Genomic DNA, 55,096 nt, shown 5'->3' on the forward strand with positions numbered 1-55,096 from the left:
GCGTGGACACACGCCCTCTCCCGCTCTAATCGGCGTTCCCCCAGGCCAGACCCCGGATTCGGCATCACGTGTGACCACCAACTGCGGAACCCGGGAACCACCCAGCGGCCACCCCCTCGACCAAGGTCAGACGGTGCCCAACGTGCGCCCATGGTGCTGTCTGGTGGCCATCGTTGCCGTCAGGGTTGCCGTCACCGGTCAGTGCTGTCAGGCGACCTTGATTGAGTGGGGGCCGACGCTGACGGTGATGTCCAGGTGTCCGCCGAGGGCGGTGGCGTAAGCGCGGAGGGTCTCCAGTTCCATGGCTTCGAGGTTGCCGTTTTCGATCTGGGAGACGCGGGACTGGGAGACCCCCAGGATCTGTGCGACCTCGGCCTGCGTCTTGCCGATGGCCTTGCGGAGCTCCTTGAGATGGTGGCCGGCGACGTAGGCGTCCAGTTCGGCGCGAGCCTGGGCCTGGCGCTCGGGGTCGGCCAGCTCGGGGTTGCGGCGGTGTGCTTCGGCCTTGATGTCCTGCCAGCTGCGTCCGGTGCTCATCGTCCGCCCTCCTTGTCCTTCGCTGCCCGGTACTCGGCGTAGCGGGCTTCGGCCAGCGGGATTGCCTCGTCGTACCAGCGTGACCACTGCCCGGCCTTGTCTCCGGCCACCAAGAAGATCGCTGCCCGGTCCGGATCGAAGACGAACAGCATGCGGATCTCCGATCGGCCTCGGCTGCCGGGCCGCAGCTCCTTGAGGTTGCGTAGCTCGCTGTGTTCCAGGGTGTCGACCAGCGGCCGTCCCAGCGTCGGTCCGACCTCGGCCAGCCTGTCGATGGCCTGCTCGATCAAGGCTGCAGTGTCCGTCTCTGATTCACACAGCTTGAGGAACCAGCTCTCGACCGGTTCGAGGATGATGACGTCCCAGGGCACCCCACCAATATAATCTCTAGCTCATACTGAGGAGTCGACCGTCCGCTTCCCGATGACGTCGGTTGCCGTCAAACACAACGCCCCAGGCCACATGGCTCCGGGGCGTTTTCGCTGGTCAATAGTGTGGGCAGGGGCGGGGTCGAACCGCCGACCTTCCGCTTTTCAGAAGTAGCAACCACCCAGCGGCCACCCCATCGACCAAGGTCAGACGGTGCCCAACGTGCGCCCATGGTGCTGCTTGGTTGCCGTCGTTGTCGTCAGGGCTGTCGTCAACGGTCGGCACGTCGACCTCTGTCTTCCAATCGCCGGACGTGCCGCTCGTGCTGTCCGGCGCGGCGCCGCTGGGCGCGGTCGATGAGCAACGTTCGCGGGTCGGCTGCCAGCTCGTACAGCTCGATTTCGAACGGGTCGGCGTCGTACTCGATGAGCCGGGCCAAGGCTTCTCGGTCCTGCTCGACGGTGCCTCGCCGGTGCACCGTGTCTCGCCAGACGTGCCCACTCATCTCCGCCGCGTCCACGTCTCGACGGTAGCTCAGAACGCGCGCGACCCGGGCTCCATGAGAACCCTCATGGGGCGGGCAGCCCCGAGTAGCGGGACAAAAATGCGTCTTCTTCGAGGCCAGGTGACGATTGCAGCAACCCACTACCCGATGGTCCGGCTCAGGCTCGAAAATGGGCACCGTCCGTTCGGTCGGAACCTCGAACTTGCTGGGCATCGCTGACCGTCCCAACAACTGAGTGTGACAAGAGGAGCGTCGTGCCGATCCCCGACTTCCAAACCCTGATGCGGCCCGTCCTAGAGCTTCATGCCGATGGTGGGGATCACGAGTCTGCGGCGATCGTTGCGGCGGTGGCAGATCACTTCGATCTGAGCGTGAACGAGCGTGCGGCGATGTTGCCATCGGGTGGGCAGAAGCGGATCAACAATCGGATCGCCTGGTCCATCACTCACATGGCTCAGGCGGGCCTGCTGGAGCGGCCTCGCCGGGGCGTCACTCGGATCACCACCCGTGGGCAGAAGGCACTGGCCGAGAACCTGGACCGAGTGGACATGAAGGTCTTGCACCAGTTCGCCGAGTACCGTGAATTCCGTGCTCGACGCCGTAAGCCCAGCAAGCCAGTCAACGAGCCTGACGACGCGGATCTGTCGCAGGTGGACGTCTCCCCCTTGGAGCTGATCCCGCAACTGGTAGCTGAGGCTCACACCGCGCTCGCTGACGAGCTAGTTGAGCGACTCCGGCAGGCACCGCCGGAGTTCTTGGAGCATTGCGTGCTGAAGCTGCTGATCCGCATGGGCTACGGCGGCCCTGAGGGGGAGGTGCGTCATCTCGGCGGTCCTGGCGATGAGGGCATGGACGGCCTGATCCGGCAAGATCCCCTCGGTCTGGACGTGGTCTATGTCCAAGCCAAGCGCTACGCCGCTGACCGGACAGTCCATCGCCCGGACGTCCAAGCCTTCGCCGGCGCACTCCAAGGTGCCCAAGCCGCTCGGGGCATCTTCATCGCCACCACCCGCTTCTCACCGGGGGCCATCGACTTCGCCGATAAGGTCCCCTCACGGATCATCCTGATCGACGGTCGCCGACTCGGCGAACTCATGGTCACCTATGACTGCGGTGTGCAAGAGGCTCAGACCGTCACGATCAAGAAGATCGACGAAGACTTCTTCACCACCGAATGACAACATGAACCTGTGGCGATGCCGTGCCGCCAGCGGATTTACAGTCCCACCGCCAAACAGCCCTGACCTGCTACTACTGCCCGGCGCACCCGATTCTCGGCACGCATTGGGCACAGCCCTCAACGCCTCTTCCGCTGAAATCTCAGCGTCCTACTCTCTCGTACCAGCGAAGCGCCTCGCTGCGATGCCCAGCCTCCGCGTGCAGGTCACCGGCTTTGCGCATCGACTCCACGTCACCGGCCTTGCCCGCCTAAAGCTCGCCTTAAGCAGGTACCGGACGACACTTCGTTGGTGGTGTGCGTATCGCGCGAAGCTCTCTGGAGGGCGGCGTCTCCAAGTTATCTTTTACAACGACTCGTCAGAAAGGACGGGTATCACTCAGCCCTCGCCAGCCGGAGCAGAGTCTAGGACGATGTGGCCTGCGGTTCCTGCGGCCGACTCCACCCGCCAACCCGGTGGGAGCACATGTTCCATACCCGCATCTGCAACTGTAGCGTTCTCCAAGCAAATCCCACCCTCCCCTTTTATCTCACCGAAATGTACGTGACCTGCGAAAGCAGCCCCAAGAAAGGAGGCGCTGCTTGAGAAAGTCGCAGCGCGAAAGTAGGCTACGCCAGCGAAAGCAGCGTTGTCGAACTTGGTAGAACCAGTGAATACGGCACCGACAAAGTTGGCGGAACCAGTAACGGTCGTCCGGGCGAAGAAAGCACCATGGATGAACGTCGCCCTCCTGAAGACAGCGTCGCGGATCCTACAGCCAGTCAGGTTGAGGGCGTTAGCAAGAGTGGCTCCTGTCAGATCCAAAGACAGGTTGGGCCAGTACACCTGCGCCGAGGGGTGCAGATGAGCGCTCAGCAAGGCCTGCGCGGTGAGACGAACTTGGTGTTCTTCGTCAGGGTTGGGCCCAGCTTGGGCGGCGGGGATGGGCTGACCAGCCCGGGCGGCACGGTACCTGGCGGCATGCCGCCGTACCTGCTCACGGGCAGCGCGGTCCGGATCGGCAGCGCTCGTTTCGGGCGGGGTGTAGGGCATTCGCAGGTAGGCGCAGATGATGTTGACGATGGTCTGCCGGTGCGCCGGGTTGTTATCAGCGAGGCGTTCCAAGGTATATAGCGCCGTGAGCCGGACTGGGGCCTTGTCGGAGCCGAGCTGCTCGGCAGCTGCGTTATACAACTCCGTGACGCGACGTTCCGCGGTGTCGTACTCCTGATGGCCTTGGCGACGAAAGGCCAGCATCAACCCCACCGCCGCACCCGCCCCGGCGCCAGCGGCTAGTCCAGTGCGGACAGCCTCCACTCGGACCCGGGCTCGGTCGGTCCCCGCTGCGGCCTCGTCTGCGGTGCTCAGCAACCACGCCGTAGTGATGCAGACCGCCGCTGCTGCGGCCACCACCGCCGCCAACATCCACGGCACAGCCACCAAGGGCCGTCCTGGAGGTGGCAGCCGCTCCACCAACCTCCACGACCAATTCTGTATCCGCTTCATCATCGTCGCCCCTCTCCGCCCCAGGCCTTCACAGCGGCTGGAGTAGTTTAGATCTTGCCCGCCGGTACCGCTGACATGGTGGAGCGCCGTACCGCAGGCGACCATGAATACTTCTGATCACCCTTACTAATGGCCCACTACTGGCCGCCGTAGCCGCTGACCTGAGCATGCTCAACCTGATCGGAACAACGAAAATCATCTCCATATTTCGGCGGCAAGCGGACCCAGAGTGCAGGGCCGGCAAAGACCCGAGCACCGGAAGCCGCGCAGCAGTGATCGCCCCTAACCACGCAACCCCCCTCAGCCATGAGTGCGATCGTATGGCTGAACGCAGAGCGATTCATTACGAGTCTCACGAACAAGATCCACACCAGTCCAGCCCTGTCCACTGACCTGCTAAACAACCCTCATGGACGCTTCTGGATTCCATCCCCGTACAGGCTTGTCCACACCCGCCGTTAGCATCCGTGTTAGCAACCACCTCGATGCGACCCACCGGCCCCCTCCTCAACCCTCACGGGTGAGCTGCGCCGTATCGGAGGTGACTACCCGCGCACGCCATGGGCTCGGCCATATGTGGCTGTCGTTCGGATAGCTCGCTGTGGCTTCAACGAAGTTGGGTTCGTGTTCGAACTGCGCCTCGCTGAACTCGGCGGTACCACTGAACTTCGCCCGGCTGAACCAGGCGTCCCCGCTGAACTCCGCCTCGTGAAACCAGGCGTACCCGCTGATCTGCGCATCGCCAAACCAGCCAGCCCCTCTGAATTGCGTTCTGCTAAACCGGGCATCCCCGTTGATCTGCGCCCCGCTGAATGCAGCGGCACCGGTGAACTGTGTCGCGGTGAATCCAGCGTTCCTGTTGATCTGCACCCTGGCAAACTCGGCGTTTCTACTGAACTGCGCCCCGCTGAACTCGGCGTCCCCGCTGAACTTCGCCTCGCCGAACCAGGCGTCCCCGCTGAACTTCGCCTCGCTGAACCAAGCGTCCCCGCTGAACTGGGCCCTGCTGAACCATGCGGTCCCGCTGAACTGCGCCCCCTTGAACTCGATGATTGTCCCGCAGAACTTCGCCTCGCCGAACCAGGCGCCGCCGCTGAACTCTGCCCCGCTGAACCAAGCACCCTTGCTGAACTGGGCCCTCCCGAACTCGGCTTTCCCGCTGAACTGAGCACCGCGGAACTGAGTAGCTCCTCTGAATTCCGTCCCGCTGAACCTGGCGTCTCCCGCGAACTGTACATCGCCGAAACTCGCGTCTCCCGTGAACTGCACATCGCCGAAACTCGCGTCTCTCGCGAACTGCGCTCCGCTAAACCAGGCGGGCCCAATAAATTGAGTTTTGGTAAATGTGGCGCTTGTTGGTTGGCAGTCGGTGAAGTCGAAGTCGATCAGATGGGCGCCCGTGAGGTCGATGTCGATGCCGTCCCAATAGGTGGATGGATGGTGATCACGTTCGGTGGCGGTCAGGTGGCGTTTGAGGAGCCGTTGCGCGGTGAGCCGGACCTGTAATTCGGGATCTTGGACGGTTTGGTCGTCGCGCTGCTCGGATTGGTTGTCGTGGCCACGCGGGATTGGGAACGGCATCCGAAGGTAGGAGCACACGACATCCGTGACCGTCTGCCGGTAGTAGGGGTGGTCTTGGGCCAAGCGCTCCAGAGAGTACAACCCGCCTAGTCGGACGGCGGCCTTGTCATGGCCGAGTAGCTCGACGCCCTGGCCGTACTCGACGTGGGCTTGGACGCGTTCGGCGCGTTCCCCGGCGGCCTCGTCCACCCGTTGACGACGGTAGGCGGTGACCAGAGCGACCAGGGCTCCGACACCGGCGACCAGGGCGAAGACTAGTTTGAGCAACTCCAGGAGGTCTTTGGTTTCCAGCGGCTTGGGCTTGGCGTGTGACGGTGATCCCAGGAGCAACGACACTAAGAACCACGCAACGACCAGCAACACCACGGCGGCAGTGAACGCGAACGTCAGTGCCCGGCGGATCGACCAGAGTCCGAGCGTCTTGTGTGCATCCTTCACCGGCCGAAACTCTGGCGTCATCTTGTCTTGGCTCACAAGCTCGATGCTAAGAACACTTCAAAGGTGCCGGCGGCTGTCTGGGAGAAGCGGGTTGCCCGCTCCTGGCCATCTGCACTCGCGTGGGGCGCGGGTCCCCGTAGCTCGTCCGGGCTACACGGTCCTCCGCCTTCCTCCCCCCCGGCCCGACTTGACCTGAACTTAGCGGCGGACAGGTTCCATCAAGGGTGGCGTGGCCATCACGTGGTGACGCCGTCGGGGCCCTTGACGGGTTCTGACCGTCGCTACTCTCGACAGATCGGGATCGGGGGGAGCCCTGTACCTTCCACGTCAACTTGCGACGTCCTTGCAGCTTTCGGCACTCGGCTGTACGGACGCAGACGCTCCGGGGTGCTCGGTCGCGCGAACGGCGTCCAGCCCGTGACAGGCCGTCTCGCGCGATCGAGTGCCCCGGCTCGCGAGGGTCCAGGGGGCGGCGCAGCCCCCTGGTTCGAGCTCGCTCAAGTGGCCTTGTGCTCTTGTAGCACCTGGACGAGCATGTACTGAGGAGGATAAATCACTCTCAGAGCATCGCCGGGACGGTGGCTCATGACAAGGATTCGATACAGCAGCAGCCAGACGGTGCGTGCGCGTCTCACGTCCGGCAGCTCGGCAAACCGCAGAAAAGGCAAGAAGAAGCGCAAGTTGACCAAGAAGGCGCAGCACGCGAAGCCTGGGGCTGACGCGAAGGGAAGCCCCTTCCGGATTTCATCCGAACAACGTTGGCGGCTTCAGGAAGAAGCGCGTCAGAGGGCAAACGGTCTCTGAGCCGAATGTTGGGGCGGTCGAACGACGCGGTGCGGCGGGACCGGACGGAACAGGCCGCATGCCCGGCGCGCCGGGGCGGGCGGCCGCCGGCGACGCGTAGCGGCGCCCTTGAAGACGTAGAGAAAGTTCTCATCCGGCGGCCGGGACGGCTTTTGGATCTTGGTTCTTGGGCGTGTGTAGGCCCCTGGCCTGCAGTTGTGTGGGCTGCGGTGCCAGGGGCCTGGTTGTGCTAGGTGAGTTCGCTGTATCGGGCGTCGAAGCCTGCGGCGATGAGGGCCGTGCGGATCTCGGTGATGCTGCGGCGGCCGATGTTGCGGACTTCGCTGAGTTCGTGTCGTTGGATCATGCGGACGAGGTCGCCTATCGTGCGCGGCTCGGCGCGGTCGTGCCGTAGGGCGTTGGCGACCCTGGTCGACAATCTGAGGCAGGAGAGCGGGCAGCGTGGGGTGTGCTCGTCGTGCTGCTGGGGCTCTTCGGGTTCCGGCCTGGTCGTTGCGTCCGGGATGGTGGCACGGGTGGCGGTGGCGAGGAGGTTGACCAGGTCGGCGACCGTGCGTACGCCGAGGCAGCTCACTGGGCAATGCATGGTGATGCCGCTGTGGTGTGAGGCGTGTTCGGTGTCGCTCATCTCTGCCGCCATGGCCACGTCCTCACGTTGATGATCTCTTCGCGGAGTTGTCGGACGTCCGGGGCAGAGAGCAGGCGGGCGCCTCCGCGTAGCGGGACCATGGCCCACCATTGATGTGTGTGCTCGCCGTACCATGCGTGGACGCCTGGGAACTGCTCGGCGACGCCTCGGGCGGCTCGCTGCTTGTCAGCGCTGGCGTTCATGTTGGGGTGGCGTTGTCGGGGCGGCCTGGTTGAGGCGTCGCCATATGAGGTGCTCGACCTCGCGCACGGCGTTCGCTAGGTCGGCGCAGGGGATGGGATATGGGCCGCTGCGGGTGAGGTAGACCCATTTGCCGAAGTCGGTGGCCGTTAGCTCCTCGCTCGCCGGCGTGTGCCGTGTCGGCCCGACTCGCAGGGTTACCGGGGAGACGTTGAACCGTCGTGTCGTCCGCCATCCTTTGGCGAGGAGTGCTTCGGCTAGGCGGTCCAAGTGCCACATGGCCAGACGGTCATGGCCGTCGCGTGTGCCGATCCAGCGGATGAATCGGCGTACGCGGCGTCCCCAGAGTCGTAGCGTCAGGCCGGACTCATCGATCACCAGTCGCTCGCTTCAGTGATGGCGAGGACGCGTCCGATGCGGTCGGCGGCATGTTCGGTCTCCCAGAGCGGGCAGAGCGGTTCGAGCTCGGGCTCTGATTTTCGGGTCGGCCCTGACCATGTCCAGTGCCACCACAGCTCGTGATCGGGGCCGTGCGGGCGGCATCTGACTTCCTGTCGCAGGCCAGGGCTCATCGCCTGGCCGAGAGGGTTGTCAGGTGCGGGTTCTCCTGCGGGGTTGGCGGCCATGACGGCGCCGTGTCCCCATGCGTGCGCCGTCAGGCCGCGACTGTCCAGGGCGGCTATCAGGGCTAGAGCTGCGTCTCGCCACTCGCGTTGACTGCTCGGTGGGCGGGGCCGCGCGTCGGCTGTGCTGCTCGGGGGGTCTGGAGAAATAGGCATCAGGGTTCCTTCGGATGGTCCTCACTGAGGTGATCGGTCGGTCATCTGGCGGTGATCTTGCTGGTCAGAGCAAGATTTCCGTGACTGGTATTCAAAGTACGGGTACAGTACTTCAAGTACAACCCACTTGGCGTACTTGCGCCGCACAATAAGTACTGGTCTCGTAGAGATCGACGAAGGAGGTGCCGATGTTCGGCTTGGTGGTCCGGTTCACCTGCAAGGATGAAGACAGCACCAGTGCGTTTGATCGGCTGGTGGCCGAGACGATCGGCAAGATTGAGACGGAGGAACCGGGCACGCTGGTCTATGCGGTGCACAGGGTCGACGGGCAGCCGCTACAGCGGATCTTCTACGAGCTGTACCGGGACCGGGCGGCCTTCGACGCGCACGAGGAGCAGGAGCACGTCCGCCGGTTCCTTGGTGCTCGTGAGGAGTTGCTCGCGTCGGTGGAGGTCGATTGGTTGGACCTCCAAGTAGGCAAGGGAACGGACGGGTGAGCACTGAGTATCAGCGCGCTCTTGGGCGGCGGATCGCTCAAGAGCGCAAGCGGCGCGGGCTGTCTCAGCCTGAGCTGGCGCGGCTGATTGATCGTTCGGTGGCCTGGGTCTCCCAGGTGGAGCGCGGCGTGCGCAAGGTCGATCGGATGTCGGTCTTGGAAACGGTCGCCGAAGCACTGGAACTACCGCTGTCGGAGTTGGCGGCTGAGGCTCCGGTAGTCGCCGCGACGACTGAGGAACTGCCGGGATCGGCTGGTCTGCGGCTGGTCTTGTCGGGTGCTCACTCGCTGCGGGCCATGCTGCATTCGGCTCCGGTCCCGCCTACGGCGGAGATCAAGCCGCGGGTGGATCGCGCCTGGGAACTGGCGCATGAGAGCAAGTACGTAGAGCTGGCGGACCTGCTTCGGGGATTGGTGCCCGCGCTGGAGTCCGCGGTGCGTTCGGCTCCTGAGGAGCGGCGTGCCGAACTGTTCGATCTGCTGGCGGTGACCTATCAGGCGTGCTCGGCGGCGTTGTCCAAGCTCGGTGAACCTGAGGCCGCCTGGATCGCTGCGGACCGCGCCATCGTGGCGGGCGAGCGTGCCGGGGACGCGTTGATGATGGCCGCCGGCGCCTTCCGGCTCGGGTTCGTCTTCCTGGGGGCGCGGCACTTCGACCAGGCTGAGGAGAACGCGCGGACGGCTGCTGAGGCGCTGTGGTTCCTGGTCGACCAGGGCAAGCATGAGGCCATGTCACTGTGGGGCGGGCTGACGTTGCAACGGGCCGTGGCCGCGTCCCGGCTCAATCAGGCGGACTTGGCCTATGAGCATCTCGCGAGGGCTCGGGAAGTCGCCGAGCGGCTCGGGGACGGTCGCAACGACTACAACACCGAGTTCGGCCCGGCGAACGTGCTCCTTCACGAAGTCGCCGTGGCGGTCGAGCTGGGGGACGCCGGTCACGCGCTCCGGGTCGGGGCCGAGGTGGACGTTTCCACGCTGTCGGCGGAGCGTCGGGCGCGACTGCAGATCGACTTGGCGCGTGCGCACACCCAGCGGCGGCAGCCTGCTGAGGCCGTTGCCGCGCTGCTGGACGCCGAGTCCATCACGCCAGAGCAGATACGGAACCACCGAATCGTGCGTCAGGTCGTGTCCGATCTACTGACCATGCAGGACCCACCGTCCTCTGACCTGCGAGAACTCGGCGACAGGGTAGGCGCGTAGAAAAAGTACGTGTTCTAGTACTCAAAGTACTAGTAGAAACTCTGAGTACGGGGTAGCGTTCGTGTTGACGCTGAAGCACTCCTGATGGAGGTGAAGGCCCAACACGAACGCTCTTCGCGTTTCAGGGGCGGAGAAGGCCGCTCTTGGACGGCAACACAGGCCACACATGAAAGTGGCCTGAGCGGGAGACCCGCCCAGGCCGGATGCGGTTAGCACCCTAGTTGGCGCTTCGATGCTACCTCGTTCGTCCTGATGGCGTGTGTGCTCCCTCGGTTCCGTAACACCTGCTCAGCAGGTGGACGAGAGGTGTACTCAGCATGCGCAACATTCCTGTCGACGTTTCCGCCATGACCTTCGTGTGCGTGTCGGCGCCGCGTCCCAAGCTGGTCAGTCAGGAGACGGGCGAGGTCAAGATGGACCGCAACGGTCAGGCGGTGTTCACGGTGGGCCTGTCGGCCGCCGACCCGATGGGGCGGGTGGAACTGCTGAACGTGGCGGTGCCCGGCGACCAGTCGGTGACCATCGGCGAGATCGTCACCCCGGTCGGCCTCGTCGCCTTCCCGTGGGAGGCGGTGCTCGGCGGTGAGAAGCGGTGGGGTGTGGCCTTCCGCGCCGACCGCATCGCCCCCGTGTCGGCCGCCCCGTCGTCGGCCTCGTCGGCGTCGGCCTCCTCGTCGGATGCGTCCGCTTCGGCGGGCGTGGCCTGAACGGCGGCCCGGTCATGACTGACCTGCTTCTGGTGCCTGGGGTCCTGGCCGCTGCGGCGGCCGGGCTCTGGGCCTGGCGCCGCTGGCACCCGGCCTCGTTCTGGTACGGCGTCGCGTTCCCGGCGCGGGCGGTGCTGGTGTACCTGACGTGGCATCACGTCGCCTCGGGCTGCAAGCTCACCCGCAACCGGCGCCGGTACCGCCTCACCCTCGACGCCGTCCCGGTCGTCGGCCCGGCTGCCCGCAACGCGGCAACCGTGGTCGAGCACAAGCGGCGGGTGCGGCGGGTCGACGTCGAGCGCGCTCCCCGCCTGGGCATCCTTCGTCCCACTCGCCTCGGGTGGCGTATGCGTCTCCGGCTCCACGACGGGCAGGTTCCGGCCGATTATGAGAAGGCTGCGGAGGGGATCGCGCATGCCTGGCGCGTCCACGCGGTGCGGGTGGTCGACGTCCGGCCCGGCTACGTGACGCTCTGGGCGACGATGCGCGACCCGCTCACCGACGTGACCTTGTCGCCGGCACCCGTCGAACTGCTGCGGGTGCGGCCCGGGAAGCTGGAGAACGGCCGTGACTGGCTGATCGATTTCCGTACCGTGCCGCACTGGCTCAACGCCGGGGCGACCCAGTCCGGCAAGTCCAACCTGGCCAACGCCATCATCCGTGACCTGGCTCCGCAACCGGTCGCGTTGGTCGGGTTCGACCTCAAGGGCGGCGTGGAGTTCACCCCGTACGCGCCGCGGTTGTCGGCGCTGGCCACCACCCGCAAAGAGTCGGTCGACCTGCTGGCGGACCTGGTCGGCGAGGTCGAGAACCGCATGGCGACGTGCCGCGCGCACGGTGCCCGCAACGTCTGGACGCTGCCTGAGCACCTGCGGCCGGTGCCTGTCGTGGTCCTGGTCGATGAGGTCGCCGAACTGTTCCTGATGGCCGACCGCTCGGAGAAGGAGGAGGTGTCGCGGACGGCTACCGCGCTGCTGCGCGTCGCCCAGCTCGGCCGCGCGTTCGCCGTCCACCTGATCGTCTGCGGGCAACGCATCGGCTCCGACCTCGGCCCAGGCGTCACCGCGCTGCGCGCCCAGCTCTCCGGCCGGGTGTGCCACCACGTCAACGACCCCGAAACCGCCAACATGACCTTCGGCGACCTCGACCCCGCCGCCCTAGACGCCGCCCGCGCCATCCCCGCCGAAACCCCCGGCGTCTGCATCGTCGCCGGGCAGGACGGCACCTGGCACCGCGCCCGGTCGGTCTACGTCCCCGAGCGTGAAGCCGAGCAGGCCGCCCGCGACTACGCCCACCTGACCCCGGACTGGGATGCCCTCGTCGGCTCCGTCCCCGTGGTCCACCCGGCCGCCTAACCGGCCCGGCCCTTCTCTCCTTCTCCATCGGCTCGGCGTGAGCCCTGATCGCGCCACGTCCCTACCCGACCCATGCCCGAAACCCGCCCATTGGAGGCTGCCCGATGGTCGCCCGCGTCCGTGCCCTTGGTCCCCGTCCCCGTCCTCGGTTCGTCGCCATCCCGTCCCCGTCCTCGCCGTCGTCCTCGCGCTCGTCCCGGCCGTCGCCGGTGTCGTCCTGGGACGTGTGGCCGGTCGGCGTCGAGTGGGACGAGTTCCGGTCCCTGCACCTCGCGCGGTGCCAGCGCTGCGCCGACTCGTTCGCCTCCTCGTCCTGCGGCGAGGTCGACGACTGGGCCGAGGCGCACGCCTGTGACCCGGAACTGGCCGCGCTGCTCGCCCTCGTCGACACCCGGCGGGCGGCATGACCCGCCGCATCCTCGGGGCGCTGGCCGACTCCGGGCCGGTGGTGGTCCTGGCGGGGATCGCGGCTGCCGGGTCGTTCACCCACATCCGCGACACCGCCACCGAACACGGCCAACACGGCTGGATGGCCTGGGCCATCGCCGTCTGCATCGACCTGACCTGCGTCATGGCCGCTGGAGAACGGCAACGGGACAAGCACACCGGACGCGACACCGCGCGCCTGTCGTGGCCCACCGTCGTCCTCGTCGGCGGTGTCCTGCTGTCCCTGGCGGCGAACCTGGCGCAGGCCGACCCGTCGGTGTGGGGCTGGATCACCGCAGGGACTCCGGCGGGCGCGTTCCTGGTCGCCGTCTCGATGCTGGAACGCCGGAAGGCCGGCCCCCGCGCGGCGGCGCGTCCGTCGCCTCGTCCGGGCGCCGACGTGTTGCCCGTCCCGGACTCCTTCGGCAACCCGTCCCCGTCCGGCTCGCCGGACTCCTCGGCCGCCTCGTCCTCGCCCTCGTCTCCCTGGGTGGTCTGGGAGCGTCCCCCGGCTGCCGCTGCCGCTGCCGCCGCGTCCGTCCAGGACGACCAGGAGCGGGGCGAGGACGAGCAGGACGGCCAGACCTCCATCCCCGTCCCCGCCGATCACCCCGCCTCGACGCCGTCCGCGTCGCCGCCCTCGCCGAGTCCTGCCGCGCCGCTGGTCGACTTCGCGCGCCGCGTCGCTGCCGAACACGAAAGCGAGCACGGGCGGCCGATCACCCGTGACGCGCTCCGCGCACGCCTCGGCGTCTCCAACCAACTCGCCTCCGACCTGCTCCGCCAACTGCGCACCGAACACAACGGCGCCGAAGCCGCGCCCGTCGCCTGACAGGAGACACCTTCCATGACCCGCACCAACCCCACCGGCCCCACCGACCGGACCGGCCCCACCGACCGGACCGACACAACGGCTCCGGTGGTACCCGGTGACCTGTTCGCCCGACACCAGACCATCACCGGCCTGCGCGCCCTGGCCGACTTCCTAGAGGCCAACCCGGCCGTGCCCGTCAAGGAGTACGGCGAGACCTACCACGTCCCCATTCGCGCCGGTGACGACGCCTCGGCCACTGCGCTGGTCGACAACACCGCGGCGCTGCTGGGCGTCACCGCCGAACACGACACCGCGCGAGGCGGCCACTACATCGCCACCCGCACCTTCGGCCGCATCGCCTACACCGTCTTCCACATCCCCGAACAGGAGAGGGCGGCGCACCTCGCCCGCGACAGCTACCGCGACAACATCACCCTCGACACCGACCAGGACACCGGCCCGGACGGCGACCAGGACGACCAGGACACCGGGCGGGCCGCCTGATGGACATCGACCGGCACCCGGCACCATCACGTGCGCTCGCCTTGCTCGCCGGGCTCGTCGTGGGGTGGGCGTGCTCCACCTGCGGCGGGGGCGGCGTCGCCTCCGACGGGGCCACCTGCCCCGACTGCGACGGCCACGGTCACACCCTCTGCAAGGGGGCCTGATGTTCCTGCGCCGCTGCGCCTTCGCCGCCTTCTGGCTCGTCCTGGGGCTGTTCGCCCTCAACCACCCGGAGAACGCCGCCCGTGCCGTCCGAGCCATCGTGACCGGTCTCGCGCTGCTGGCCGATGCGCTGTCGGCGTTCGTGTCGGCGTTCTGAGTCCGCCCCCGGCGCGGCCCACAAGCCGCCAAGCACGAGCGCCGCGCCGGGGGCCCGGTCCCACTCCAACCGCCTGAACGGATAGGGAGACCCGTCCATCGTGCCGCAACCTGCTCCACACGTCACCGCACTCGCCGCCCGCGACATGGCCGCCCGCTTCAACCGGGCCGACTTCCGGGCCTGGGCTCGCCGCGCTCACTCGACGGGTGGTTGTGCCCAACCGGTCCACCTGCGTGGCCGTGTCACCCACCTGGACCCGATAACCGGCGAGGTTCTGCATCACTACTCGACGGCGCGGGAACCGGGCGGGGCGCTGCGGGTGGCCTGCAAGACCCGGCGCGCGTCACGCTGCCCGTCCTGCGCCGAGACCTACCGCGCCGACACCTACCAACTCGTCCGCGCGGGCCTGGTCGGCGGTAAGGGCGTCCCGGCGTCGGTGACCGAACATCCGGCCGCGTTCGTCACCCTCACCGCGCCCTCCTTCGGGCCGGTCCACTCCCGCCGCACCGGGGCCGGCGGGGCCGTGGTCTCCTGCCACCCTCGGCGCAACGGCGGTAGCTGCCCGCACGGACGCCCGGTGTCCTGCACCGTCCGGCACAGTGCCGATGACCCTCGACTCGGACAACCGATCTGCCCGGACTGCTTCGACTACTCCGGCGCCGTCCTGTGGAACGCGCACGCCCCGGAACTGTGGCGGCGCTTCACCCTGGCCTTCCACCGATTCGTCGCCCGTTCGGCGGGCCTGCGCGTCGCCGAGTTGCGCGAAGTGCTCACGGTCTCCTTCGCCAAGGTCGCCGAGTATCAGCGGCGCGGCCTGGTCCACTTCCACGCCGTCATCCGCCTCGACGGACCCGGCGGCCCGGACGCCCCGCCTCCGGCCTGGGCGACGCATGGACTCCTCAAGGCGGCCGTTGACCACGCGGCCGGGGCGGTGCGGGTGTCGACTCCGGCGGCGGGCGATGTCCCGGCCCTGACGCATGAGTGGGGTTCACAGGTCGACATTCGGCCGATCACCACCACGGGCGAACTCACCGATAACGCGGTGGCGGGCTATATCGCCAAGTACGCCACCAAGGCCGCTGAATGCGTCGGCACCCTCGACCGCCGGATACGCCCCACCGATGACCTGGCTGACCTCCCCGTGAGCGGCCACGCTCGACGGCTCGTCGCCGAGTGCCTCCGCTTGGGTGCGCTGGAGGAGTACGCGGGCCTGCGGCTCGTCGAGTGGGCGCACATGCTCGGCTTCCGGGGCCATTTCTCCACCAAGTCCCGCCGGTACTCCACCACCCTCGGCGCGCTGCGTGCGGCTCGCATCGAGCACAACCAGCGCGAACACGCCGACGACATCACGACTGGTCGCCTGCCCTTCGACGACGACCAGGTCCTTGTGATCGCGCATTGGCGCTACCTCGGCCAAGGCATGACGCCGGGTGAGGCCCTGCTGACCGCTGCCCTGACCGGTAAGCCGCTTCCCTCCCTCGTCCCGTCCGACCTGCACTCAAGGAGTTCCGAGTGACCGACCTGGTCCTGACCGTCGATGAAGCGGCCGAACGGCTCCGCGTGAGCCGGTGGACGCTCTACAACCTCATCCGCTCCAACCAGCTCCGGACGGTCAAGATCGGCCGCCGCCGTCTCGTCCCCGTCGACGCCCTCGCCGAATGCCTCGACCAGCTCTCGGAGGTTGCTGCCTGATGACCACAACCGCACTCGCCACGCCAGAAGAACCCGAGCGACGCAAGCCCCGTAAGGGTCGTTCTCGTAGGCGTGCCAACGGTGAGGGGACGATCGTCCAGCGTAAGGACGGACGGTATGAGGCAAAGGTGTTCGTCCCGACGACCGCCGGGACGATCAAGCGCGTCAGCGTGTACGGCAAGACCCGCGACGAATGCCACGCGAAACACGTCAAGCTCAAGGCACAGGCCGATGACGGGGTTCCCGTCGCCTCCGTGAGCTGGACGGTAGAGCAGTACCTCGCGTACTGGCTGGACAACGTCGTACGCGTCGAACGGCGGCCCAAGACCGTCCAGGGCTATGAGAGTGTCATCCGGCTCCACCTGGTCCCTGGGCTCGGTAAGAAGCGGCTCGGCAAGCTGACGGCTCGCGACGTTCGGGCTTTCATCACCACCGTCCGCCAGTCGTGCCAGTGCTGCCGACATGGGTGGGACGCGAGCCGGGACAAGCCGCGGTGCTGTGCCCTCAAGGGTGGTGAGTGCTGCGAGTCCCGGCTCTCGGTGCGCATGGTTCAGTTCGTCCTGGCGGTGCTCCGCAACGCGCTGCAATCGGCCGTGCGTGAGGAGATCCTCACGCGGAACGTCGCCCGGCTCGTCACGGTCACCACTCCCAAGTACAAGGTCAACCGGGGCCTCACGGTCGACCAGGCGCGGGCCGTGCTCAAGGCGGCGCAAGATGAGCGGCTCTACGCGCTCTACGTCCTGGCGCTGTGCCTTGGCCTGCGGCGCGGGGAACTGCTCGGCTTGCGATGGGAAGACATCTCCCTGACGCCGTGCCGGGCCTGCGGGGGAGAGGGCGGCACCTTCGACGGTGCTCCGTGCGCGCACTGCGCCGAGACGGGCATTCAAGACGCCAAGTTGGAGGTAGTGCAGACCCTCCAGCGAGTCGCCGGCGAACTGCGGTTCGTCCCGCCCAAGACCGACGACTCAACGCGAACCATCCCGCTGCCGGACCTGTGCGTCACTGCGCTCTGCGAGCACCGGGTGTTGCAGGACGCGGAACGGGCCGACGCCTGGCCGCGTTGGCAGGATCACGGGCTCGTCTTCCCGTCCCGCCTCGGAACTCCGATGGAGCCGGATAACCTGCGCCGTAGCTGGGGCCGTATCCGCGCGGCGGCCGGTCTCGGCGACATGAGGCTTCACGACATGCGCCACACCTGCGTCTCGCTGCTCCTGGATCTCGGCGTTCCGCCGCACATCGTGCGAGAGATCGTCGGACACAGCGACATCGAGGTGACCATGACGATCTACGCACACGCGGCCCTCGACGAGAGGCGCGCGGCCCTCCGCAAGCTGGGAGATGCCCTCGGCTAGGGACGTTGTCGTCAGGACTGTCGTCAAAAGGCCCGGAACCGATGATGGTTCCGGGCCTTTGGCTGGTCGTATGGGGTGGGCAGGGGCGGGGTCGAACCGCCGACCTTCCGCTTTTCAGGCGGACGCTCGTACCGACTGAGCTACCTGCCCAGGACGCGTGGTGCGCCTGGCGGTCCTGACGGGATTTGAACCCGCGGCCTCCACCTTGACAGGGTGGCGAGCACTCCTAGCTGCTCCACAGGACCTTGCTACTCCGAGCTTAGTGGCTTCGGAGGGATGTCTTGGCGGGTTGCCCCGCGCTTGGCGACGTCCGAGAGCATACGCGATGGCCGAGGTGGTCGCCAACTCGATATCGGGCCGGCGGGTGCGTCGGGGAGGGGGGCGGGGGGTGGGGCGTGGGATGATCCGTCGTGGCGGTTCCTTCCCTCCGGAGGCGCACGTGACCAGCATGCTCGAGATCCGGGTGCGGTGGGTGCTGCTCGTGGTGGTGGGGTCCGCGAATCTGGTCGGATCGCTGGTCGTGCTGTTGTTCGCGACGTTCGTGCTGCCTGATCCGCCGTTGGACGATCGCGACTATGCCCGTCAGGTGAACGCTGTGGCGTTCTTCAGTTATCCCGTGGTCGCGGTGCCTGTGGCGTTGATCGCGGGGTTGTGGCTGTGGCGGCCGGTCGTCAGGCTCGTCCGGGACGGGGGGAACGCCGATCGGGCGCAGCGGCGGGCCGTGTTGCTCGGGCCGCTTCGGTTGACGCTGCTCGTCGGCGGGTTGTGGGTCGCCGGGGCCCTCGGGTGGGCGGTTCTCGACCTCGTGTTGTTCACCGGGCGGCTGGCGGTGAAGACGGGGCTGACGTGTCTGCTGGGGGCGGCCACGACGTGCACGATCGTCTATCTGCTGTCGGAGCGGTTGCTGCGGCCTGCGGCGGCGCTGGTGCTGGCGGCGGAGCGTCCGCGCCGGTTCCGGTTGCCGGGGGTGACGACGCGGGTGATGCTCGCGTGGGCGCTGGGGACGGCGATTCCGGTGTTCGGGCTGATCTGTGTCGCGGTTGCCGCGCTGGCCGCGCCCGACATCAATGTCGTGCAGCTTGCGATCACGATCCTGGGGCTCGGCGGGGTCGCGCTGCTGGCCGGGGTTTATGTCACCTACATGGCGACCCGGGCCATCGCTGATCCGATCAAGGCGGTTCGGAAGGGGATGGCGCGGGTCGAGCGGGGGGATCTCTCCGCGGAGGTCGCCGTGTACGACGCCAGTGAGGTCGGGCAGTTGCAGGCCGGGTTCAACCATATGGTCGCGGGGCTCCGTGAGCATGAGCGGCTGCGTGATCTCTTTGGACGCCATGTGGGGGAGGAGGTCGCCGACCTGGCGCTGGAGCGCGGCGACATCACGCTCGGCGGTGAGACGCGCGAGGTGGCGGTCCTGTTCGTCGATCTCACCGGTTCGACCAGGCTGGCCGACACGCGGAGCCCGGACGAGGTGGTCGGGCTGCTCAACAGGTTCTTCGGTGTCGTGGTGACGGTGGTGGCCGGGCACGGGGGGTGGATCAACAAGTTCGAAGGGGACGCGGCGCTCGCGATCTTCGGGGCGCCGACGCAGGTGGAGGATTCGGCCGGTGCGGCGCTCGGTGCCGCGCGGGAGCTGGCGCTGCGGCTGCGGGTCGAGGTCCCGATGCTGGACGCGGGGATCGGCGTGTCGGCGGGTCCCGTGGTGGCCGGGTACATCGGGACCGAGGAGCGGTTCGAGTACACCGTGATCGGTGATCCGGTGAACGAGGCGGCCAGGCTCAGCGACATGGCGAAGACGACGGCGGGGCGGGTGCTGGCGTCGGCGGCCGTTCTGGAGCTCGCCCACCTCGTCGAGTCGGACGAGTGGGACCTCGGCAGGTCGGTGACGCTGCGTGGCCGGAGCCGTCCGACGCGGCTGGGCACGCCCCGGTCGGCCGCGCTGCCGCCACTTGCGTCCGGTGAGTCGGTGACCGCGAGACCGCCGCCTGTTCGGCGTGTCCGTATTCCGCGTCCGCTGCGGCGGAGCCGGAAGCTGCTGCTCGGCGCGCTGATCCTGTCCAGGGCGGCCAAGGACGCCAAGCAGGACGATGGCGAATAGTCCGTCTGTTCTGATCAAAGGACCGTGTCCGCGCGGGTGTCACGCGGCGCCGATGCGTATCGTCAGCGGCTGTACACGGTCTGCTACTGGCTCGTAACTCCGGTGTCACCGGACGGTCCGAGGGTTGGGGCGGACACGCCTCAGCTCCCGGAAGGTGACCATGCATCGACGTACCCGTATCGCGCTCATCGCCGTCACGGCATCGACGGCGATCGTCGTGCCAGCCACGTCCGCCGCCGCGGATCCCGATCCGGTACCGGCGCAGGAAGCGGGTGCGCCCGAGCCGCGCCCGCGTGTGAACGCCGCGCCGGACGACGGGATCACGAATGTGGCCCACCGCGGGGCGTCCGCGTACGCGCCGGAGAACACGCTCGCCGGCGTCAGGCTGGCCAAGGCGCAGCGCGCGGACGTGTTCGAGATCGACGTCCAGGAATCCAAGGACCACAAGCTGGTCCTGATGCACGACACCACGCTCGCCCGGACGACGAACGTCGAGAAGGTGTACCCGGACCGGTCGCCCTGGAAGGTCTCCGACTTCACTCTCGCCGAGATCAAGAAGCTGGACGCGGGTTCCTGGTTCGCGAAGAAGTACAAGGGGGAACGCGTCCCGACGCTGGCCCAGGTGCTCAGGACCATGCGCGGACAGGGCCTCGGGATGCTGCTGGAGATCAAGAGCCCGGCGCTCTACCCGGGCATCGAGAAGCGCATCGCCGCCTCGCTGAAGCGTTCGCCGTCCTGGCTGCGGCGCGACGCGAGCGAGCGCCGGCTGGCCGTCCAGTCGTTCGACTGGGAGTCCGTGCGCCGCTTCCACTCCTTGATGCCCAGGGTGCCGACGGGGCTGCTCGGTACACCGGAGGTCAAGGATCTGCGCAAGCTGGCGTCCTACGCCGATCAGATCAATCCCACGTTCGGTGACCTGACCGCGTCCTACGTCAGGAAGGTGCACGCGGCGCGCATGGACGTGCTCACCTGGACGGTGGACGACCGCGGGCAGATGAGGAAGGCCGTCGAGCTCGGCGTGGACGGGATCATCACCAACAGGCCGGACGTGCTCCGCCGCGTCCTCCGGGAGTCCGCCGCGCGCTCGGCGGCGGCGGCCTGACCACGATTCCCCCGGCCGGCGGCGGCGCCCGATCGACGTGGCGCCCGGATCACCGTGATCAAGGGGCCGGCTGGCCGGGGGGTGCGGGGAGGTGCTCGCGGGCTCGGCTGATCAGGGCGCGGGCGGCCGGGCCGCGCGGGCCCTCGGTTCGCCAGGCGAGCGCGATCCGCCCGGTCAGCCGGGGCCGGACGATCGGCATCGCGTGCAGGTCGCCGGGCAGGTCCCGGGCGGCGGACTCGGGCAGGACGGCGACGCCGAGACCGTGCGCGGCGAGTTGTGCCAGCACGGGTGGTTCGCCGGCCTCGAACGCGATGCGCGGGCTGAGGCCGGCGTCCGCGCAGGCCTCGTCCAGGACGGCCCGCAGCCCGGTGCCCTTCGGCAGGCTGACGAGGTCCTCGCCGGCGAGGGCCCGCAGCGGGATCGTGGACCGCCGCGCCAGCGGATGACCGCGCCCGGCGGCGGCGACGAGGTGCTCCTCGATGACGACCTGGGTCGCGATGCCCTCGGGTGGTTCGCCGCCGAGGCTGAGGAACGCGAGATCGACCCGTCCGTCCCGCAGCGCCGCGGTCAGCGTCGCGGCGTCGTCCTGAATGACCGTGATTTCCACATCCGGATGGTCTTGGTGGAAATCGGACAACATGCCGGGTAGGTCCAGGGACTGAATCCAGTCGATCGTGCCGATCGTGACGTGCCCGCGCAGCAGCCCCGTCAACTCGTCCACCGACCGCCGCGCGCCCTCGACCGCCGCGAGCGCCGCCCGCGCGTAGGGGAGGACCGCCGCGCCGACCTCCGTCAGCCGGACCGTCCGCCCGGACCGGTCGAGCAACGGCTGCCCCAGTTCCCGTTCCAGTTGCCGGATCTGTGCGCTCACCCCCGGCTGGGCGACGTGCAGCCGCTCCGCCGCCCGGGTGAAGCCGGCCTCTTCCGTCACCGCCACGAAGTACTCAAGCTGGCGCAGCTCCATAACCAGTGATTCTAACAATGGGCTTGTCCAGCGCTAGAGCTTCTGTCGATCCCCCATGGCGGCCGCAACGCGGTGAATGATTTCTTTGTCCTCTCTTGGGTGCATCGCTGCTGCTCAGAGGACTGATCTCGGTCTGGGCGGTGATTACCTCACCTGCGGGAGGTTGGGTGAGCGGACGGCGCACATGGTCCATACGGGTGCGGATGACCGTTATTGCCGGGACGGTCGCCGCGCTGATCTGCGCGATCCTGAGCGCATTGATCGTCGTCGGGGTCCGTGGCCGTGCGGAGGACTTCGAACGGAACGAGGCGGCCGCCTCCGCGCTGCGGCTCGCCTACGAGGTCGACCGGAGGGGCGTGCGGGGCGGGGTCATCGCCCCGGACGACGTCGTCCTGCAACTGCTGGACGACCGGCGCGTCGTGATCGCCGGTACCGAGGATGCGCTGGACGGGCCGCCGATCGCCCGCTTCCGCCCGGCGGAGACGAAGATCTACTCCGCCCGGGTGCTCTGCCCGCCGCCGGGGCTCGACCAATGCATGTGGGTGCTCGCACTCCGCGTCTACAGACATGGCGGAGACTGGGTCGTCTACGCGGCCACCCCCACCATTCCCTGGTATGTCAGCCCCGGCCTCCTGATGTTCCTGACCAGCATGTCCCTGCTGGTCACGCTGCTGGTCTGCCTGCGGGCCTGGGGGACGGTCGACCGCACCCTCGCCCGCGTGGACGCGATCCGCGCCGAGCTGGCGGAGATCACCGCGAGCAGGTCGGGCCGCCGGGTGACGGTGCCGAAGAACCAGGATGAGATCAGATGGCTCGCGGAGGCCGTGAACGCGACCCTCGACCGCCTCGACAGCGCCCTGGCGAGGCAGCGCACCTTCACGTCGGACGCGTCCCACGACCTGCGCAGCCCCATCACCGCCGCCCGCGCCCAGATCGAGGAGGCGCTGCTCTTCCCCGACGAGGTCGACTGGCCGCAGACCGGCCGGGCCGTCCTGCAGAGCCTCGAACGGCTGCAGGCGATCGTGATCGACCTGCTGCAGCTCGCCCGCCTGGACGCCGCGGCCTGGCAGGGCGCCGAGCCGGTCGACCTCGGCGCCCTCGTCACCATCGAGGTCGCGAGATCCGACCGCACCAAACGGATCGTCCCGCACCTCCAGGAGGGCGTGGTGGTGTGCGGTGACCGGCTCCGGCTCGTCCGGCTGCTGACGAACCTGCTGGACAACGCCGAACGCCACGCCGACACGCGGGTCGACATCACCGTGCGCCGCGAGGGCGACACCGCCGTCCTCGAAGTCCAGGACGACGGCGCCGGCGTCGCCGAGGAGGACCGGGAGCTCGTCTTCCAGCGCTTCGCCCGCCTTGAGGCCGGCAAGGAGCGCGACGCCGGCGGAACCGGCCTCGGCCTTCCCATCGCCCGTGAGATCGCGAGACTCCACGACGGGGGGCTCACCATCGAGGACAGCGACCGCGGCGCCCGGTTCGTCCTGCGCATCCCCGCTGTGCCCTGAAGATCAACGACCACTCCACAAGGGCGCCGGCGCGGGGGCGAGGTAACCCGGGACTCGGACGAGACACAGACGAGACGAGTGGCACGGCCGGACGCACGTGAGAGCAGGAGCCGCGGAGGGCGGTGGGACGCGGAAACCCCGCGGTGCGTCCTGCACGCGGGGTCGTGAGGGGGTGTGGGCCCGCGCGGGGACGGGCCGGCGTGGGTGCTGGGGGTCAGACGGCCGACTGGGCGGGCACGCCGCGCATGTGGATCCAGCCTTCCGTCTTCAGCTTCTTCACCCGGCAGCTGATGGGCTCGTACTCGGCGGGGTTCACGTGGCCGGCGCTTTGGGTGATGACGGATTCGTAGACGAACTGCGACGCGATGAAGCCGATGTCGGCGCGGGTCGCGGCGAGCCGGTCCTTGAGGGGACGCGCGTCCAGGAGCCGGGCGGTGTGGATGAGGGCCCAGCCGTTGACGCCGGGCGGGTCGGGCATCACGGGCCCGACGTCCACGGCCACCCTGAGCTGGATGCGGACGGCGGCGCTCGACCGCTGGTTGTGGCGGCGCAGCCGCACGGCGAGGGCGGTGAGCATGGGGTCGATGACGGCGGCCGTCGGCACCTCGGGAGGGACGACGATCAACGCGCCGTCGCCGCGGTCCTCGGTGTGGCAGGCGTCCCAGGGGACCCGCGACTCCTCGAACGCCTCGCGCAGGACGGCGTACATGGCGCGCCGCATGTCGAGGCGGTCAGCGTCGTTGCGGTGGGACGCGCTGAAGCCGGCGATGTCGCTGTAGACGATCGTGCAGTTCTGGCCCGCCAAGGACGGTACGGGCGGTCCGGGCGGGGTGATCGCCATGGGCTGCGTCGCCTGTGCATGGGACGGGGCACGGGTGACCGGAACCGGGCGGGCAGGCCATGGCCCGCCGGCCGGCATTGGCCGCGGCATGTGGGCGGACCTTCCTGCGGCTGCGGGGTATGGGACGGGACCCACCGGTGGGTTGCCCCACGGTGTCGGCCCGGTCGCGTAGGTCTGCCCTGCGGTCCCGTGGTGCCGTGTTCCGCCCGCGTAGGGGTTGTGTGCTGCGATCGCGTGGCCGGGCCGCGTTCCGGCCGGATAGGGCGGCTGGGGTTCGTGGTGTGCGGCGTGGGCGTACGGCGACGGCGTCTGCGGCGGGACGCCCGTCTGCTGCTCGGTCAGACGGTCGTACACCTCGCGTTCCATGATGGCGACCACGCGGGGGTGGTCGCTCAGGTACGTGACGAACTGCTGCGTGGTCATGCGCAGGCCGTGGACGGTCTCCATGGCGACGATGGTCGCCGAGCGCCGGCGCAGCAGCAGGGCGGCGCGTTCACCGACGATGTCGCCGGGACCGCGGAAGGCGATGATCCGCTCGTGTCCGCCGCGTTGCACGGACACCCTGATCGAGCCCGAGCAGATGATGACGGCCTGGTCGGCGGCCTGGCCCTCGAACCAGAGCACCGTGCCGACCGGGTAGACGATCTCCTCGGCGCACGCGAGGAGCGCGGCCCGCTCGATCTCGGTGAGCGAGTCCCAGAACCCTTGCCGCGGCGGCGGTGGCGGTGCGACGGGCTGGAGCTGGCGCGGGCAATCGGTGTCCCGGCACAGGGCCTCGGCGGTGTCGTGGATCTGCGGAGGCTGGACGTCTTCATGGGGGCCTGTCTCGGACGGGACCTGGTCGGGGTTGTGCTGGCGGGTGTAATCGTCCATCAGCACACCTGCCTGATGCCCGGACGGACGGCGAACGGTGGGTTTGCGGGGTGGTCGCCAAAGGTCGGGGGGTGGATCTTCTGGCTTGCCATATCGAGAACCCCATGCCTCGAATCGCGTCTTCGATGCCGTCCGTCCAGCTGTCGGGGATTGCCCGGCATTGGCCGCCCGGGGGGCCCGAAGTCGCTTTCACCTATAGCCCGCACCGCGTGACCGCGGTTAGACTGGGTGAGTCCGCAGGGAACGTTTTGGCAGGTCAACCCCGGATCTCGCCGCTTTTTCGCAGAGGTCCGGTGACGATCGGTCAGCACATTCTCACGCGGGCCCGAGGAGTCGCTCTCCGCTTTCCATCGATCGTTTTGGCTCGCAACCGGTGATCGGCGGGAAGCGGTGAGCGACTCTTTTGTCTTTTCTGGCTGTGCCGAAATATCGGTGTTCCGTGGCGACCTCCCCGTTCGGCGCGTCCGCCTTCGGTCCCTCGTTCGCCGGCGGCGTACGCGGCCCGTGCCCGCCGGTGGGAGATCTCGGACGGGGGGACGCGCTCGTCCGTCCGAGATCTCACTCTGCGTCAAGGTCGTGCCAGTGCAGATGTAGCAGTGCGCCTGGTAGCAAGATGGAGCCTGCTGTTTGCTACATAGCACAATACAACATAGTCTACAGTCATGCAGCACTCTGGAAGCTTCAGGTGAGAGTTTTAGGCGATATGACGGGTCTCGACCTGGGGGTGTGGGTTTGCGTGGCCAGGGCAGATGGCACTCTGCCGGAGCCCACCATGCAATATGACGCCATGACAGATTGCATGCAGATAGGTGGCACCGACTACGCAGAGTGAGAACAGATGACCAGTGATCAGGGGCCGATCGTCCAGAGCGCCCTGCTGCGCGGCGAGCTCGTCCGCCTGCGCAAGGAGAAGAGGCTGACGCAGGAGCACGTGGCGCGCCAGCTCGAGTGGTCCCCGTCAAAGCTCATCAGGGTCGAGGGCGGCAAGAACGCCATCACCCGCACTGACCTGCAGGCCCTGCTCAGGGTCTACGGCGTCACCTCGGAAGCGCGCCAGGAGCGGCTGCAGGCACTGGCCCGCGGGGCGCGTGAGCCCGCCTGGTGGAACGTCTACAAGGGGGAGCTCGATCCCGGCTTCCTCAACTACGTGGCGTACGCCGCGGGCGCGGCCTACATCCGGCAGTTCCACCCGACGGTCGTCCCCGGGCTGATGCAGACATCCGAGTACGCAGAAGTGCTCTCCACGGGCAAGACGTCCGAACAAGCCAAAGCCCTCGCGGTCAAGGTGCGCATCCAGCGGCAGGAGGAACTCGCCAAGCGGCAGAACCCGCCACGCCAGCGCTACATCATCGATGAGGCGGTCATACGCCGCCATGTCGGGATCATGGTCGATCCGGGGATCATGCCCGCCCAGCTCCACCACATCGCGGACTCCGCCGAGCGCGATGATCTGCTCACCGTCCGGGTCATCCCGTTCAGCGCGGGCGCGCACCTCGGCCTCGACGGGCCGTTCAGCCTTCTGGAGTTCGAGGGCGACCTCGGGGACGTCCTCTATCTGGAGGGCCGGCCCGGCACGAGCGTGATGCACTCCGGCGACGACGAGAAGATCCCCGAGTACCGTGACACGTTCGAGATCCTTCTGGAACAGGCGCTGCCGCCCGACGAGTCGATCGCGCTGATCCGGCAGGCCGCCGAGGACCTCATGGCCTGACTCCAGGACCGCAACCCGACGACCCGACTCCCAGCGGAGGTGACAGCCGCATCTGGCACCCACAAGGCGAGTGGCCCTCATAACGCAGTGTGATCTTGTGATCCGGTTGTATGCGGAATTACTAGAACCGTTTACACTCATGACCGGGAATTAGCCACAAGGTCGTGGTTCGTCGTGCCCTGCTTGGTGCTCGCCGGGCGGGTGTTCTTGTCCGATCGGTTGACGGGACGGCACCCGCCGGCAATGGATGGAGGGGTTGCTGGATGGTGGACCGGTCGACACGAGAGACGTCGCTGTACTGGCGCAAGAGCAGCGCGAGCAGTCCTACGGATTGCGTGGAAGTGGCGGTGATGGGCCCGTCGGTGCTGGTCCGTGACTCGCATGATCACTCTACCGGTGCCCTCGCACTCGATTCCGCTCAGTGGAATGCGCTGGTGGACGCGATCCAGAACGGGCAACTGGACGGCCGCTGAGTCACGCGACTCATTTATCATGCCAACCCCGAAAATTGTCGAACACAACGATATCCCGAAGCATTGACTAGCGACTCTTGACAAAACTGCGAATGACGAGCTGGATCCGGGGATCCTGAATAATCCCTGAATCCGCACTGAACCGCCCCTGGGGGCTCCCGAGGGCCGACGGGGCGGCAGCAGTGCACCTCCGCCGCCCCGCCCCTCGGCCTGTCGGGGCAAGGGTAGACGAGTAGTCGTTAGGCGTTGAACTACGGGTGGCCGGTGTGGCAGCCTGCCGTCACCGGGACCGCCGACCTCCGGACGAGGAGTCACCGTGGACATCGACGCGTGGCATCGGAGCTACGAGGCCCTCGACGAGGAGCACGACTACGACGTCGGCGAGATCGACGGCAGGCTCCCGGAGGGCCTGGCCGGGACGCTCTACCGGAACGGCCCGGGGCGCTGGCAGGTGGGCGAGAGCCTCCTCGACCACATCTTCGACGGCGACGGCATGCTGTCGATGTTCGCGTTCCCCGGCGACGGCCGGATCCGCTACCGCAACCGGTACGTCCGGACGAGGCACTACCGGTACGGGCAGCGCAAGGGACGGGTGGGGCTGCGCGGGCTCGGCACCCAGCGCCGGGGCGGCCGTCTCGGCAACATGTTCCGCCCGCCCGCGAACGTCGCCAACACCGGCGTGGTCCTGCACGGCGGCCAGCTCCTCGCGCTCTGGGAGGGCGGCCGCCCGTTCCGCCTCGACCCCGACAGCCTGGACACCATCGGCGAGCATTCGTTCGGCGGACGGCTGAAGGTGGCGTCGGCGTTCTCGGCGCACCCGTCCCGCTGCACCGTGACCGGCGAGCTGTTCAACTTCGGGATGGATTTCACGCGGGCCCGCAGCCTGCGCTGCTACCGGGTCGACCCGGCCGGGGTGCTGCACCACATGCCGCGCGTCTCCCTCCCGTACACGCCGTGGAACCACGACTTCGCGCTCACCCGCCGGCATCTCGTCTTCGTCGTCAACCCGGTCATCCCGAAGGCCGCGCCGATCCTGCTGGGGAGCGGGTCGATCGCCGACGGCCTCACCTACGAGCCGCACCGGCCGACGTGCTTCACCCTCGTCCCCCGGGACGGCGGCAAGGCACGGGTCATCGAGCATGAGGCGCTGCTCGGGTTCCACTTCGTCAACGCCTTCGAGGACGGCGACGACACCGTCATCGAGTTCGTCCGCTTCGCCGACTGGGACCAGGTCGCGACACGGTTCCGCGACTTCCGCACCAGTGACTTCCCGTGGGGGGACGCGCTGATGCGCTACCGCGTCACACCGTCCGGGAAGGTCGAGGGGCAGGAGGTGTGCGCGATGCCGATGGAGTTGCCGCACGCCGACGTCCGGCAGGCGGGCCGCCCGCACCGGTACACCTACTTCGCGGGACGGACGGAGGCGAGCACGGGCATCCATGCCTACGACCACACGACCGGGCGCCGCACCGTCCACGAGCTTCCCCCGGGTCACGGCTTCGGCGAGCCGGTGTTCGTGCCGCGCGCGCCCGCCGCCGCGGAGGGCGACGGATGGCTGATGACCCTCGCCTACGACCCGGACACCCACCGCTCCCGCCTGCTCATCCTGGACGCCCGCGACGTCGAGGCCGAGCCCGTCGCCGTCGCACACCTGCGCCACCACATCCCCATGGGCTTCCACGGTTCCTTCACTGACCGCGTCGCCACCCCGCCCGCCGGCACGTGAGTCAGCAGCGGAACGGGAGGTGATCCACAGGCTCAGTTCCTCACCGGACGGCAGTTCCGGCAGGTCGGCGAACCGCTGCGCCTGCCGCTCCACCGCCGCCTCGAACGCCCCGGTCGTCTTCAGCGCCGTCCCGCCGACGTTCTCCGACACCAGGTCGGCGCGGCTCACCTCGACGACCTGGCCGTTCTCGACCACGCCGAGCGCCGCGAGGATCCGCCCGTACAGGCGTGCGACGGTCGTCTTGCCCGTCCCCGGCGGCCCCGCGAACACCATGTGCCGCCCGATCGACGGTCCGGGCGGCAGCCCCGCCAGACGACGCTGCTCGGCGACCTTCTGCAGGTTCGTCAGCTTCCTGATCTCGCGTTTCACCCCGGCGAGGCCGATCATCGCGTCCAGTTCGGCGAGCAGCGCGTCCGCCGTCGCGCCCGCCGGCTCTTCCGGCACCGCACGGGCCTTGGCGGGGCCCGTGTCCATGGCCGTCGCCGGTTCCTTGACCTGCGCGGTCCCGCCCGACTCCGCCTCGACGTCGAGGACGTCGGGGGCGGCGTTCCGCTCGCTGGTCACACCCTCCATGTGGACGCGCGCGGAAACGTACGCGAACACGCCCGCGCGCCCGTTGTCCGTGACCGTGCAGTCGCGCAGGGACAGCTCGGAGCGGGGGTCCGCGCTCACCCCGAACAGCGCACTGCCGGTGACGGCCGTGCCCTCGATCGTCCCGGACCCGCCCTCGGCGACGGCGATGCCGATCTCCTGCGCGCCGTCCACCCGCCCGCGCACGAACGTGGCGCGCCCCTTGCCGCCGACGAACACGCCGTTCTTGGCCGCGCCGATGACCTCGCAGTCCTCGAAGACCCCGGAGCCCTCCTCGACGGCGACGCCGCTGCGGCGCGCCGACTCCGCACGGATGCGCCGCCCCGTCAGCGTCCCGCCGGCGGTCACCCACACGGCCTCCATGGCCGCGTCCGTGATCAGGCAGTCCCCGGCCACCGCGGTCGCGTTGTCCCGGACGACCAGCGAGCACCGCTGCGACCCGTGCATCGCCGAGTTGCGGATCGCGGCGTCCGCCCGGTCGTCGACCAGCACCGCGGCGGCCCCGGCGTCCTTGATCGTGCACTGCTCGATCAGCGGCCTGGACCCCTCGGTCACCCAGATGCCGCTGCCGCCCGGCTCCTCGATCCGGCACGACCGGACGGTCACGGCACTGCCCTTGCGGAGAGCGATCGCGTTGCCGTCCGGCCCCGACACATCGGTGGCCTCCATGATCCCGGACGCGGCGGCGTAGACGACGGCGCCGTCCTGGACCCGGCAGTTCTTGAGCGCGAGCCGGGCGCCGCCCCAGCCGCGCACCGCCACCGTCTCGGCGCGGCTCACGAACTGGCACTGCTCCACCAGGACGCTGCCCTCGGACACGTCCAGCGCGGCGCCCTCCGCGCTCCAGTTCCGGACGATGAGGCCCTGCAGCGTCACGTTGCCGGTGAGTTCGATCGTCGCGTCGGTCGCGCCGTCCAGCGTGACCGAACCCGGCCCGCCGACGGCCGTCAGCACGAAATCGCCGGAGCTGCGGAACCCCGTGTTCGGGTAGTGCCCGGGTTCGACCAGGATGTGCCGGCCGGGCGGCCCGTACGGCGGGCTCGGCGCCCACAGCGCGTCCAGGACCGTCCGATACGCCCCCGGGGAGGTTTGTGACACGACCAGACGAAGCAAACGGGCCTCCTCATGAAATCACCGTCATCGTGCCATGAGGGGCCCCGCCCGGCGGAGTCAGCGGACTCCGCGAGGCCTGAACTGGACGCTGATCCGCGGCCCGGCCACGCGGGCGCTCTTCGGGATCGCGTGCTCCCACGTGCGCTGGCAGCTTCCGCCCATCACGATGAGGTCGCCGTGCCCGAGTTCGTGGCGGATCGTCCGGCCGCCGCCCGTCTCGCCGCCGCCGCGGGGACGCAGCAGCAGGCTCCGCGGCGTCCCGAGCGACAGGATCGCGACCATCGTGTCCTGCTCGGCGCCGCGCCCGAACCTGTCGCCGTGCCAGGCCACGCTGTCGCGGCCGTCCCGGTACAGGCAGAGACCCGCCGTGCGGAACGGCTCCCCGAGTTCGGCGGCGTAGTGGGCGTCGAGCGCCGCCTTCGCCTCGTCCAGGACGGGATCGGGGAGCGGCTCGCCCTCGTCGTAGAACGCCAGCAGACGCGGCACGTCCACGACCTTGTCGTACATGTGGCGCCTCTCCGCACGCCACGGGACGGACGTGTGCAGCCGCTCGAACAGCGCGTCCGCCCCCGGGATCCAGGCGGGCAGGACGTCCACCCAGGCGCCGTGGGCCAGCCGCGTCCGCCGCGCGGAACCCAGCGGACGCGGACCGCGCTCGTCCGTGTCGTCCAGCAGCGACCCTTGGAACATGCCCCCACTCTAACCCGCAAGTCAAACGTATGTTCGATCATCTCGCGGGCGGTTTCAGCGGCGGAAGATCACCGCCAGGACGCGCAGGGACAGGACGCTGCAGACCACCAGCCCGCAGTACCCGAAGAACTGGTACAGGGACACGGCCGGGGTCATGACCGGGCCGCCCTTCAGGCCGAGCAGCAGAACGGCCATCACCCCGGCCGTCGAGGCGAGGATCGTCAGCAGCACCTGCTGGAGCAGCCCGGTGACCGTCCGCCGGTCGCCCTCGTCGGCGAACAGCCGGATGTTCAACGTCAGCCGGCCGGCCTCGGCGGCCGCGGTGATGCGGTCCAGGCGGCGGGGCAGGCGGCGCAGCATCGGCAGCAGCCCCATGAGTTCGTCGGCCGCCGCCTCCTGGAGGGACGCGGGACGGAGCCGTTCCCGCAAATACGTCTCCCCGAACTCCTGCGCCTCGTTGACGATGCCGAAGCCGGGCGCCAGGTCGGTCAGGCCGCCCTCCAATGTCGCCAGCGCCCGGAACACCGCCGCGATCTCCGCGGGGACCGCCAGTTCGTACCGCGCGACCAGCCGGAACAGGTCGGTGAACATCGCCATGTCCGGGGCGCACCCCGCGCCGAGATGCCGCGTCATGAACGCGCCCAGAGCACGGGCGAGGCCCTGTTCGTCCAGTTCGTCCGGACGGGCGACGACCTCCAGGAAGGCGTCCGTCACCGCGACCGCGTCACCGCGGTTCATGGCGAGGAGCATGCGCTGGAGGCAGCCGCGCAGTTCGGTGTCCAGGCGCCCGACCGAACCGAAGTCGATCAGCCCGAGGCGGCCGTCGTCGAGCAGCATGATGTTGCCGGGATGCGGGTCCGCGTGGAACACGCCGTCCAGGACGATCTGGCGCAGCACCGTGTCGAGGAGGGTGTGCGCCAGCTTCGTCCGGTCCATCCCCTGGCGGTCGATGCGCGGACCGGCCTTGCCGAGCGCGACGCCGTCGAGGCGCTGCATCACCAGGATCCGGCCGGTGCACAGGTCGTCGTACGGGTGAGGGATGACGACGTCCGACCCGCGTGCGGTCGCGGTCGCCGCCACCGACGCCATGTTGCGCGCCTCCACCCGGAAGTCCAGCTCCTCGCGCAGCGCGGCCGCGAACCCGTCGGCGAGGTCGACGACGCCGAACGCCTTCGCCCAGCCGGCGCGGCCCTGCAGCGTCCGTGCGAGGCGGGCGACGATGTCGAGGTCGCGCTCCACCACCGACCGGATGCCCGGCCGCTGGATCTTGACCACGACGTCCTCCCCTGAGCGCAGCGTGGCCGTGTGCACCTGCGCGACCGACGCGGCCGCCAGCGGGGTGCGGTCGAAGGCGGCGAAGACGTCTTCGGGCGGGGCGCCCAGTTCCTCCTGGATCACCCTCTCGATCTCCGGCCACGGGACGGGTGCGGCGCGGTCCTGCAGCCGCCCGAGCTCCGACACGAACTCGGGCGGCAGGACGTCCCGCCGCGTCGACATCACCTGACCGAGCTTCACGAACGCGACGCCCGCCTGTTCGAGGGCCTGCGTCAGCTCGCGTGCGAGCCGTTCGCGTCCCTCCGGGGACGTCGGACGGGCACGTCCGCGCAGGTAGGGGCCGAGGCCGTGGCGCAGGAAGATGAACGTGATCCGCCAGTAGCGCCGGGTGCGCGCCATCCGCGACCGGACGCCGCCGAACCAGTAGAGCGGCGACGGGACCGACCCGGTCGGGACGAACGCCTCCCAGAGCACCAGCACGGTCATCGAGACGAGAAGGGCGCACGCGAATCCGAGGCAGACGAACCACAGCATCGGGGTCACCTGCTGGCGCTCGCCCAGGTCGCCGATCAGCGAGCGGATGATCGGATGCGCCACGCCCTGCCCGACCGCTCCCGCCGCGATCGTCCGGAAGAGGGAGAACCGGACGTTGAGGAGGCGCCGCGCCCCGTACGCCATGACCCACGTGTTGAGGATCGTCCCGACCACGAACGCGACAACCGTCGCCGAAGTATCCAAAGCCGCCCACCACCTGCTGAATCGCTTGATCGTCGCAGGCGACGGTAACGAGCGGCCCGCACGCCCGGCCTCCCGCCGCCGGGGGAGCCCCTCACCCCGGTGGGGGACTTCGGGCGGGTGCCCCGGACGTCAGAAGTCGTTCAGGAGGTCCTTCAGGAAGGTGGTGCTGCGGGCGGGAGGAAAGGCGCGGATCGCGAGCAGGTCCATGATCTCCTGGTAGCGGTCCGCCTCCTGCCCCTCCGGGTAGCGGGCGCCGGTGAGCTGTTCGAGGTAGACGACGTCGTCGAGATCGTGCTCCGCGAACCGGACGATCGTGATCGGGCCGCCGAGCGCGACATGGCCGCCCGCGGAGAACGGCAGGACCTGCACCTTCACGTTGGGCATGGACTCCGACACCGTGATCAGGTGCTCGATCTGGGCGCGCATCGTCTCGGGCCCGCCGATCGGCCTGCGCAGCGCCGCCTCGTCGAGGATCGTCCACAGCCGCGCCGGGGCGACCGGCCGGTGCAGGATCGCCTGCCTGGTCATCCGCAGGGTGAGGCGCCGGTCGAGTCCTTCGTAGGCCGCGGCGTGGTGCTCCAGGCCGATGATGGCCCGCGCGTACTCGGGGGTCTGCAGCAGGCCGGGGACGTACTGCACCTCGTAGCCGCGGATCGTCGCCGCCGACTGCTCCAGGCCCAGGTACTGCTCGAACCAGCTCGGCACCAGGTCGCCGTAACCGTGCCACCAGCCGGGCTTCTTCGCCTCCCGCACGAGCTCCAGGAGGCTTTCGCGCTCGTCGGGGTCGTGGACCCCGTACAGGTCGAGGAGGTCGAGGACGTCGCGCACCTTGAACCCGTGGCGTCCGAGTTCGAGCCGGCTCATCTTGGACGCCGACCCGCGGATGGCCTCCCCCGCCTCCGCCCGCCCGATTCCCCTGTCCTCACGCATCCGCCGCAGCCGCGCGCCGATCTGCATGCGAAGGGCGGTCGGACTCGAGCCGGCCTGCCGATGGTCCAGCACAAGATCTCCAGCATCTCCGTAAGGTCCCGGCAACCATCGGAGGGTCTCACAGGCAATGGCGGGCGCGCAGGAAACCTTCGGACAGAGATATGTCACTGCAGGCCGCCTTTACAAAAGGTCGCATTGTGTTAAATGACCCGAGGGACCGTTCCAAAAAGTGGCGTCGCCGTTCGACGGGGCCGGGCGGGGTCACCGCCGCGAAACCAGTAGGTCGAGGTCCGCACTCGTCACGCGCGCCAGTTCCGCGACCCGGTCCCGGCCGGTTCCGGCCTGCCCCACGACCTCGATCGCCCGCGTCAGCATCGTCGGCTGTTCAAGGGGCCTCGCCGGCCCGGGCTCGTGCCGCCGCCAGCCCCGCGAGCTCATCGCGCTCATCGCGTTGCGGTACACGGTCTCCGTCATGATCCCGAGTGTGCGCGCCCGGTAGAGCAGTGCCGCGATGCTGACGCCCCAGACCGCCTTCAGTTCGCCCAGCCGTTCCCAGTCGGCCTTCGCCGGCAATTCGGCGGCGATGTCGGCCTCCGGCATCAGGAATTCCGCCGCGAACCTGTGCGCCTGGTCCTCGACGACCTTCTCCCCGGGCTCGGCGTCGGCGTGCATCACCAAATGCCCCAGCTCATGGGCCGCGTCGAACCGGTTGCGCCAATAATCACCCTTTGCTGGATTGAAGAAGACCATCGGCCTCGGATGAATCCCCACACTGAACGCGTCGACCCGCCTCGCCGCCTCCGGCAGCACGAGGACGATCACTCCCCGGGCCTCCAGCAACCGGACGACATGTGCCACCGGCCCGGGCTGCTCCACCAGCGACTTCCTGGTCAGCCGCGCCGCCTCGACGGGGCCGCCTCCGGCGATCTCGTCCGGCGACACCGGGTACTCGGGCAGGTCCACCTCGGGGAAGTCGACGAGGTCTTCGAGGACGGCGACGACGTCCGTGGCGATCCGGCCGTACGCGAGCGCCTGGTCTCGCTCGATCTGACTCGTCGACCGCAACGACCGGAAATGGGCACCGTCCATGGAGACCGGGCTCCGCCCGGCCTGGAAGAACTCGACGGGAACTCCGAGCGCGATGGCCAGGCGTTTCATCGTCGGCTCCTCGGGCCGCTGCACCCCCGCCTCGTACTGCCCGATCGCTTTCGGCGTCGTCCCCACGGCCTGCGCGAGCTGGTTCTTGCGCATCCCCCGGAGCCGCCGGGCAAGCGTCAGCCGCTCGCAGTCGAACAGCACCCTGCGCCACCCTTTGCTAGGCCGTCTTCGTCTCCCCGCGAAGCCGCACAGGGACGTCTTCGTGCTCGTCCCAGAGCGGCATGGTCCGCTCGACGAGCTTACGACGTGGATCGGGCCCGATGCCGTCGTCCAGCTGTTTCACCCAGTGCCAGGCGGTACCGCCGTCGGCGTTCCACCTGGGTCGGCCCAGGAAGAGCTCAAGCTCCAGGGGTTCCTCGCTGGCACTGTGCGCAAGAACCAGCGTGACGACCCCGGGCGTGTCGTGGGCTTCGAGCCCGAGCGGCAGGGTCAGCTGCGGGTCCTCGATGTAGCCCTGCCGTGCCACGGCCTGCTTCGTGGGGCTGTCCCTGTCCCAGCGGATCCCTTTGACGTTCCCGAATTCGTGCCTCTTCAGGAGGACGCGGTACGGCCCGTACCGCCATCCGGGCGAGCCGTTCAGATCGTCCCGGACGACCTGCTTCGCCAGGTCGCCCTTGCCGAACACGCGGTCGAGGTGGCTTTCCAGCAACTCGAACGCGCCGACCCCGTACGTCCGCTCCTTGAAGCCCGCCGCGCGGCTCAACCCTCCGAACAGGGCCAGCGTCGCCTCACGGTGAGCCTCCCGCACACCGTGCAGGAAGCCCGCCGCCAAGAGCTCGTCCCACGCAACCCGGTCCTCAGCCACCCTCCGACGATAACCGCGGGCACCGACACTATGAGCAGCCCTCGAACTGCGGCACTTCCCCGACCAGCCTGAGGCCGCTGGGCCCGAACCATTTCCGCAGCAGCTCGCCGGCCGTCCCGTCCTGGTACATGGTGGTGACGGCCCGGTTCACCGCCTCGCATCCGTCGATGTCGCCCTTCCGCATCCCGACGCCGTAGCGCTCGTCGGTGAACGGCGAATTGAGGATCTCCAGATCCGGCGCCGAGAACCCGGCCAGCACCAGATCCCCCGTCGAAACCGCGTCGACCTCGCCGCTCCGGAGCTTCGCCACGCAATCGCTGTAGGACGACCCTGGGACGAGCTTCGCCGGAATGCTCAACCCGACGACCACGCGTTCGGTGGACACCGACCCGCTCGCCTGGCACATCCGCTGCCCGGCCAGGTCGCGCACGCCCCGGATCCGGGTCTCCCCGCGCCGCACCATGACGTCCTGGTGAGCGACGTAGTAGGGGCCACCGAAGGTGACGAGCTTGGCGCGGTCAGGGGTGATCGAGTAGGACGCCAGCACCAGGTCGACGACGCGGTCGTTCAGCTTCTGTTCCCGGTTGTCCGACCTGACCTCGCGGAACGTGACCCGGGAGGCCCCGAGGTGCCGGGCGATGTACGTCCCCACATCGACCTCGAACCCCGTGAAGACGCCCTCCTGCCGGAACCCGAGCCTCGGCTGGTCGGCTTTGACCCCGACCACGATGACGTCGTTGCCGGCAATGGACGCCTCCGCGGCCGCACACCCCACAAGCCCCAACGCCAGGACCAGAACCCCCAGAACGCACCGCACAAGGCATGACTAGTGCCCGAAACCGACCAGCGGATGAACACCGGACGAGCCAAAGCCGAACGGCCGGAACTCACTTACCGGCCCGGCCCGGCCCGGGCCGCCCGCCGCCGTCATCTCCGGGGTCGTCAGGGGGCCGCCGTCCCGAGCCGGATCGCCTGGACGGGGCAGACACGTGCCGCCCGGCGGACGGCGTCGTCGTGCCGGGCGTCGGGTGAGGGGTCGTAGCGGAGTTCGTCGTCATCGTCGAGCTCGAAGACCTCGGGCGCCGCGAAGACGCACTGGGCGTGGATCTCGCAGACGGTCCGGTCGACGTCGATCTGCATGGTCATGTTCCTCTCGCGGGCGGGTTGAACCGGGACGGCTTCTCCAGCCGCCACCGCAGAGCGACGCGGTGGTCGAGCTGGATCACGCGGTCGATGTCGAAGTCGACGAAACGCTGCGCTCCCGGGCGGCGGGCGGCTCTGTCCGGGTCCCAGTCGACGGCGGCGGTTCCGGTCAGGTGCAGGGTGCGTCCGGCCGTCCAGTCGATGAACAGCAGGGAGGCCCGGGGATCCAGCAGGAGATTCCCGAACGTCATGTACATCGAGTTGCCGACGTAGTCCGGCCAGCTGACGCGATGCGGGTCGACGTCGAGGAACCCGGGGCTGCCGCCGCGGTGGGACGCGTCCGCGCCGAGGCCGGGGGCACCGGTCCCGACGAAGAACGTGTCGGCCTCGCGGAGCCAGGCGAGCTGCGCGTCGTCGAGGGCCGCGCCCTCCGTCCGCGCCGGGGTTCCGGACGGTTCCACCGTGTCGGCGCGGCGGGTCTGGATGTACTTCGGGCAGTTCGAGTAGACCTGGTGGGCGTGCACCAGCAGTCCGCCGTCCGCCTGGTGCGCCCGCCCGTTGATGCGCATGCGGCGGCGTGTCTCGGGTTCGATGGCGAGCATGCCGATCTCGGCGGGGGCGGTGAACGCCCCGGCGAGCGGATCGAGTCCGGGGAGGCCGGCATCGATGCGGAGCGTCGACTCGTCCGGGATTCCGATGAACCCCGGCTCGCCCGCCAGGAGCGTGGTCCACGGCGTGCCCTCGTGCTCGGCCGTCACGACGATCATTCGCTGAGCCGTCAGGAACTGCCGGGCCACGTCGGGGATCGTGTCCCCGACGGCGGCGCTGCCGTGCGCGTCCGCGTGCACGCCGGCGTGTTGCTGGACGTCCACTTCGCCTGGATGGAACATCCGGTTCTCCTTTCCGGGAAGGGCCCGGGGCGCGCGGCCCCGGGCCCGATGGGCTTCAATGCGGGGATCAGAAGAAGCCGCAGGTGGGCGCGTCCTTGACGGGGGCGCTGTCGCCGTCGACGCCTCGGGGTGTGTAGATCTCGAGCCGGACCCCGTCGGGGTCGGTGAAGAAGACGCCCCCCGAGCCCGCGCCCTCGGCGTGGGCGACGATGCCGTCGTAGGCGAACTCGACCCCGAGCGTCTTGAGCGTCTCCTCGGCCCGTCGCACGTCGTCGACGGTCGGGACCTCGAACGACAGGTGGTGCAGCCCGGACAGCCCGGTGTCGAAGCCGCCTCCGGCCTGCTGCCACAGGGCGACGCTCACGCGGCCGTCCTTGCCCAGGAGCGCGAACTTCCGTTCGGCGTCCGAGCGGGCGATGACGTCGAAGTCGAACAGCTTCTCGTAGAACTCCGTCGACCGGCTCAGGTCCGTCACGTTCAGCGCGACATGGCCCGTCTTCAGCGGCGGGTTGCTCATGGTCCCCTCCAGGTCGGCATGCGCCTCGTCACCCACGGCAGATGACTCTAATGTTTAGAAAGCAGCTTGCCATTAGGTGCAGAGTAGAGGTTCGACTAATGCAATGCAAGCCCTGATACATTAGGAAGCGGCCGGTGGGGCCTCGGGCCGCGCCGGGATCGACCGCGAGGAGGAGGGACCATGGCGTCCGACGACGTGCCCGACCTGTATCCCTCCGAGCCGCGGCCGGTGCGCCTGATGAACACGATCTGGGCGGACAAGGCCGGGACGCACGACGCCCTGGCGACGGTCGGGCAACTGGACCGGTGGGCGCGGCAATGCGGGATCCCGGCCACCGGCCCGCTGGGTGAGGACGACCTGTTGCGGGCCCGGGAACTGCGCGATGCGCTGCGCCGGCTGGCCGCGACCGCGGTGAACGACGAACGTCCCGCCGCCGTGGACGCGGGTCAGGCGGTCGAACACGCCCTGGCGACGCTGAACGGCTTCACCTCGCAGAGCACCCCCGAGCTGAGGTGGGACGGCGAACGGGGGTTCCACCGGGACTGGCGGTTCGGCGTCGACGGGTTCGGACGCGAACTCGCCGCCCTGGCACTCGAAGCCGGGGAACTGCTGTCCGAGGGGCCGGAGGTCCGGCTCGGCGCCTGCTACGGGCCCGGCTGCGTGCTCTACTTCTACCGTTCGCACCCGCGGCGCGGCTGGTGCTCGGCGGGCTGCGGCAACCGGGCCAGGGTCGCGCGCCACTATCGGCGCCACGCCAACGGCTGAGCGGACGACCCGCCCCCGCAGCCGACGGCGAGGGCGGGCGTGCGGGGACGGCGGAGCCGCAGGCTCCTACTGAAGCGGGATGACCTTCCCGTGCTCGCTTTCCGGACGCGTGCCATGGATACGCCGGTCGGCTTCGTCGATCGGCAGATCGTTGATGCTCGCTTCGCGGCGCCGCATCAGCCCGCGCTCGTCGAACTCCCACAGTTCGTTGCCGTAGCTGCGCCACCACTGACCGTCGTGGTCGTGCCATTCGTACTGGAAGCGGACGGCGATCCGGTTCCCGCGAAATCCCCACAGGCTCTTGCGCAGCGCGTAGTCGAGTTCGCGTTCCCACTTCGACTCCAGGAAGCCGATGATCTCCTCGCGGCCGGTGACGAACACGTCCCGGTTCCGCCAGACCGAGTCGGGGGTGTAAGCCAGCGCCACCCGCCGCGGGTCGCGGGTGTTCCACGCGTCCTCGGCCGCCTGGACCTTCTGCAGGGCGGTCTCCTCGGTGAACGGCGGGTAGGGCGGACGATCTTCTGCTCCGGACATGTCTGCACTCTCCTTATGTTGAGAACGCCCGTTCTCGACCGGGCTCGTCCTAAGATAGGGAACGGTCGTTCTCAAGGTCAAGCGGAGGAGGCGCCATGCCGGCGGCGATCACCGAGGAGCAGACCGCCCTGGACCGGGACGCGCTGCTGGACGTCGCGGAGAAACTCTTCTACCGGCGGGGAATCCAGGCGGTCGGCATGGACGAGCTGCGGACCGTGTCCGGTCTGCCCCTCAAGCGCATCTACCGGATCTTCCCGACGAAGGAGGCCCTCGTCGTCGCGATGCTGGAACGCCGCGACCGCCGATGGCGAGGAAGCCTGGCGGCCTACCTGGACCAGGTGCCCGACCCCCGGGAACGCGTCCTCGCGATGTTCGACTGGCTCGGTGACTGGTTCGCCGAACCTGGATTCCGCGGCTGTGCGTGGGCCAACGCCCACGGTGAACTCGGGTCGTCGTCCTCTGCGGTCGCGGCCGAAGTGCGCTCGCACAAGCAGGCGTTCCATGACCAGGTCGCCGAACTCGTCGCCCCCGTCGACGCCCGTGTCACCGAACCCGTCTACCTGCTGGCCGAGGGGGCCATCGTGGTGGCGGGAATCCATGGCGGCACCGCGGCGGCCCGCCATGCCCGCCTGGGCGCCGAAGCACTCCTGCCCGCCACGCCTCAGTGATTTCGTCCCTGTGGTGGACGGTGACCTGCAGGCCGGTCTCGGCCCCAGAGACGACCGGTTCGGCCAGGATTTCCTCGACCCTGTGCTGGAGGGTTGTTAGAGCTCACCGCGCAGTACGGCGTGGCCGGTGTCGGCGTCGAAGGGCACCGACGCGTGCTCGTGAACGATCGTCCAGGCGCCGTCCTGCCGGCGGAGGCAACTCGTCGCCCGCACCCACATGCCGACCTCGGTGCCGTCCCGCATCGTGCCGCTGATCCGGACGAGGAAGTGGCAGAACGCGATATCGGCTCCGGCGGTGATCTCCAGGTCGCGGATCTCGTGCCCGATCCCGGTCCGGTACGACGCGATCCACCCTTCCAACCGGGCGGCCGGGTCCTCACCGCGGCGGACGAACGGGCCGACCGCGTCGTACAGCACGAGGTCGTCGTCGTAGCCGGCGGCCGCGGTGGCGGCGTCCCGGCGGCCGAACGCCCGGGTGCGGGCCTCCAGCAGCTCGCGGATCTGCCGCTCGCCGTCCGCCGTCATCGCTGGGCCACCTGGCGGCGGAGGGCGTCCAGCCAGTCGCCGGTGCCCTGCTCGCGCCACTCGGGCTGTTCCCGGTCGTCCAGGAAGGTGCCCTGTTCGGTGAGCACCAGGCGGGTCCCGTCGCCGTCGCGGGCGAACTGCACGGTGGTCAGCGACACGGTCGACAGGACCCCGTCGGTGAACAGGGCCGTGGTGTAGACGATGCGCTCGTCGGCGACGATGTCGTGGTACTCGCTCCTCGCGACGAGGTCGACCCCGTCGCCGCCGTGCACGGCCTCGGTGCCGCCGACCCGGAAGTCCAGCGAGTAGCGGCCGTCCTCGGCCGCGAACCACTTCGCCTTCGTGTCGCGGTCGGACCAGGCCGCGAAGACCGCGGCGGGCGAGGCCGCGTAGGTCCGCTCCAGCGTGAACGTGCTGTGTTTCACCGAGTGGTCGGTCATGATCCTTGCTCCTTCGCTTGGTCGTCGAGGACCGCTTCGAGGCGGTCCAGGCGGTGCTCCCACGCCGTGCGCTGGCGCTGCAACCACGTCTCGGCGTTGCGTAGGCCGGCCGGATCGATCTGGCAGGTGCGTACCCGCCCGACCTTCTCCGACCGCACCAGCTCGGCGTCCTGCAGCACCCGGAGGTGCTGGACGGTCGCGGCGACGGTCACCCCGAGGTGGGCGGCCAGCTCACTCACGGTGGCCGGGCCGCCGGTCAGGCGCTCGATCACCGCCCGCCGGTTCGCGTCCGCGAGCGCGTGAAACGCCCGGTCCGCGGCCTCCGCCTCATACTTAAGCATGCACTTAACTTTAGTTGGCGGACTCGCAAAGTCAAGTGGAGACTTAAGTTTCTGATCCAGCCGGTGGCGGGCGCCGACCGGCGGGACCGACCTTGACCGAACGGACGGGTGCCTCACGGCCGACGAGTGTCCGTGACGTTGCGGACGGTCCTATGGAGGCCGGCCTGCTCACCGAGATCGAGGCACTCATCGCCCACGGCGTCTACCCGCCCGGCACCCCCCCAGGTTCATCCCCTGGCCGAAGGGCCCAATGTGCTGCGGCAACTCGAAGCCGGCCAGACCCACGGCAAGCACGCCCTCGACCCCTGGAGCTAGGAACCACCCGTGACTCACCGCAATGCCCCGCTGTCCTCGGGGGCGCCTTCGCCTCGTCCAACGCCGCCACGCGATGGCGCCTCGCTCATGCCTGAGGGGCGGCAGGCGGGGGAGAAGGGTCCGTCCGTTCAGTCCCGGCCGGCCGGAGGCGCCGCCGTGTCGGGGGACGTGCTGATGCGTGTGGTCTGGTCCTCCTGGACCTCCCGGGCGGTTTGGAGGAAGTCGAGGATGGTGGCGAGTTGGTCCTGGTCGTAGCGCCGTAGCGCCTGCGCGCCCGCATGTCCGACGGGCAGGTAGATCTCCTCTTCCACTTTCCGTGCGGCGCCGGTGGCCTCCACCAGTACGCGCCGCCGGTTGGCGGCGTCCCGGGAGCGCAGGACGTAGCCGGCGCGTTCGAGGCGGTCGATGACGGTGGTGGTGGCCGCCGGGCTGAGCTTGAGCGCTGTGGCGATCTGTCCCGCCGACAGCGGCCCGCCGCCCAGGACGACGTCCAGGCAGCGCAGGTCGGTGCGGTTGAGCTTGAGGCGGGCCGCGACGGCCTCGTCGAAGGCGTCAAAGCTCTGCTGGAGCAGTCGGAACTGCATCGCGATCTGCTCCGCCGATCCATCTTTCGACATTCGAATCTTCCTGGTATCGTAAGTTTCGTTGATCGAAACAATAGCACCGTGGAGGACGCCATGAGCACCCAGCACACCGACGCTCAGATCAAGGACCTGTTCGAGCGGTTCATGCAGGCCTGGACCGCAGGCGACGCCCACGCTTTCGGCGCCTGCTTCACCGACGACTCCGACTACGTCTCCTACGACGGCACCCGCGCGACCGGCCGCGAGCAGCACCAGGAGAACCACGACAAGCTCTTCCGCGGCGTGCTCTCCGGCTCGGCCCTGGTCGGCGACCTGGAGTCCATCCGCTACATCACCCCGGACGTCGCAGTCCTGTACGGCACTGCCTCAGTGCTGATGCCCTGGAGGTCCAAGCTCCCCAAGCGGCGCCTGTCACGCCAGACCATCGTGGTCGTGAACACCGACGAGGGTTGGCGCATCACCGCCATTCACAACGGCCGGGTGCGCCCCATCACCGTCCCCGAGCCCGACGCGTTCCCGTCCAAGATGTCCCAGCTCATGGGCCGCGCCGCCCGCCGCCTCGGCCGCGGCCGACCGGCAACCGCGTGACCAACGCGCACACCCTCCGGAAGGGTTGCCGGCCGGTGGACCAGGGCATTGACGGCGGGGGATCACTCGCCGGGGTGGCTGGTGCGTAGCGCCTCGACCACTGCGACCGCGTCCTCCAGCATCTCGATGGGGCAGCCCCAGTAGTCATAGATGCCGCCCCGGGCCTGGTTGCTGCCGCAGATGACGAACACGCCGGTCCCCAGCTCGGCCTTGAGGTGAGTGGCCAGCCAGCCGACGAAACCACTGTTGTCCTGGACGTCGGGGAAGTGGAACGAGAAGATCCCGAACCGCTCGGTGCCGCTGTGCCCTTGAACGAAGGGGACCAGGCGGCTCCAGCTCTCCTGGTCGCGGATCATCGCCAGGGTGTCCGCTGTGAGCTCGGGGGCCTGGTCGACGGGAAACTCTTCAAAGCACCAGACGCCGTCGTGCACGATGACCTCGGCTTGAGCGATCACACCGCGCAGACGGGCCTCCGTCTGCTCCTCGGTTTCCACACTGACACTGACCATGGGTGCCCCCTCCGTAATCCGGCCTGCCTGCCCGGTGATCAACCCCAACTCCGCGTACGGCTCGTTCATTTCGTCTCGGCCGGGTTCGTTGGAGCTGACGCCAGGTGCTCACCTCGTCCTCCTCCACCAGCAGCTGCGACCTTCAGCAACGAGTCGGAGCCTGACGGAGCCAGCCCCTGCTTCCCCGGGCCGACGGGACACAGGACAGCCCGAGGAAGCAGCGGGCTTCAGGTGCGGAGGCTCACCAGCTGGCGGAGGACGTCCTCCAGCGCCGCCCGGCCGGCCGTGACTTCACTCATGTCGGCGAAGTAGGTCATGCGCCTGCCGGGCATGCTGCCCTCCAGAAGTGCACTGCTGATGTTGACGACCTCGGGGTCGTGGAAAACGAGGTGAACGCGGTCGGTGGCGCGGAGGTTGAAGGTCACGAGGTAACCGCCGTCGAAACTGAAGGACGGCGCGTTCCACTTGATCTGCTCGGTGATGCCCGGGCACAGCGGCCCTGGAGACGGGCCTCCGCGCCGACTCCGGACGGGTGTTCACCAGCGGAAGGCCCCGGCTGGGCATCGCCGTAGCCGACCCGCTCCCGGCGTGCCAGCGCCCGCAGCCTGGCCAGCGGGTAGCAGTGCGGGCGGCTGTTGCCGGTAGTCGACGTCATCGCCACCCTGCCCTGCTTCTCAGTTCCGTGCCTCGAGGTACTGCATGAGAGTCGCGAAGGCTAAGGAGTGAGGGTGAGGTACCCGTGCCCTTGGCGCTTGCTGTCACGGACTCCGATGCCTCGAACGAGTCGCGCCACCTCCGCGCACTCGCCTGCCGTCCCCTGAGTTAAGCGACTGCTCATGCGTCAACGCGGATTCATTACGTGGCGTCTTTGATGCGCTGGACGAGGGTCGCGAACTGCTCGGTCGTGAGAGAAAGGTGCCCGGCACCTGGACGTTTGCTGTCGCGCACGCCGATGTTGTCAACGAGTTGAGCGACCTCCACGCACTGAGCACTGGTTCCTTCAGTGGAGTAGCTGCTCTTTCGCCAGATCGAGGTAGTCACGCCAAGGCCTCCATGTGCTGCTTGATGAGGTTCCGGGACGAGTCTACGGGGAGGGCGACCGCGCCGATCCGGTCGAATCGGAGTTTGAAGCTCTCCACCTCAGCGACGTCTGCCACCAGTCTCCCCCCGTTCGGTGCCTCAACGAACGCGACTTCGCCTTCCTTGACCTTGATGATTTTAAATGCGCCGTCCAGTCCCGGGTTCGCACCCGCCGAATTAGGAACGATCCGTAGGGTGACGTAGGGTCGTTCGGAAAGCTCGAGAAGCTTAGCGAGTTGCTCTCGCATGACCTCTTTTCCTCCCACCTGCACCTCCAGGGCAGTTTCGGCGAGCAGTACCCACAGCTCCGGTGGATTGTCATTCTCGAGAATCACCTGTCGACTGATACGGGCATCGACCGCCTTTTTGGCCTCCGGCTCCCTGCCCGCGAGCAGAAGCGCATGGGCATATGCGGGTGTCTGGAGGAGCGCGGGAATGAGTTGACCGCTGTACTGCCTCATGATGGACGCCCGTGCTTCGAAGTCCGTGAAGCTCTTGAACCAGGTCGGGTCGTGACCTTGGCGGGCGTACCAGACCATGATCGAGAAGTGACCACCGGTGTGCCAGGCATCGTCCAGGACGGTGGCCTGCTTCTCGTCCAGCTTGGCTTCGCCGTTCTCCAGTCTGGAAATTGAGGAACGAGCACAGTTGAGCAGCTTCCCCACGGAGTCGCCCGTGAGCCCGCGCTGCATGCGATGGAACCTCAGCGAGTAGGCGATCCACGCCCACATCGATGATCGCGGGTCCGGTGACTCGTTGATGTTCACGACCTACCCTCTCTCGCGGCCAAGTTCCAGAAGTTCTCGGGAACAAGAAAAGCCTAGGTCAAGGGACGCAGTCTGTGACCCGAAGAAAGAAACCTGTGACCTACAAGGAGGGTCTCAAAATGGCGCAGATAGTGCAGTCCGGACATATGGCAATCGGTCACGCCGCCGATATAGCGCTGGGTGGGATGTGCGCGTGGCGCCTCCCCACCGACGCGAGCTGCGCCTCGGTCGCCCGCTCCCTCCTCGGCCTCGCCATGACGACCCTCGGCCTGGACCGCGACAAGGTCGACGACGCGACCCTGGCCGTCAGCGAACTGGCCACCAACGCCCTCCACCACGGCCTCAACGCCGGCCCCGAAACCCCGACCGCCCCGCCCGAACTATGGCTGTGGGCCCGAGCCACCCCAACGCCGCAACTGGTGCTGACGGTCTTCGACGCCTGCCGCTCGTCCTGGCCGGACACCACACCTCGGGGCCTACTGGACGACCACGGCAGGGGCATCGGAATCGTCGCCATGCTCGCCGAAGCCTGGGGCGCTCACCCAACACGCTCGATATGCACCCAAGGCGTGCCAGGCAAAGCAGTCTGGAGCGCCTTCGCCCTCCCCGGCCCATGGCCCAACGCCCGCACGACCGCCCCACCCATGCTCGCGGCCCGCCACCTGGTCACAATGCTCACCGCACGCGGAGTCACAAACGTCACCCACCGCCACGGCAAAGGCGTCTCCCTCGTCACCATCCCCCTGGGCGGCAACGAGGAGAGGAACATCTGGATCGAGTCAGGCCACCTCAGCTACACCACCCCCACCGGTACCCGCCACCGGCGCCCCATGATCGACCTACACGACACAACCGAAACCCTCATCCACCAACTCGATGAAGAGAGCCGGCGAGGTAGTCGGTAGCGTCTCGTCGTGGAGATCATCCCTGAACGGAACGGGAGCCTCTGCTGGGCGGCCCAGGGGCCCAGCGGCCAGAAGCACCGAGCAATCGGCCTGTTCGCTAAGCATGCAACTTATGCCTCACACGTCATGAGGCACCTGAGGTACGGGGCCAAGCTGGCGGGATTTCCTTCCCTCGCCCGGGTGTGGCCTGACGTACGCCCTACCGCCCCACCCATGTCGGCGGCCAAAGTTGGTTGCAGCAACGTCGGGTTTAGCGACCGATGATCTTTCGAAGCTCTTGGGGGGAAGGCCAGGTTGATGTCTTATCAAGCCTGCGATGGCTCATTCTGTGGCAGTTCGCACAGAGCAAAGCCAGATCTTTAAGTTGAGTTCTTGATGGTCCGATCTCATGTAGCGGTATAACATGATGCACTTCAATATAGCCGTTGCCGTGAACGCCGAATTCTTTGGCGAAGTCGAAGCCACAGACATCGCACGCAAGTGCTTTGCCAGCCTTTATCGTGGCCTCTATTTTGCGCTTCCTTAGTTTGGAGTTACGCTCTCTGTAGCGATGAAGACGTTCGAGGACGCGGCCCTCGTCGGCACCAGACTCGGGTTCATCTAGGGGAGGAGTAGAGATGGCCTCCAGAAGGTTTGGATCGCCCGTGGCGAGCACTTCTCTAATCCTCTGCGCCGCTTCCAACATCTCCTGTGGTCGAGCGAGGAACGCATCGACCGCCTCTTTTGTTAGCCTGCCGCCCTTGGTGGTTTTCCCGGCATAACTCGGATGGACAGTCGCGATATCTGCTGTCTTGTGTTGGACGCTGCTAGGGCTTCTAAAGTCGTCGGCTCGTGCGGCCAGTGGATGGACGGGAAGTATCTGCAGTAGGTCTGACAGTTCCAGAGCGCGCCTATCGTGCCTCTTTATCTCCTTCCAGTCATTCTGGTATACGAGAGCGCAGGCCAGGACGAGTTCGTCCCATGTCCAGTCCGGGGACCTCAATGCGTTGCCGCTCCCAAGTCGATGACCATGATTCTGCGCTCCTTCCTCAACCACTAGCGCACCGTCCCCCTTGTCAACCCATGCTTTCCAGCTGGACGGCGCTAGTAGATTCGCCTCTTCCGTGGTGAGAGCTGGTGTGCGCCGTGCGTTGATCCAGCGCCAGTCGAGTCGATCGCCTTCAGGTGATAGGTCGAGTAGTGAGATGTCAAATGCGTAATTGGGAAACGATTTGCCTGTCTCTGGATCTTCCTGCTCGATGGCAGAAATCTGGTCTATTGTTCCGAGGCCGCAGAACTCAAGATATCCCTTGGACTGACGATTCCGTTCAACCGACCTGAATATCAGGAGAGGAGTCGCTGCTGCGCGACCGTCCGAACTGGCGGAGCGATGTGCCTCGGCTGTCAGCAAGAGTGCTTCATTGCCACGCGTTCTTCCCAGCGGAACTGTTGTGCTGGCACGGTGGTCGCCGTAGTAGAGGACTTGGCCAGCTTCCAGGTCGATAACGTCATGCCATGGCGTCTTTGTGGAGCCGGCTTGGAGAGGGTTAGAGCGGAGAAGGATTAACGGGCGTCGCTTGCCGTCGGGCGTGACAACCCAGGCAGGATGGTCGATGCCCCGGTTCATGATGAGTCGTGGGGCTCCCGGCATAGCCGTCAGATTAAAGAAGTTCCGACACCCATCGAGGTATTCGGGTCCTGGAACAGGTGGCTCGGGGTAGCGGACGACCTGCCCAACTGCGAGCATCGTGGATGCGGTCATGGCCGTATTGTGCCTGCATGTGCTGACATTGTGGACACATGCGTAGGATTCGTTTCCTCTCGAGTCAGTACGTCCTCCACGCTCGGTTTGCCCGGCGGCGTGAACGTATGGCCGTTGTTGGGGCGGGCGGGCGCTGCCACGGAGTACGGCGAGAACGCCCCCCGCACTCCGGGGAGGGCGAGGGGCGTTCGTGTCGGCTGGGCTTCCCCACCCGCCGACGATGGTCAGGTTACGGGAGGGGCCTCTTGTGGTGAAGGGGCGTAGCCGCTGCGGGATCCAGGTTCCTCGCCGCGGTGAGATTCGCCGACGGACGTAGCCCTGTGGCCACCCTGTGTCAGGGTGGGTCTGTGGTTGGTCCGGGTTCGGGACGACGCCCCCGTCTGTTCGTTCTTGCCGCTTTGCCAGCCTGCCTTGCTGTCTTGGGTGGGTGCGGGGCCGTGGTCGGGTGGCGGCTGGGGTTCTTCAACTCGGACGGGCGGTTCGAGGACGTCGACGCCTGCGAGATCATGCCCGATGGGGCGACGCTTGCGCCGCTGGTGTCCAATGGGGCGCGGGAGCCGGGAGACTCCAGTCCCAAAGGGTTCCTCGGGCTCGCCGACGATGCCACCTCGTCAGTGTGCAAGTGGAGCAGCGTCCCGGCGGGAGTGGACCGGCCTTTCCGGACGGTGCGAATCTACGCCGCGACCAAGCAGGCGACCACGCGTCAGACCGGGCCGGAGCGTGCGGCGGAATCGTTGGAGAAGTGGCACGGCAACCGTGTTCGGCGTGGCTCTCCGATCACGTCCGTCCGTATTGGTGAAGAGGGCTACCGGACGACGGACGTGGCGACGTACGTCATCGTTGTGGCCCGCGTTGAGGTTTTCGATATCCACGCCAAGTTCCGGATCTCCAACGTGGTCGTGGACGTGTCGGCCCGTACCCATGATGAGCCTGGTGAAGGCGAAAAGGCGGAGGTCGTGTGCCTGGCGAAGCGGGTTGCCGCGCGGCTTGACGCTCTTGATTGACGTCTATGCGGCCGGCAGGGGCCATGCTTCCAGGGCCAGGGCGGCGATCTTGTGTAGGTCGGGTTCTGTGGCGCTGTCTCGGGCCTGCTGGGACATGCCCTGGATTACTGCGGCGAAGTAGTGCGCCAGGGCGTCGGGGTCGGCGCCGGGTGCTAGTTCGCCTTGTTGTTGGGCGATCTCGAGGCGGGACTTGAGCCTGCCGAGGTTGGTGTTGCGCAGGTCGCGTAGGTAGGCCGCTACTTCGGCGTCCTGTGGTGTGACGTTCGTGGCGGCGCTGATGGTGAGGCAGCCGGCCGGGTGGGACGGGTCCGGGTAGGTCGCCGCGGCTTCGTGGAGGATGCGGGTGAAGGCGGCGTGGGCGGTGGGCTCTTCGTCCAGGGCCTTGCCGATGAACGCACCTTCCGGGGAGCGTCCGTAGGCCTCCACGACCTCCTTGAACAGGGACTTCTTGTCACCGAAGGCCGCGTAGAGGCTGCCGGGCCTGATGCTCATCGCCTCGGTGAGTTCGCCGACGGACGTGGCTTCGTAGCCGCGCTCCCAGAACAGCCGGGTGGCCTGGGCCAGGGCCGTGTCGCGGTCGAAGGTACGTGGACGTCCTCGTGCCATGACCCCATTGTAGAGCGTTCGTTCAAGAAGTCGTGCTACCGTCTTTGTTGAGTCATCGTTCAAGAAGTGGGGAGAGCATCATGAGCGCGCGTTCGTTGGACGGCAAGGTTGCGCTGGTCACCGGTGGTAGCAGGGGGATCGGGCGGGGGATCGCCGAGCGGCTCGGGCGGGACGGGGCCGTGGTGGCTGTCGGGTTCGCTCGGCAGAAGAGCGCCGCTGACGAGGTCGTCGAGCGGATTCGCAAGGACGGCGGTCGGGCCTTTCCCGTTCAGGCGGAGCTGGGGAGGCACGGGGACGCGGCCGCGCTGTGGGCGGCCTTCGACGCGGAGGTCGAACGGCATTCGGGGCGCGGAGGGGTCGACGTCATCGTCAACAACGCGGCGATCGGTCGTAGCTCTGAGCTGGGCTCACTCACGGAGGACGAGTTCGACGAGCTCTTCGCGGTGAACGTCCGGGCGCCGTTCTTCATCGTCCAGGAAGGGGTGAAGCGGCTCCGGGACGGGGGACGGATCATCAACATCTCCAGTGGCGTGGCCCGGCTGGCGACGCCGGACATCATCGCCTATGGGGCCACCAAGGGTGCTCTGGACAACTTCACGCTCAACCTCGCCAAGGAGCTCGGGCCGCGGGGGATCACGGTCAACTCGGTTGCGCCCGGGATCGTCGACACCGACACCAACGCGGGATGGTTGCGGGGAAACGCGGAGGCGGAGGCCTATGCCGCGTCGCTGGCCGCGCTGGGGCGGATCGGGCAGCCCGAGGACATTGCCGGGGTCGTGGCGTTCCTCGCCTCCGAGGATGCGCGGTGGGTTACCGGGAGGGTGATCGACGCGACCGGGGGCGCCGGGTTGTGATGTAGAACCTGTTCTTGTCTTCTGGGTCGGAGGCGAGCAGGCTGTGTCGCATGGACCTGGTCACTCTGGAAGAGATCCGGCAGTTGAAGTACCGCTACCTGCGCTCCGTCGACCTGAAGCTCTGGGACGAGTTCGCCGGCGTGTTCACCGAGGACGCCGTCGCCGAGTACGACACCCCGGTGCTCGGCAAGACCCTCAAGCTGGAGGGACGGGACGCGATCGTCGACTACATGCGCGGCAACCTCGGCCCCGACAAGATCTCCACGCACACGGCGGGCGCCCCCGAGATCGTCGTGGACGGCGACCGCGCGACCGGCACGTGGTCACTGGACGACACGATCATCCTCGTGGAGCCTCGCCTGCTCATCCGGGGTGCCGCGTTCTACCACGACGCCTACCGGCGGGGCGCGGATGGGCAGTGGCGCGTCGAACGCACCGGGCACGTGCGCACCTACGAGTACATGGTGTCGCTGGACGACATGCCCAGTCTCAGGTTCACCGCCGGGGTCCCCGACTCCCGATGACCGGGACCGGCGTTGACGTTTCTTAGAACGAGTTCTACCGTCCGTCCGACGATGGGTCCCCGCATCCGTGGCAGCGACACGGCCCGCGCGGGACTCGTCCAGCCAACGCGATGTCGCGATCCCAGGGGAGCCCGGCGTGGCCATCGACTCAGCCGCAGGCAAGACCGACCGTCCCGGCACCGGTTCGGCCACGCGATCGTTCGCCGAGGCGATCGCCGAGGCCGAGCAGATCATCCGTGACGCGCCGCACGTCAAGACCGACCAGGACCTGGCCGAAGGGCTGGACTACCTCGCCGGGAGCATCAAGGCGTCGCTGCACATGGTCCAGGCGTACCAGCACGAACACCCGTACTTCGCCTCGTCCACCGGCCCGTACACCAAGCTCGGCCTCGACAACCCGGACACGCTCTACTTCCACGCCTACATCCGCGACGACGCCGAGTACGTCGTCACGGGGCGGCGCGGCACCACCGCCGACCTCAGTTTCCAGATCATGAACGGCGACTACTCGCCGACGCAGTCGCCCGACAGCCTCACCGCCTTCGACGACCGCGAACTCGACATCGCCGAAGACCGGACGTTCCGGCTCCGGTTCGGCCCGCCGAAGCCGGACGCCGGGCCCGGGTACGTCGCGGTCGCCCCGGGGTCCGCGATGCTGATCGTCCGGGAGGTGTTCAGCGACTGGGAGAACGAGCGGCCCGGCGAGATCCGCATCCATCGCGCCGACACGCTCGGCACGTCGCCGCCGTCCGTGCCGTCCGACCGGATGGCCCGCCGGTACGAGGTCGCGGCGAAGATGCTGCTGGCGCGGCTGCGGACCTTCCTGGCCTTCCCCGAGTGGCACTACCTGCAACTGCCGGTCAACACGCTCACCGAGCCGCGTCCGACGCCCGGCGGGCTGGCCACGCAGTACTCGTCCGTCGGCCACTACGACCTCGACGACGACGAGGTCATGGTGATCACCGCGCCGGCGGCCGACCGCGACGTGGCGCCGTACCAGGGCTTCCAGCTCGGCAGCATGTGGTACGTCTCGCTCGACTACATCAACCACCAGACGAGCCTCACCGCCGACCAGGCCCGCGTGGACGACGACGGCATGATCCGGTACGTGGTCAGCGAACGCGATCCCGGCCTTGCCAACTGGATCGAGCGGACCGGGCATCGCCGCGGCTACCTGCAGTTCCGCTGGCAGCGCCTCACCCGCGCGCTCGGCGCCGACGACGGCCCGTCCTTCGAGGTGATGCCGTTCGGCGAGCTGCCGGACCGGCTGCCGAACTACGAGCGGCAGCGGGTCACCGAGCAGGAATGGAAGGAACGGATCACCGCCCGCCAGGTCGCCGTCGCGCGAAGGATGCTCGGCTGATGGCCGCGACACCGCCGGAATCCCCGGAACTCCCGGAACTCCTGGGAGGCCGCGTCATCGTCATCTCCGGTGTCGGCCCCGGCCTCGGGCGCGGCCTCGCCCTCCAGTGCGCCAAGGCGGGAGCCGACGTGGTGCTGGCCGCGCGCAACGAGGAACGGCTCGCCGAAGTCGCCAAGGAAGTCGGGGAGATCGGCCGCCGCGCGGTCACCGTCCCGACCGACATCAACGACGCGGCGGCCTGCGAACGGCTCGCCGAGACGGCGCGGGACGCGTTCGGACGGGTCGACGGCCTGATCAACAACGCCTTCGCGACCCCGCCGCTGAAGGACCTCACTAAGGTCGACCTCGACGCGGTGAGACGCGGTTTCGAGACGAACGTGCTGGCCGCGCTGCACCTCACCCGCCTGTTCGTTCCGGCGCTCGAAGAGACCGGCGGGTCCGTCGTGATGATCAACTCGGCGGTGCTGCGGCACTCCAGGCGGACGTTCGGCGCCTACAAGATGGCCAAGGCGGCGCTCCTCGCGATGGCGCAGAACCTCGCGACCGAACTCGGCCCGCGCGGCGTCCGCGTCAACACGATCGCCCCCGGATACATCTGGGCCGACAACCTCAAGATCTACTTCGACCACCTCGCCACGAAGCGGGGCGTCACGGTGCAGCAGATCTACGACGAGAACGCCGCGACCACCGACCTGCGCAAACTGCCCGACCCGGACGAGGTCGCCGACGCCGTGGTGTTCATGCTGTCGCCGCTGGCCCGCGCGGTCACCGGGCAGTGCCTGGACGTCAACTCCGGCGAGTGGCACCACTAGGACCCTCAGGAAAGGCGCACCGATGACCCCAGGTCGCGACAGCGTGGGCACGGTCGAGGACCTCCACGCCTCCGCAAGCAAGATCACCGGCATGGACGGCTTCGGCGAGGACGACTACCTGGACGGCCTCAAGGTGCTGCTGGAGTCCTGCGCCAGAGACGCCGGGTTCACCCCGCTCGGCAACAAGGCCCAGCGGGCGATGCTGCGCGGCGCGCTCGCCGCCCGCCAGTTCTCCGAGGCGGCGTGGCTGCGGCATCCCGAACACGCCGGCGTCCCCGTCGAACGGCCCATCTTCGTCACCGGGCTGCCCCGCACCGGCACGACGGCGCTGCACCGGCTGCTCACCGCCGACCCCGCCCACCAGGGCCTCGAACTGTGGCTGGCCGAGGTGCCGCAGCCGCGCCCGCCCCGCGCCACGTGGGGGGACGACGCGGTCTTCCAGGCCATCGACGCCGGATACCGGCGGCACCACATCGAGAACCCCGAGTTCATGGGCCTGCACTACATCTCGGCGGACACGGTCGAGGAATGCTGGCAGCTCCTGCGCCAGAGCATGCTGTCGATCTCCTTCGAATGCCTGGCGCACCTGCCGGCGTACTCGTCCTGGCTCGCCGCCCAGGACTGGACGCCCGCCTACCGCAGGCACCGCCGCAACCTGCAGCTCATCGGCCTGAACGACCCCGGGCGGCGCTGGGTGCTGAAGAACCCCAGCCACCTGTTCGCCCTGGACGCGCTGCTCGACGTCTACCCCGACGCGCTGATCGTCCAGACGCACCGGGACCCGCGCACCGCGATGGCGTCCATGTGCAGCCTCTCCGCGCACGCCACCGCCGGCTGGTCGGACGTCTTCACCGGCGCCACGATCGGCCGCGACCAGCTGGACCTGTGGAGCCGCGGCCTCGAACTGTTCCGCGCCGAACGCGCCCGGCACGACCCCGCGCAGTTCCTGGACGTCCACTACGACGACTTCGTCCGCGACCCGGTCGGCACGGTCGGCGGCGTCTACGAGCACTTCGGCCTGCCGTTCGGCGACGACGCCCGCACGGCCATGACGGACCTGCACCACGAGAGCGCCACCGGCGCCGCCAAACCGGCCCACCGCTACGCCCTCGAAGACTTCGGCCTGACCCCCGAACAGGTCGACGAGCGTTTCAGCGGCCTCGTATAGCGGCGAACGGGCAGGCGAGGACAGGGTCCCGGCCTTCACGCCGTGGACGCATTGCGATCACGACGGCCGGCGCTTAAGGAACCTTCAACCGGCCGCGGCTTATCGAAGCGGTGGCAGGGTAAGGGCCCCCGTGCCACCATGACCGCCCAGGTCCTGGACGCTGCCTTCCCGAAGTTCTTTCTGGGGGACGAGCCCGATGACCGAACCGCTTCCGCCCACGCGCAGGAATCGCGCCAGCCTGGCCTACAAACTGCGCTACGCCGCCCAGAACCCCGACAAGATCCGGACTTACGCGGCCAGGGTGGCCCGCGATCTGAAATTCCGCGTCTCCAGCCGCGGCCACGTCGCCTACTACCGGGCCGTCATGAAGTCCGACACGGCCAAGAGCCCCGAGGCGGCCGTCGGCAGCCGCTCCCATGAACGCTGGCTCAAGCTCGGCCAGATGCAGTTCGACTACCTGCGCGGACACGGCCTCAAACCCGATGACCGG

59 protein-coding genes, 2 tRNA genes and 1 pseudogene (1 of these 62 cut by a window edge) are annotated in these 55,096 nt (G+C 68.3%); 30 read left to right on the top strand and 32 right to left on the bottom strand.

Annotation, left to right across the window (positions count from 1 at the left end; all coding sequences use genetic code 11):
• Nucleotides 1–207 precede the first annotated feature (207 nt).
• The 3 genes from ACGFK0_RS27495 to ACGFK0_RS27505 form a co-directional block, all read right to left on the bottom strand.
• Complete coding sequence (locus ACGFK0_RS27495; protein WP_392909809.1) at nt 208–537, bottom strand: helix-turn-helix domain-containing protein; 330 nt, start codon at nt 535–537, stop codon at nt 208–210.
• Complete coding sequence (locus ACGFK0_RS27500) at nt 534–908, bottom strand: type II toxin-antitoxin system RelE/ParE family toxin (RefSeq protein WP_392909811.1); 375 nt, start codon at nt 906–908, stop codon at nt 534–536. The genes ACGFK0_RS27495 and ACGFK0_RS27500 overlap by 4 nt, the downstream gene beginning before the upstream one ends.
• A gap of 269 nt (nt 909–1,177) precedes the next feature.
• Nucleotides 1,178–1,426 (bottom strand): hypothetical protein, encoded by a 249-nt coding sequence (locus ACGFK0_RS27505; protein WP_392909813.1) that lies wholly within the window; start codon nt 1,424–1,426, stop codon nt 1,178–1,180.
• Between the two features lie 239 nt (nt 1,427–1,665).
• On the opposite strand from ACGFK0_RS27505, the gene ACGFK0_RS27510 reads away from it, so the two are divergent.
• Nucleotides 1,666–2,589 (top strand): restriction endonuclease, encoded by a 924-nt coding sequence (locus ACGFK0_RS27510; protein WP_392909815.1) that lies wholly within the window; start codon nt 1,666–1,668, stop codon nt 2,587–2,589.
• A gap of 378 nt (nt 2,590–2,967) precedes the next feature.
• Here the strand turns inward: ACGFK0_RS27510 and ACGFK0_RS27515 are convergent, their stop codons facing one another.
• The 3 genes from ACGFK0_RS27515 to ACGFK0_RS27525 form a co-directional block, all read right to left on the bottom strand.
• Nucleotides 2,968–3,825 carry a pentapeptide repeat-containing protein gene (locus ACGFK0_RS27515; RefSeq protein WP_392910215.1) on the bottom strand — a complete coding sequence of 286 codons (858 nt, stop codon included), beginning with the start codon at nt 3,823–3,825 and terminating at the stop codon, nt 2,968–2,970.
• Nucleotides 3,826–4,581: 756 nt separating this feature from the next.
• Nucleotides 4,582–6,129 carry a pentapeptide repeat-containing protein gene (locus ACGFK0_RS27520; protein ID WP_392909817.1) on the bottom strand — a complete coding sequence of 516 codons (1,548 nt, stop codon included), beginning with the start codon at nt 6,127–6,129 and terminating at the stop codon, nt 4,582–4,584.
• Nucleotides 6,130–7,126: 997 nt separating this feature from the next.
• On the bottom strand, nt 7,127–7,537 hold the full coding sequence (locus tag ACGFK0_RS27525; RefSeq protein WP_392909819.1) for a DNA-directed RNA polymerase subunit alpha C-terminal domain-containing protein: 411 nt from the start codon (nt 7,535–7,537) through the stop codon (nt 7,127–7,129).
• A 1,156-nt stretch (nt 7,538–8,693) separates the two neighbouring features.
• Between ACGFK0_RS27525 and ACGFK0_RS27530 the strand changes: the two genes are divergently transcribed.
• The 11 genes from ACGFK0_RS27530 (at nt 8,694) to ACGFK0_RS27580 (ending at nt 17,370) form a co-directional block, all read left to right on the top strand.
• The gene (locus ACGFK0_RS27530) at nt 8,694–9,002 is read left to right on the top strand and encodes a putative quinol monooxygenase (RefSeq protein ID WP_392909821.1); all 309 of its coding nucleotides are present in this window, start codon (nt 8,694–8,696) and stop codon (nt 9,000–9,002) included.
• Nucleotides 8,999–10,201 carry a helix-turn-helix domain-containing protein gene (locus tag ACGFK0_RS27535; protein WP_392909823.1) on the top strand — a complete coding sequence of 401 codons (1,203 nt, stop codon included), beginning with the start codon at nt 8,999–9,001 and terminating at the stop codon, nt 10,199–10,201. Before ACGFK0_RS27530 ends, ACGFK0_RS27535 begins: the two co-directional genes overlap by 4 nt.
• A gap of 317 nt (nt 10,202–10,518) precedes the next feature.
• Nucleotides 10,519–10,908: a hypothetical protein gene (locus tag ACGFK0_RS27540; protein WP_392909825.1), complete on the top strand. Its 390-nt coding sequence runs from the start codon at nt 10,519–10,521 to the stop codon at nt 10,906–10,908.
• Nucleotides 10,909–10,922: 14 nt separating this feature from the next.
• The gene (locus tag ACGFK0_RS27545; protein WP_392909827.1) at nt 10,923–12,263 is read left to right on the top strand and encodes an FtsK/SpoIIIE domain-containing protein; all 1,341 of its coding nucleotides are present in this window, start codon (nt 10,923–10,925) and stop codon (nt 12,261–12,263) included.
• A gap of 104 nt (nt 12,264–12,367) precedes the next feature.
• A complete protein-coding gene (locus ACGFK0_RS27550; protein WP_392909829.1) occupies nt 12,368–12,670 on the top strand; it encodes a hypothetical protein in 303 nt (100 codons plus the stop codon).
• Nucleotides 12,667–13,521: a DUF2637 domain-containing protein gene (locus ACGFK0_RS27555; RefSeq protein ID WP_392909831.1), complete on the top strand. Its 855-nt coding sequence runs from the start codon at nt 12,667–12,669 to the stop codon at nt 13,519–13,521. The genes ACGFK0_RS27550 and ACGFK0_RS27555 overlap by 4 nt, the downstream gene beginning before the upstream one ends.
• Nucleotides 13,522–13,536: 15 nt before the next feature.
• Entirely contained in the window at nt 13,537–14,007 is a 471-nt protein-coding gene (locus ACGFK0_RS27560; protein WP_392909833.1) for a hypothetical protein, read from the top strand.
• A 163-nt stretch (nt 14,008–14,170) separates the two neighbouring features.
• On the top strand, nt 14,171–14,326 hold the full coding sequence (locus tag ACGFK0_RS27565) for a hypothetical protein (protein ID WP_392909835.1): 156 nt from the start codon (nt 14,171–14,173) through the stop codon (nt 14,324–14,326).
• Nucleotides 14,327–14,426: 100 nt separating this feature from the next.
• The gene (locus ACGFK0_RS27570; protein ID WP_392909837.1) at nt 14,427–15,842 is read left to right on the top strand and encodes a replication initiator; all 1,416 of its coding nucleotides are present in this window, start codon (nt 14,427–14,429) and stop codon (nt 15,840–15,842) included.
• Nucleotides 15,839–16,018, top strand: coding sequence for a helix-turn-helix domain-containing protein (locus ACGFK0_RS27575; RefSeq protein WP_392909839.1), 180 nt, complete (start codon nt 15,839–15,841; stop codon nt 16,016–16,018). Before ACGFK0_RS27570 ends, ACGFK0_RS27575 begins: the two co-directional genes overlap by 4 nt.
• Nucleotides 16,019–16,146: 128 nt before the next feature.
• Entirely contained in the window at nt 16,147–17,370 is a 1,224-nt protein-coding gene (locus tag ACGFK0_RS27580) for a tyrosine-type recombinase/integrase (RefSeq protein WP_392909841.1), read from the top strand.
• A gap of 76 nt (nt 17,371–17,446) precedes the next feature.
• Here ACGFK0_RS27580 and ACGFK0_RS27585 read toward each other — a convergent pair.
• Nucleotides 17,447–17,520, bottom strand: a tRNA-Phe gene (locus ACGFK0_RS27585).
• Nucleotides 17,521–17,537: 17 nt separating this feature from the next.
• Nucleotides 17,538–17,615 (bottom strand) — tRNA-Asp (locus tag ACGFK0_RS27590).
• 203 nt (nt 17,616–17,818) lie between these two features.
• Between ACGFK0_RS27590 and ACGFK0_RS27595 the strand changes: the two genes are divergently transcribed.
• Together ACGFK0_RS27595 and ACGFK0_RS27600 are read left to right on the top strand one after the other, a co-directional pair.
• Nucleotides 17,819–19,465, top strand: coding sequence for an adenylate/guanylate cyclase domain-containing protein (locus ACGFK0_RS27595; protein WP_392910217.1), 1,647 nt, complete (start codon nt 17,819–17,821; stop codon nt 19,463–19,465).
• 160 nt (nt 19,466–19,625) lie between these two features.
• Nucleotides 19,626–20,567 carry a glycerophosphodiester phosphodiesterase gene (locus tag ACGFK0_RS27600; protein ID WP_392909843.1) on the top strand — a complete coding sequence of 314 codons (942 nt, stop codon included), beginning with the start codon at nt 19,626–19,628 and terminating at the stop codon, nt 20,565–20,567.
• 58 nt (nt 20,568–20,625) lie between these two features.
• Here the strand turns inward: ACGFK0_RS27600 and ACGFK0_RS27605 are convergent, their stop codons facing one another.
• Complete coding sequence (locus ACGFK0_RS27605) at nt 20,626–21,531, bottom strand: LysR family transcriptional regulator (RefSeq protein ID WP_392909845.1); 906 nt, start codon at nt 21,529–21,531, stop codon at nt 20,626–20,628.
• A 203-nt stretch (nt 21,532–21,734) separates the two neighbouring features.
• Between ACGFK0_RS27605 and ACGFK0_RS27610 the strand changes: the two genes are divergently transcribed.
• The gene (locus ACGFK0_RS27610) at nt 21,735–23,039 is read left to right on the top strand and encodes a sensor histidine kinase (protein WP_392909847.1); all 1,305 of its coding nucleotides are present in this window, start codon (nt 21,735–21,737) and stop codon (nt 23,037–23,039) included.
• A 214-nt stretch (nt 23,040–23,253) separates the two neighbouring features.
• Here ACGFK0_RS27610 and ACGFK0_RS27615 read toward each other — a convergent pair whose 3' ends face one another.
• Entirely contained in the window at nt 23,254–24,753 is a 1,500-nt protein-coding gene (locus tag ACGFK0_RS27615) for a cyclic nucleotide-binding domain-containing protein (protein WP_392909849.1), read from the bottom strand.
• An 838-nt stretch (nt 24,754–25,591) separates the two neighbouring features.
• Between ACGFK0_RS27615 and ACGFK0_RS27620 the strand changes: the two genes are divergently transcribed.
• From ACGFK0_RS27620 to ACGFK0_RS27630, 3 genes are all read left to right on the top strand, one after another.
• The gene (locus ACGFK0_RS27620) at nt 25,592–26,464 is read left to right on the top strand and encodes a helix-turn-helix domain-containing protein (RefSeq protein ID WP_392909851.1); all 873 of its coding nucleotides are present in this window, start codon (nt 25,592–25,594) and stop codon (nt 26,462–26,464) included.
• 263 nt (nt 26,465–26,727) lie between these two features.
• Entirely contained in the window at nt 26,728–26,937 is a 210-nt protein-coding gene (locus tag ACGFK0_RS27625) for a DUF397 domain-containing protein (RefSeq protein WP_392909853.1), read from the top strand.
• Nucleotides 26,938–27,253: 316 nt separating this feature from the next.
• The gene (locus ACGFK0_RS27630; protein ID WP_392909855.1) at nt 27,254–28,663 is read left to right on the top strand and encodes a carotenoid oxygenase family protein; all 1,410 of its coding nucleotides are present in this window, start codon (nt 27,254–27,256) and stop codon (nt 28,661–28,663) included.
• Between the two features lie 144 nt (nt 28,664–28,807).
• On the opposite strand, the pseudogene ACGFK0_RS27635 reads toward ACGFK0_RS27630, so the two are convergent.
• A pseudogene (locus tag ACGFK0_RS27635) lies at nt 28,808–30,073 on the bottom strand (right-handed parallel beta-helix repeat-containing protein); the annotation flags it as partial.
• On the opposite strand from ACGFK0_RS27635, the gene ACGFK0_RS27640 reads away from it, so the two are divergent.
• On the top strand, nt 29,976–30,245 hold the full coding sequence (locus ACGFK0_RS27640) for a hypothetical protein (RefSeq protein WP_392909857.1): 270 nt from the start codon (nt 29,976–29,978) through the stop codon (nt 30,243–30,245). The pseudogene ACGFK0_RS27635 and the gene ACGFK0_RS27640 sit on opposite strands and share 98 nt — an antisense overlap.
• 179 nt (nt 30,246–30,424) lie before the next feature.
• Here the strand turns inward: ACGFK0_RS27640 and ACGFK0_RS27645 are convergent, their stop codons facing one another.
• The 9 genes from ACGFK0_RS27645 to ACGFK0_RS27685 all read right to left on the bottom strand — a co-directional run bounded on the left by ACGFK0_RS27645 (nt 30,425) and on the right by ACGFK0_RS27685 (nt 38,549).
• Nucleotides 30,425–31,057 (bottom strand): alpha-ketoglutarate-dependent dioxygenase AlkB, encoded by a 633-nt coding sequence (locus tag ACGFK0_RS27645; protein WP_392909859.1) that lies wholly within the window; start codon nt 31,055–31,057, stop codon nt 30,425–30,427.
• Nucleotides 31,058–31,111: 54 nt separating this feature from the next.
• Complete coding sequence (locus ACGFK0_RS27650) at nt 31,112–33,070, bottom strand: ABC1 kinase family protein (RefSeq protein ID WP_392909861.1); 1,959 nt, start codon at nt 33,068–33,070, stop codon at nt 31,112–31,114.
• Between the two features lie 129 nt (nt 33,071–33,199).
• Complete coding sequence (locus ACGFK0_RS27655; protein ID WP_392909863.1) at nt 33,200–34,027, bottom strand: helix-turn-helix domain-containing protein; 828 nt, start codon at nt 34,025–34,027, stop codon at nt 33,200–33,202.
• Nucleotides 34,028–34,261: 234 nt separating this feature from the next.
• Complete coding sequence (locus tag ACGFK0_RS27660; protein ID WP_392909865.1) at nt 34,262–35,299, bottom strand: XRE family transcriptional regulator; 1,038 nt, start codon at nt 35,297–35,299, stop codon at nt 34,262–34,264.
• A gap of 16 nt (nt 35,300–35,315) precedes the next feature.
• On the bottom strand, nt 35,316–35,963 hold the full coding sequence (locus ACGFK0_RS27665) for a hypothetical protein (RefSeq protein ID WP_392909867.1): 648 nt from the start codon (nt 35,961–35,963) through the stop codon (nt 35,316–35,318).
• A 28-nt stretch (nt 35,964–35,991) separates the two neighbouring features.
• On the bottom strand, nt 35,992–36,738 hold the full coding sequence (locus tag ACGFK0_RS27670) for a glutamate ABC transporter substrate-binding protein (protein ID WP_392910219.1): 747 nt from the start codon (nt 36,736–36,738) through the stop codon (nt 35,992–35,994).
• Nucleotides 36,739–36,905: 167 nt separating this feature from the next.
• Entirely contained in the window at nt 36,906–37,109 is a 204-nt protein-coding gene (locus tag ACGFK0_RS27675; protein WP_392909869.1) for a ferredoxin, read from the bottom strand.
• On the bottom strand, nt 37,106–37,996 hold the full coding sequence (locus ACGFK0_RS27680) for a pyridoxamine 5'-phosphate oxidase family protein (protein ID WP_392909871.1): 891 nt from the start codon (nt 37,994–37,996) through the stop codon (nt 37,106–37,108). Before ACGFK0_RS27680 ends, ACGFK0_RS27675 begins: the two co-directional genes overlap by 4 nt.
• A 67-nt stretch (nt 37,997–38,063) precedes the next feature.
• On the bottom strand, nt 38,064–38,549 hold the full coding sequence (locus ACGFK0_RS27685) for a VOC family protein (RefSeq protein ID WP_392909873.1): 486 nt from the start codon (nt 38,547–38,549) through the stop codon (nt 38,064–38,066).
• Nucleotides 38,550–38,693: 144 nt separating this feature from the next.
• Here ACGFK0_RS27685 and ACGFK0_RS27690 point away from each other — a divergent pair, with 144 nt between their 5' ends.
• Nucleotides 38,694–39,278 carry a CGNR zinc finger domain-containing protein gene (locus ACGFK0_RS27690; RefSeq protein WP_392909875.1) on the top strand — a complete coding sequence of 195 codons (585 nt, stop codon included), beginning with the start codon at nt 38,694–38,696 and terminating at the stop codon, nt 39,276–39,278.
• Nucleotides 39,279–39,344: 66 nt separating this feature from the next.
• On the opposite strand, the gene ACGFK0_RS27695 is transcribed toward ACGFK0_RS27690, so the two are convergent.
• The gene (locus ACGFK0_RS27695) at nt 39,345–39,812 is read right to left on the bottom strand and encodes a nuclear transport factor 2 family protein (protein WP_392909877.1); all 468 of its coding nucleotides are present in this window, start codon (nt 39,810–39,812) and stop codon (nt 39,345–39,347) included.
• A gap of 95 nt (nt 39,813–39,907) precedes the next feature.
• On the opposite strand from ACGFK0_RS27695, the gene ACGFK0_RS27700 reads away from it, so the two are divergent.
• Nucleotides 39,908–40,480 (top strand): TetR/AcrR family transcriptional regulator, encoded by a 573-nt coding sequence (locus tag ACGFK0_RS27700; RefSeq protein WP_392909879.1) that lies wholly within the window; start codon nt 39,908–39,910, stop codon nt 40,478–40,480.
• Between the two features lie 96 nt (nt 40,481–40,576).
• On the opposite strand, the gene ACGFK0_RS27705 is transcribed toward ACGFK0_RS27700, so the two are convergent.
• From ACGFK0_RS27705 to ACGFK0_RS27720, 4 genes are all read right to left on the bottom strand, one after another.
• Complete coding sequence (locus ACGFK0_RS27705) at nt 40,577–41,005, bottom strand: YybH family protein (protein WP_392909881.1); 429 nt, start codon at nt 41,003–41,005, stop codon at nt 40,577–40,579.
• On the bottom strand, nt 41,002–41,445 hold the full coding sequence (locus ACGFK0_RS27710; protein ID WP_392909883.1) for an SRPBCC domain-containing protein: 444 nt from the start codon (nt 41,443–41,445) through the stop codon (nt 41,002–41,004). The genes ACGFK0_RS27705 and ACGFK0_RS27710 overlap by 4 nt, the downstream gene beginning before the upstream one ends.
• A complete protein-coding gene (locus ACGFK0_RS27715) occupies nt 41,442–41,786 on the bottom strand; it encodes an ArsR/SmtB family transcription factor (protein ID WP_392909885.1) in 345 nt (114 codons plus the stop codon). The genes ACGFK0_RS27710 and ACGFK0_RS27715 overlap by 4 nt, the downstream gene beginning before the upstream one ends.
• A 443-nt stretch (nt 41,787–42,229) precedes the next feature.
• Nucleotides 42,230–42,718: a MarR family winged helix-turn-helix transcriptional regulator gene (locus tag ACGFK0_RS27720; RefSeq protein WP_392909887.1), complete on the bottom strand. Its 489-nt coding sequence runs from the start codon at nt 42,716–42,718 to the stop codon at nt 42,230–42,232.
• Between the two features lie 60 nt (nt 42,719–42,778).
• On the opposite strand from ACGFK0_RS27720, the gene ACGFK0_RS27725 reads away from it, so the two are divergent.
• The gene (locus ACGFK0_RS27725; protein ID WP_392909889.1) at nt 42,779–43,273 is read left to right on the top strand and encodes an SgcJ/EcaC family oxidoreductase; all 495 of its coding nucleotides are present in this window, start codon (nt 42,779–42,781) and stop codon (nt 43,271–43,273) included.
• Nucleotides 43,274–43,335: 62 nt separating this feature from the next.
• On the opposite strand, the gene ACGFK0_RS27730 is transcribed toward ACGFK0_RS27725, so the two are convergent.
• The 5 genes from ACGFK0_RS27730 to ACGFK0_RS27750 all read right to left on the bottom strand — a co-directional run bounded on the left by ACGFK0_RS27730 (nt 43,336) and on the right by ACGFK0_RS27750 (nt 45,629).
• Entirely contained in the window at nt 43,336–43,782 is a 447-nt protein-coding gene (locus ACGFK0_RS27730; protein WP_392909891.1) for a DUF6196 family protein, read from the bottom strand.
• Between the two features lie 227 nt (nt 43,783–44,009).
• Entirely contained in the window at nt 44,010–44,276 is a 267-nt protein-coding gene (locus ACGFK0_RS27735) for a DUF1801 domain-containing protein (protein WP_392910221.1), read from the bottom strand.
• 221 nt (nt 44,277–44,497) lie between these two features.
• Nucleotides 44,498–44,620, bottom strand: a complete 123-nt coding sequence (locus tag ACGFK0_RS27740) for a DUF397 domain-containing protein (RefSeq protein ID WP_392909893.1) — start codon at nt 44,618–44,620, stop codon at nt 44,498–44,500.
• Between the two features lie 17 nt (nt 44,621–44,637).
• Nucleotides 44,638–44,823, bottom strand: a complete 186-nt coding sequence (locus tag ACGFK0_RS27745) for a DUF397 domain-containing protein (protein WP_392909895.1) — start codon at nt 44,821–44,823, stop codon at nt 44,638–44,640.
• Entirely contained in the window at nt 44,820–45,629 is an 810-nt protein-coding gene (locus ACGFK0_RS27750) for a helix-turn-helix transcriptional regulator (RefSeq protein WP_392909897.1), read from the bottom strand. Before ACGFK0_RS27750 ends, ACGFK0_RS27745 begins: the two co-directional genes overlap by 4 nt.
• A gap of 146 nt (nt 45,630–45,775) precedes the next feature.
• Between ACGFK0_RS27750 and ACGFK0_RS27755 the strand changes: the two genes are divergently transcribed.
• Complete coding sequence (locus tag ACGFK0_RS27755; protein WP_392909899.1) at nt 45,776–46,534, top strand: ATP-binding protein; 759 nt, start codon at nt 45,776–45,778, stop codon at nt 46,532–46,534.
• Between the two features lie 250 nt (nt 46,535–46,784).
• On the opposite strand, the gene ACGFK0_RS27760 is transcribed toward ACGFK0_RS27755, so the two are convergent.
• Nucleotides 46,785–48,275: an HNH endonuclease gene (locus tag ACGFK0_RS27760; RefSeq protein WP_392909901.1), complete on the bottom strand. Its 1,491-nt coding sequence runs from the start codon at nt 48,273–48,275 to the stop codon at nt 46,785–46,787.
• A gap of 437 nt (nt 48,276–48,712) precedes the next feature.
• Between ACGFK0_RS27760 and ACGFK0_RS27765 the strand changes: the two genes are divergently transcribed.
• A complete protein-coding gene (locus ACGFK0_RS27765; RefSeq protein WP_392909903.1) occupies nt 48,713–49,279 on the top strand; it encodes a hypothetical protein in 567 nt (188 codons plus the stop codon).
• Between the two features lie 3 nt (nt 49,280–49,282).
• Here ACGFK0_RS27765 and ACGFK0_RS27770 read toward each other — a convergent pair whose 3' ends face one another.
• Nucleotides 49,283–49,885, bottom strand: a complete 603-nt coding sequence (locus tag ACGFK0_RS27770; RefSeq protein ID WP_392909905.1) for a TetR/AcrR family transcriptional regulator — start codon at nt 49,883–49,885, stop codon at nt 49,283–49,285.
• 80 nt (nt 49,886–49,965) lie between these two features.
• On the opposite strand from ACGFK0_RS27770, the gene ACGFK0_RS27775 reads away from it, so the two are divergent.
• The 6 genes from ACGFK0_RS27775 to ACGFK0_RS27800 form a co-directional block, all read left to right on the top strand.
• Nucleotides 49,966–50,739, top strand: a complete 774-nt coding sequence (locus ACGFK0_RS27775) for an SDR family oxidoreductase (RefSeq protein ID WP_392909907.1) — start codon at nt 49,966–49,968, stop codon at nt 50,737–50,739.
• A 50-nt stretch (nt 50,740–50,789) separates the two neighbouring features.
• Entirely contained in the window at nt 50,790–51,263 is a 474-nt protein-coding gene (locus ACGFK0_RS27780) for a nuclear transport factor 2 family protein (protein WP_392909909.1), read from the top strand.
• Nucleotides 51,264–51,399: 136 nt separating this feature from the next.
• Nucleotides 51,400–52,626 carry a hypothetical protein gene (locus tag ACGFK0_RS27785; protein ID WP_392909911.1) on the top strand — a complete coding sequence of 409 codons (1,227 nt, stop codon included), beginning with the start codon at nt 51,400–51,402 and terminating at the stop codon, nt 52,624–52,626.
• Complete coding sequence (locus tag ACGFK0_RS27790) at nt 52,626–53,438, top strand: SDR family oxidoreductase (RefSeq protein ID WP_392909913.1); 813 nt, start codon at nt 52,626–52,628, stop codon at nt 53,436–53,438. Before ACGFK0_RS27785 ends, ACGFK0_RS27790 begins: the two co-directional genes overlap by 1 nt.
• Nucleotides 53,439–53,460: 22 nt before the next feature.
• The gene (locus ACGFK0_RS27795; protein ID WP_392909915.1) at nt 53,461–54,606 is read left to right on the top strand and encodes a sulfotransferase family protein; all 1,146 of its coding nucleotides are present in this window, start codon (nt 53,461–53,463) and stop codon (nt 54,604–54,606) included.
• Between the two features lie 196 nt (nt 54,607–54,802).
• Nucleotides 54,803–55,096, top strand: the beginning of a protein-coding gene (locus tag ACGFK0_RS27800; RefSeq protein WP_392909917.1) for a class I SAM-dependent methyltransferase. It continues 489 nt past the right edge of the window; 294 of the gene's 783 nt are visible here — the first part of the coding sequence; it begins with the start codon at nt 54,803–54,805; its stop codon lies off the right edge, out of view.

Origin of the sequence: Spirillospora sp. NPDC048823 (assembly GCF_043198445.1) — a bacterium.
GTDB lineage: Bacteria > Actinomycetota > Actinomycetes > Streptosporangiales > Streptosporangiaceae > Spirillospora.

Bases quoted from the DNA above. Each gene is read 5' to 3' on its own strand.
- ACGFK0_RS27495 (WP_392909809.1), bottom strand. From the start codon at position 537: ATGAGCACCGGACGCAGCTGGCAGGACATCAAGGCCGAAGCACACCGC.
- ACGFK0_RS27515 (WP_392910215.1), bottom strand. From the start codon at position 3,825: ATGCTGGCCTTTCGTCGCCAAGGCCATCAGGAGTACGACACCGCGGAA.
- ACGFK0_RS27525 (WP_392909819.1), bottom strand. From the start codon at position 7,537: ATGGCGGCAGAGATGAGCGACACCGAACACGCCTCACACCACAGCGGC.
- ACGFK0_RS27530 (WP_392909821.1), top strand. From the start codon at position 8,694: ATGTTCGGCTTGGTGGTCCGGTTCACCTGCAAGGATGAAGACAGCACC.
- ACGFK0_RS27540 (WP_392909825.1), top strand. From the start codon at position 10,519: ATGCGCAACATTCCTGTCGACGTTTCCGCCATGACCTTCGTGTGCGTG.
- ACGFK0_RS27545 (WP_392909827.1), top strand. From the start codon at position 10,923: ATGACTGACCTGCTTCTGGTGCCTGGGGTCCTGGCCGCTGCGGCGGCC.
- ACGFK0_RS27550 (WP_392909829.1), top strand. From the start codon at position 12,368: ATGGTCGCCCGCGTCCGTGCCCTTGGTCCCCGTCCCCGTCCTCGGTTC.
- ACGFK0_RS27555 (WP_392909831.1), top strand. From the start codon at position 12,667: ATGACCCGCCGCATCCTCGGGGCGCTGGCCGACTCCGGGCCGGTGGTG.
- ACGFK0_RS27560 (WP_392909833.1), top strand. From the start codon at position 13,537: ATGACCCGCACCAACCCCACCGGCCCCACCGACCGGACCGGCCCCACC.
- ACGFK0_RS27565 (WP_392909835.1), top strand. From the start codon at position 14,171: ATGTTCCTGCGCCGCTGCGCCTTCGCCGCCTTCTGGCTCGTCCTGGGG.
- ACGFK0_RS27595 (WP_392910217.1), top strand. From the start codon at position 17,819: ATGCTCGAGATCCGGGTGCGGTGGGTGCTGCTCGTGGTGGTGGGGTCC.
- ACGFK0_RS27600 (WP_392909843.1), top strand. From the start codon at position 19,626: ATGCATCGACGTACCCGTATCGCGCTCATCGCCGTCACGGCATCGACG.
- ACGFK0_RS27605 (WP_392909845.1), bottom strand. From the start codon at position 21,531: ATGGAGCTGCGCCAGCTTGAGTACTTCGTGGCGGTGACGGAAGAGGCC.
- ACGFK0_RS27610 (WP_392909847.1), top strand. From the start codon at position 21,735: ATGACCGTTATTGCCGGGACGGTCGCCGCGCTGATCTGCGCGATCCTG.
- ACGFK0_RS27615 (WP_392909849.1), bottom strand. From the start codon at position 24,753: ATGGACGATTACACCCGCCAGCACAACCCCGACCAGGTCCCGTCCGAG.
- ACGFK0_RS27620 (WP_392909851.1), top strand. From the start codon at position 25,592: ATGACCAGTGATCAGGGGCCGATCGTCCAGAGCGCCCTGCTGCGCGGC.
- ACGFK0_RS27625 (WP_392909853.1), top strand. From the start codon at position 26,728: ATGGTGGACCGGTCGACACGAGAGACGTCGCTGTACTGGCGCAAGAGC.
- ACGFK0_RS27645 (WP_392909859.1), bottom strand. From the start codon at position 31,057: ATGTTCCAAGGGTCGCTGCTGGACGACACGGACGAGCGCGGTCCGCGT.
- ACGFK0_RS27655 (WP_392909863.1), bottom strand. From the start codon at position 34,027: ATGCAGATCGGCGCGCGGCTGCGGCGGATGCGTGAGGACAGGGGAATC.
- ACGFK0_RS27675 (WP_392909869.1), bottom strand. From the start codon at position 37,109: ATGACCATGCAGATCGACGTCGACCGGACCGTCTGCGAGATCCACGCC.
- ACGFK0_RS27680 (WP_392909871.1), bottom strand. From the start codon at position 37,996: ATGTTCCATCCAGGCGAAGTGGACGTCCAGCAACACGCCGGCGTGCAC.
- ACGFK0_RS27690 (WP_392909875.1), top strand. From the start codon at position 38,694: ATGGCGTCCGACGACGTGCCCGACCTGTATCCCTCCGAGCCGCGGCCG.
- ACGFK0_RS27695 (WP_392909877.1), bottom strand. From the start codon at position 39,812: ATGTCCGGAGCAGAAGATCGTCCGCCCTACCCGCCGTTCACCGAGGAG.
- ACGFK0_RS27700 (WP_392909879.1), top strand. From the start codon at position 39,908: ATGCCGGCGGCGATCACCGAGGAGCAGACCGCCCTGGACCGGGACGCG.
- ACGFK0_RS27705 (WP_392909881.1), bottom strand. From the start codon at position 41,005: ATGACGGCGGACGGCGAGCGGCAGATCCGCGAGCTGCTGGAGGCCCGC.
- ACGFK0_RS27710 (WP_392909883.1), bottom strand. From the start codon at position 41,445: ATGACCGACCACTCGGTGAAACACAGCACGTTCACGCTGGAGCGGACC.
- ACGFK0_RS27715 (WP_392909885.1), bottom strand. From the start codon at position 41,786: ATGCTTAAGTATGAGGCGGAGGCCGCGGACCGGGCGTTTCACGCGCTC.
- ACGFK0_RS27720 (WP_392909887.1), bottom strand. From the start codon at position 42,718: ATGTCGAAAGATGGATCGGCGGAGCAGATCGCGATGCAGTTCCGACTG.
- ACGFK0_RS27725 (WP_392909889.1), top strand. From the start codon at position 42,779: ATGAGCACCCAGCACACCGACGCTCAGATCAAGGACCTGTTCGAGCGG.
- ACGFK0_RS27730 (WP_392909891.1), bottom strand. From the start codon at position 43,782: ATGGTCAGTGTCAGTGTGGAAACCGAGGAGCAGACGGAGGCCCGTCTG.
- ACGFK0_RS27740 (WP_392909893.1), bottom strand. From the start codon at position 44,620: ATGAGCAGTCGCTTAACTCAGGGGACGGCAGGCGAGTGCGCGGAGGTG.
- ACGFK0_RS27755 (WP_392909899.1), top strand. From the start codon at position 45,776: ATGGCAATCGGTCACGCCGCCGATATAGCGCTGGGTGGGATGTGCGCG.
- ACGFK0_RS27760 (WP_392909901.1), bottom strand. From the start codon at position 48,275: ATGACCGCATCCACGATGCTCGCAGTTGGGCAGGTCGTCCGCTACCCC.
- ACGFK0_RS27770 (WP_392909905.1), bottom strand. From the start codon at position 49,885: ATGGCACGAGGACGTCCACGTACCTTCGACCGCGACACGGCCCTGGCC.
- ACGFK0_RS27775 (WP_392909907.1), top strand. From the start codon at position 49,966: ATGAGCGCGCGTTCGTTGGACGGCAAGGTTGCGCTGGTCACCGGTGGT.
- ACGFK0_RS27780 (WP_392909909.1), top strand. From the start codon at position 50,790: ATGGACCTGGTCACTCTGGAAGAGATCCGGCAGTTGAAGTACCGCTAC.
- ACGFK0_RS27790 (WP_392909913.1), top strand. From the start codon at position 52,626: ATGGCCGCGACACCGCCGGAATCCCCGGAACTCCCGGAACTCCTGGGA.
- ACGFK0_RS27795 (WP_392909915.1), top strand. From the start codon at position 53,461: ATGACCCCAGGTCGCGACAGCGTGGGCACGGTCGAGGACCTCCACGCC.